Consider the following 45153-nt stretch of genomic DNA (forward strand, 5'->3'; position numbering starts at 1 on the left):
GGCGAGGGTCTGGAGGGCCTGCTCACGGAGGCCGGGGCCCGCGGGGGTGGGGGGTTGCCCCTCGACCGCGGGGAGGAAGCCGACCTGGCCGGCGACCTGGAGGATGTTCCCCTTGCGGACCCCGTGGGAGAACTTGGCGGGCGGGGTGGTGTGGGTCTTCGGGGTCAGGGCGGTCTTCGGGGTCAGGGCGGTCTTCTCGGTCATACGGGTGTCCTTGTCGTTCAGACGGGGTCCGTCGCTGGGGTTCTTCCGGAGTACTCGCCGCTGATCGCGTCCGCCGTACGTCGCACCAGCGGGAGCAGGGTGAGGAGTTCGTCGGCGGTGACGACGACGTTGGGGGCGGAGACCGACATCGCGGCGACCACCCGGCCGTCGGCGCCCCGGACGGGAGCGGCGACGCAGTTGATGGACTCCTCGTGGCCGCCGAGGTCGGTGGCCCAGCCCTGTTCGCGGACCTTCGCCAGCTCCTTGAGGAAGGCGGCGGCGTTGGGGGTCGAACGGGACGTGTACATGGGGTAGTCGAGCTTCTCCGCGAGCGCGCGGCGCTCGGGCTCGGGGAGGTCGGCGAGGCACAGCTTGGCGACGGCGGCGACCGTGATGGCCACGGGCTTGCCGATCCGGGAGTACATGCGGACCGGGTAGCGGCTCTCGACCTTGTCGATGTAGAGGACCTCGTTCTCCTCGTAGACGGCCAGGTGCACGGTGTGGCCGCACTGCTCGTTGAGGCGTACGAGGTGGGGGTGGGCGATCTCGCGGATGTCGAGGTTCTCCACGGCCTCCTGGGCGAGGGCGAAGAGGCGGGCGCCCAGGCGGTAGCGCTGGTCGGACTGGCGGTAGACGAGGCCGTGTTCGTGGAGGGTACGGAGGAGGCGCAGGGCCGTGGACTTGTGGACGCCCAGACGGTCGGCGACCTGGCCGAGGTCGGCGGGGCCCTCGGCGAGCAGCGGCAGGATGCTGAGCGCGCGGTCGACGGTCTGGCTCATGGGGTGCGTACCTCCTCGTCGGCCCGGTCCGGTGCCTGTGTCCAGCCGGGGGCGAGTCGAAGTCTCCCCCACGTGGGGTCGTCCAGGGTGGCGAGGCGGTCGGCGTGGTGGCGGGTGGGCGGGGGGCCGAGGTCGCCGGGCCAGGTGAGGGCGGCGGCGGCCATGAGGTGGCCGTGGCGGAGGCGGGCCTTGGGGGGCAGGGCGCGGAGGGTGGCGGAGAGGAATCCGGCGGCGAAGGCGTCGCCCGCGCCCACGGGGGCCGTGACGTCCACGTGGGGGGACGGTACGAAGGTGGTCGTGTCGGTGGGGTGGGGCGGCTTGGGGGCGGTGGGGGCCGGGGGGACGACCGCCTCGGGGGTGCCGCGCCGGAAGAGGGTGGCGCCGTGGGCGCTCTGCTTCACCACCAGGGTCGTCGGCTCCGGCAGTGCCGCCCTGATCGCTACCGGGCCGCCCGTGATGCCCCAGGCCTCCTCCGCCTCGTCCTCGCCGACGAAGACGAGGTCGGCGTGGCGGGCCAGGTCCAGGAGGACCCGGGGGTCGTCGGGGTGGTGCCAGAGGGCCGGGCGGTGGTTGACGTCGAAGGAGACGAGGGGGCGGTCGGGGTGGGGTGCCGTCAGTTCCCTGAGGAGGGCCAGGCAGGAGGCGGAGAGGGCGGCCGTGATGCCGGACAGGTGGAGGACCCGGCCGGCGCGTACGGCTGTCAGGTCCGTGTTGTCCCTGGTCATCGCGGACGCCGCCGAGCCGGCCCGGTAGTACGCCACCTCGTGGGCGTCGGTGGCCCGGTCCGCCGCCGTGCGGAAGTAGACGCCGGTGGGGCGGTCCGGGTCGCGGCGTACGGAGGAGACGTCGACGCCGTGGGAGGCGATCGTTTCGAGGAGGTGGTCGCCGAAGCCGTCCGCTCCGACGCGGCTCACCCAGCGGGTGGTGTGGCCGGTGGCGGCGAGGGCGCACAGGACGTTGGACTCGGCTCCGCCGATGGCGCGTTCGAATGAGGGGACGTCGGCGAGGCGGCCGGGGCGGGCGGGGAGGAAGGTGACCATGGACTCGCCGAGCGCGACGACGTCCACGACGACCGGTGCGGCTTCGGGGGCAGGAAGCCCGTCGGTGGTCACGATGGTGAGGGCTCCTCGTCGTGGGCATGGAGCGGCGGACACCGTTGACCCGGTGCTCGCCGGGATGTTAGACAGCCATCAGCGATATATGCAATGGACATTGCAGATGGTGCAACACAGCTTGTCAGGGAGGCTCTCATGGGTGTCGAAGCGCTCGCTCGTCTCGCCGCCGAACGCGTCGACCACCGTTTCAAGGGCCTCCCCCCGGACGCCGACGGGCTGACCGTGGAGGAACTCGCCGGCCAGCGCCGGAACCTGTTCACCGGTGGGTTCACCACGCCCGTGCTCGCGCTGTCCGCAGAGCGCCTTGAGCACAATCTGGCGCTGATGGAGGCGTACTCCGCCCGGCACGGTCTGGCGTTCGCGCCGCACGGGAAGACGTCGATGGCGCCGCAGTTGTTCTGGCGGCAGATCGAGCGGGGTGCCTGGGGCATCACGCTGGCCGTGCCGCACCAGGTGCGGGTCGCGCGGGAGTTCGGGATCGAGCGGGTGTTCCTGGCCAACGAGGTGGTGGACCCGGCGGCGCTGCGCTGGATCGCAGCCGAGCAGGCCTCCGATCCGTCGTTCCGGCTCGTCTGTTACGTCGACTCCGTGCGCGGAGTGGAGCTGATGGACGCCGCGCTGCGGGGCTGCGCGCGCCCGCTGGACGTGGTCGTGGAACTCGCCGCGGGCGAGGGCGCGCGGACCGGGGTCCGTACGGAGGCGGAGTGCGCGGCGGTTGCGGACGCGGTGGCCGGGGTCGAGACGCTGCGACTGGTGGGCGTGGCCGGGTACGAGGCCAATGTGCCCGACGCGGATGCCGGACGGGTGAGCGCCTGGCTGCGGCGGCTCGTCGCCCTGGCCGTCGGCTTCGACAGGGCCGGGCGGTTCGCAGGGCTGGAGGAGATCGTCGTCAGTGCGGGCGGCAGCGAGTGGTTCGACGCGGTGGCGGAGGTGTTCGCCGAGATCCCCGGGCTGTCGGCGCCCGTGCTGAAGCTGCTGCGATCCGGGGCCTACGTCTCGCACGACTCCGGGCACTACCGGCGTCTGACCCCGTTCAACCGGGTACCCGAGGAAGGTGCCCTGGAGCCCGCCTTCCGGCTCTGGGCCCAGGTCGTCTCCCGCCCCTCCCCCGAGCAGGCCTTCGCGAACGCCGGAAAACGCGACGCCGCGTACGACCTCGGTCTGCCGACGGCCGAGGTGGTGCGGGACGCCGGGTCGGGCGAGGTGCGCGACGCGGGCGACGGCATCACCGTGACGGGCCTGTCCGATCAGCACGCCTGGCTGCGCACGGAGGCGGGGGCGGAGCTGTCGGTCGGGGACTGGGTGGGACTGGGGCTGTCCCATCCGTGCACGTCGTTCGACAAGTGGAAGCTGATCCCGGTGGTGGAGGCGGACGGGACGGTCGTGGAGTACATCCGCACGTACTTCTGAGGGGTTCCTTCCGACTTCTAGGGGGTTCCTACCGAGGGGTCCCGTCCGGGACCGGGTTCGCCTCACCGGGCACGGCCTGGCGTCGCGCCGTCCGTCGCTTCGTCCGCCGCGTGGTTCTCGAAAGGTGGCACACATGGACGACGTCGTCATTCGTGACGCCGAGGTCGTCGACGGGTCCGGCGGCCCCTCCTACCGCGCGGACGTGGTCGTGGCGGGCGGCAGGATCACCTCCATCGTCCAGGAGGCCGCCGCGGCCGGGTGCCAGCGGCCCTCCGCCACTCGGGTGCTCGACGCCGAGGGGCTGGTGCTCACGCCCGGCTTCATCGACATGCACGCGCACAGCGACCTCGCCCTGCTGCGGGACCCCGAGCACACCGCGAAGGTGGCGCAGGGCGTGACCCTGGAGGTCCTCGGGCAGGACGGGCTGTCGTACGCGCCGGTCGACGACCGGACCCTCGAGGAGGTGCGGCGGGTGATCACCGGCTGGAACGGCTACGGCGAGGACATCGACTTCACCTGGCGTTCGGTGGGCGGGTACCTGGACCGCCTCGACCACGGCTTCGACGGTGAGGGCATCGCGGTGAACGCCGCTTACCTCGTCCCGCAGGGCACGGTGCGGATGCTCGCCATGGGGTGGGAGGACCGGGAGGCCACGCCCGACGAGCTTGACCGCATGCGGCGGTCGGTCGCGGACGGGCTGCGCGAGGGCGCCGTCGGCATGTCGTCGGGTTTGACGTACACGCCGGGCATGTACGCCAAGGACGCCGAACTCACCGAGCTGTGCCGGGTGGTCGCCGAGTACGGCGGCTACTACTGCCCACACCACCGCTCGTACGGGGCGGGCGCGCTCCGGGCGTACGGGGAGATGGTCGCCCTCACCCGAGAGGCCGGCTGCGCCCTCCATCTCGCCCACGCCACCATGAACTTCGGTGTGAACAGGGGCCGGGCCCCCGAGCTGCTCGCGCTCCTCGACGACGCGCTCGCCGCCGGCGCCGACATCACCCTCGACACCTACCCGTACACCCCCGGCTGCACGACCCTCGTGTCGCTGCTGCCCGGTTGGGCGAGCGAGGGCGGGCCGGAGGCGACGCTGGCCAGGCTGGAGGACGACGACACGGCCGTTCGCATCCGGCACGAGCTGGAGGCCGCCGGCGCGGACGGATGCCATGGGGTGCCGGTCGAGTGGGACACCGTCGAGATCTCGGGGGTCGCCGACCCGGCGCTGTCGGCGTACGTCGGCCGGACGGTCCGGGAGTCCGCCGACGCGCGCGGCGAGGAGCCCTGGGTCACCGCGCGCCGGCTGCTCGTCGAGGACCGGCTGGGGGCGACGATCCTCCACCACGTCGGCCACGAGGAGAACGTACGGGCGATCATGCGTCACCGGGTGCACACCGGCGGCTCGGACGGCATCCTGCGCGGCGCCAAGCCGCACCCGCGCGCCTACGGCACGTTCCCCCACTATCTGGGGCGGTACGTAAGGGAGTTGGGGGTGCTGTCCCTGGAGGAGTGCGTCGCCCATCTGACCTCGCGCCCGGCCGCCAGGCTGCGGCTGCCCGACCGGGGGCTCGTGCGCGAGGGGTACCGCGCCGACCTCGTCCTCCTCGATCCGGCGACGGTCGCCGCCGGATCGACGTACGAGGCCCCGCGTACCCTGCCCGCCGGCCTCCCGTACGTCCTGGTCGACGGCCGGTTCGCGATCGAGGAGGGCCGGCGGACGGACGTGCTGGCGGGGCGGGCGGTCCGCCGCGCCCCCTGATGAGGGCGCGGCGCCGTGGCTACGGCCCTGGGAGCTACGGCTTGGGGAGGATGCAGCCGCTGCGGGTCAGGTCGAGCTTGTTGTCGACACCGAAGCAGGCCGGGACGTGCCAGGTCTGCTGCCCGTAGTTGATGCCCTCGCGGACGGTGACGGTGCCGTTCGCGTCGACCTCGCACGGGTTGTTGTCGGTGCAGCGCCCGCCGTCCTCGTTGCCCGTGTTGTTGACGGCCACGACCTTGCCGGTGGCGTTGTCGAGCACCGGCGAGCCGGAGGTGCCGCCGATGGTCTGGCAGGCGGAGGTGTAGCGGACCGAGTCCTTCCAGGTCCACACGCCTTCCTTGAGGCGGTACGCGTAGCCGTCGACGTCGCAGGCGTAGGTCCGCTTCCAGTAGCCGGACACGACGGTGATGTCGGTGCCCACGGCCGGGCGGGCCGTGTCGAAGGTCAGCGCGTTGATCCCGTACGAGCTCTTGATCTGCGCGTACGTGGTGGTCAGCCGGTACAGCGCCATGTCCGTGTCGGTCATCGTGCCGTACACGATCCTGTTGGCGCGGAGGGTGGCGACGCGGGTGCCCGCCGAGTTGAGGAGTCCGAAGGAGCGGGTGGAGGCCCGGTCGACGAGGACCTCACCGGGGTCGGGGAAGCCGGTCTCCAGGCAGTGGCCGTTGGTCATCACCAGGGCCGGGTCGTCGTCCTCGGAGTTCGGCATCCGGACGACGGAGCCGGAGCAGTTGCTGAGCGAGACGGTGCCCGCGAAGTTCACGGCCTGGGCCGCGGAGTCCGCCGGAGCCACCTCGGCCGCCGCGTCGGCCACGGTCCTGTTCGCCGCCTCGACGACGCTTCCGACCGTCGTCTGCACGGTCCCGGTCACGGGCTCCGGTGCGGCCTGGGGCGCCGCGACCGCCGGTGCCGCGCCCGCCCCGGTGATCACCAGGGCGAACAGCGCGGCAACGAGAGGCTTTCTCATGTGGGGGTCCCTCTCTTGCTACATGGGTGACGGGAGATCTTCCGGCCACCGCAGTTTGTCATGCGCATTGTGAGGGCCGTGTGATGGCCGGGCAAGGAGTTGGTTCCGGCCGGACTGGGTTCGGCCAGGGGCGGTGGGGATGCGGATGGGATGCGGATGGGGATGCGGATGGGGATGCGGTGATTTGGGACGCGGCCGACCGGAGAACGCGACGGAAGTCCGAGCACGGCGGTCGCCTCTGACGCCTACTCAGCTGAGGGCAATTCAGCCGGAGATGGTCGGCGATCAACGATTAGGGGGTGGAATGGAGGAGGCGGAGCGGGGGGTGGAGTGGAGGGGGTGGGCGAAGGGGGTGGAGTGCCGCGTCGGAGCACGGCTCCACGTCGGCCGCGGTTCGTCAGGGCGTCACGCCGCCAAGGTGTGACGGCGCCGCGGGGACGTCGGGGCGTCAGGGCATCGCGGCACGCACGGCGGCGCGGGCCTCAGGCGTGCTGCGCGTGCGGCGGCGGGCCTCAGGGCCTGTGACGCGCATGGCGGCGGGCCCCAGGGAGTCGCGGCACGCGCGGCGACGGGCCCAGGGGGTCGCGGCACGCGCGGCGACGGGCCCAGGGGGTCGCGGCACGCGCGGCGACGGGCCCAGGGGGTCGCGGCACGCGCGGCGACGCGGGCCTCAGGCGTGCTGCGCGTGCGGCGGCGGGCCTCAGGGCCTGTGACGCGCATGGCGGCGGACCCCGGGGAGTCGTGGCACGCGCGGCGGCGGGCCCAGGGGGTCGCGGCACGCGCGGCGATGCGGGCCTCACAGCGTCTTGGCGCGCGCGGCGGCGGGCGTCACGGCGTGGGGCGCGCGCGGCAGCAGGCGCTGCGGCGCGCATGGCGTCAGGCGTCAGGGCCGGCGGCATGACTGGCGGCATGGCGGCTCGAAGGGTTCGGCGGCGCCTCGCAGGGCCTCGCAGCAGGAAGACCGCGGGGTGGCCGCCCTTGGCGCTCCGCGCCGGGGGCGCCAGCCCGCGTGACAAGGCTCCGCCCACCCGGCTCGCCCCGGCTCGCCCCGGCTCGCCCCGGCTCAGGAACCTACTTCGGCCCCTTGGTCGCACCCTGACCCCGGCCCTGGTTGCCCCCGGAGTTGCCCCGGCCCCCCGGGTCGGTCGTCGGCGTGGAGGACGGGCCGGGCGCGGTGGCGGAACGCGTGGCCGTCGGGGTCGAGTCGGGGGACTCGGTGGCGGTGCCCGACGACGGGGACGGGCCGGTGGAGGCGTCGCCCGGAGAGGCGGAGGGGGAGGCCTCCACCGTCGCGTCGGAGGAAGCGCCGGCCGAAGGCGTGGCCGCTCCCCCGCCGCCGGAACGGCCGTCGGCCGGGGCGGACTCCCTGGTCGCCGGACCGCTCGGCCCTTCCTCGCCCGAGGACCCGACCCCGGCGAGCCCCGCAGCCATGGCGCCCACGACCACGGCCGCGGCGACACCGCCCGCGATCAGGACCCCGCGCCGCCGGGCCCGGCGCCGCCCGAGCGTGGCCCGACGGCCGCCCGACGGCCGCGCGCGGCGCCCACCCAGGTCCGCGCCGCCTACGGGGTACGCCCCGTCCGGCGCGTACGGGTCGGCGCGCCCGTCGAAGTCGGCCGTGTAAGGGGCGGCCTCGTACGGGTGGGCCGCGTAGGAGCCGCCCCCCGGCACCCCGTCCGCCGCGCCCGGCACCCCGGTCGCCGCCGGGGCGGCCGGGATGGCGCCGGGCCCGCCGGAGGCGTCGCCGCCCCTCCCCCGGATGTCGTCGAGCACGACCTCGTCGAGCTGCACCGTGTCGTCGTAGGCGTTCTGCCAGCCGTGCGCGGCGGCCGGGTCCCGGAAGGCGTCGTACACGGGCGCCGCGGAGGGGTCGCCGAGCGGGTGGTACACCTTCGGCGGTTCCTGGGAGGTCTCACCGTCCCGATCCGCCTCGTTCACCCCGTCCACCCCGTTCACCCGATTCGCCCCATTCATCGCTTCTCATTGCCTTCATGTCGTGTGCCCTGGAGCCGTGTGGGGGGCGGCCGGACCTGGGGGCGGATTCTAGTGCTGTGACCGGAAGGGTTTACCGGACAGTACGCGGGGTCCGGCGCGGTGCGTCACACGGCGAATCGCCGCCCGCCCACCGGATGTACGCGGGTTGCCGCGACAGCGCGGCGAGGTGGCGTGCCGGACACCGCGAGCCGGTGAACCGTTCCGGTCACGGCACCGGGGAGGAGCGGCACCCAGGGGCGGCGGAGGAACATTTCGGCGCATAGCGTCGGTCTCACGTGGTGGAAAACACGACCCACGAGGCGTTACCGGGTCGTAAGCTCACGGACATGCAGGTGATCCAGTCGACCAAGCTCGCCAACGTCTGTTACGAGATCCGGGGCCCGGTGCTCGAGGAGGCGATGCGGCTGGAGGCTGCCGGGCACCACATCCTCAAGCTCAACACGGGCAATCCGGCCGCCTTCGGCTTCGAGTGCCCGCCGGAGATCCTGGAGGACATCCTCCGCAACGTGTCGTCGGCCCACGGCTACGGCGACGCCAAGGGCCTCCTGGCGGCGCGCCGGGCGGTCGTCATGCACAACCAGACCCTCGGCATCGAGACGGACGTCGAGCACGTCTTCATCGGCAACGGCGTCTCCGAGCTGATCGTCATGGCGATGCAGGGCCTGCTGGACGACGGCGACGAGGTGCTCGTACCGGCCCCGGACTACCCGCTGTGGACGGCGGCGGTCTCGCTGTCCGGCGGTACGGCGGTCCACTACCGCTGTGACGAGCAGTCCGACTGGATGCCGGACCTCGCGGACATCGAGCGCAAGGTCACCGACCGCACCAAGGCGCTCGTCATCATCAACCCCAACAACCCGACGGGCGCGGTCTACGACGAGGCGATGATCCGGGGCCTCACGGACATCGCGCGCCGCCACAACCTCCTCGTCTGCTCGGACGAGATCTACGACAAGATCCTCTACGACGGTGCCACGCACACCCCGACGGCCGCGATCGCCCCGGATCTGCTGACGCTGACCTTCAACGGCATGTCGAAGGCGTACCGGGTCGCGGGCTACCGCGTCGGGTGGATGTCGATCTCCGGCCCGCGCGCGCACGCCGACTCCTACATCGAGGGCCTGACGATCCTGGCGAACATGCGGCTGTGCGCCAACATGCCGGGGCAGCACGGCGTGGTCGCCGCGCTCAGCGGGCGCCAGACGATCAACGACCTGGTGCTGCCGGGCGGACGCCTGAAGGAGCAGCGGGACGTCGCGTACGAGCTGCTGACGCAGATCCCCGGCGTGACGTGCGTGAAGCCGAAGGGGGCGCTGTACCTGTTCCCGCGCCTCGACCCGGACGTCTTCAAGATCAAGGACGACCGGCGCATGGTGCTGGACCTGCTCCGCCAGGAGAAGATCATGGTCGTCCAGGGCACCGGCTTCAACTGGCCCGAGCCGGACCACTTCCGCGTGGTGACCCTGCCCACCGTGGCCGATCTGAGGTCGGCGATCACGCGCATCGGGAACTTCCTGGACGGCTACGGCCAGTCGTGAAGCATCTGCCCGACCGGCTTCCAGACCTCACTCAACTTTAGACGAAATCTAATGTAGGGTGGTTCTCCGAGAGCGAGCTTGGAGGCCATCCCATGTACGAGCCGATCCGCACGAAGTCGGTCCACACGATGGCCGGCACGACCTCCTCCGACTTCCCCCACCGTTCGCGCGAGGAGGAGCTGGACATCCAGCTCGCCGGCCATCTGGCCGCCCTGCTCGCGGTGACCGACGAGCTCCGCGCGTCGGCCCCCACCGCCGACCTCGACACGGCCGCCGAGCGACTGTCCGAGCAGGTGGCCCGGCTGCGCGGCGGACGTCCGCCCGTACGGCCGTCCGTGCCGTCCGTGCCGGCCGGCGGGCGCGAGCGCGATGTCGCCGGGCTCCACCGGCGCGCCCACGCCCTCGCCGGACGCGCCCTGGTCGTCGCCGCCTCGCGCGCCGACACCGCGGCCGCGATCCTGGCCGCCGAGCGCATGGACGCCCACGCCGCCGCCGAGCCCCTGGACGCGCGCGAGCTGGCGGCCCACTGACACCCCGCCCGGCGCCCCACCGAGCCGGCGGCTCACCCCCGAGCCCCCGCTCCCCTTGACGGCCCCGGTCCGCGTGCACCCGCAGCGACACGCGGACCGGGCGCCACAGCACCGCACTCCGCCCGGCTCCCGGCACCTAGCACCTAGCACCTAGGCGGCTTCCTCCGCGTGCCGCCCGCCCCTCCCGCAGCCCGAGACAGGACCCGGGCGGGGCGATGAGCGGCGACCAACCCGCGTCCCCGCCCCTCCCCCTCTTCCCTCCCCCCCCTCTTCCCTCCCCCCTCTTCCCTCCCCCCCTCGCTCCCCTTCCCCTGAGCGGCGGTGCCTGTTCCGGTTGCGTTCCGGGACGGCCGCTTCACCCCGTGTTCACCCGTACCGCCCTGGAACGTCGGGTTCCGCGAGCACTCTCCTCGGTGTGAGACGCATCGCAGGGATCGTCCTCGCGGTCCTGCTGATCGGCGGCGTGGTGGCAGCCGTCGTGGCGGGCCGGGACACCGGGGACAAGAGCACGGCAACGAAGACCGTGCGCGGAGTGATCGGGTCGGAGAAGGCGGAGTTCTTCGCCGACCCGGAGGTGGTGAAGGCCCTGGCCGCCGAGGGCTACACCGTGAAGACGGAGACATCGGGCTCCTGGGCCATGGACGGGCTGGACCTGAAGGGGTACGACTTCGCCTTCCCCTCCAGCAAGGCCCCCGCCGACGAGCTGGCCGAGAAGTACGGGGTGCGCGAACCGCTGCCCCGCCCCTTCTACTCACCCCTCGTGGTGGTCGCCCACCGGGGCGCCGCCGAGGTGCTGAGCCGCAACGGGCTGGCCACGCTGGAGAAGGACCGCGGCATCCTCGACATGGGCGCCTACCTGGAGGCGGCCGGGGCCGGCCGCACCTGGCAGCAGCTCAAGGGGGCGGACAAGTACGGCGAGTTGTCGGGCCTGCTCTACATCGCCACCACCGATCCGACCACCTCCAACTCGGGGGCGCTCTATCTCGCCGCGGCCTCCAACGTCGCCAACGACGGACGGGTCGTCGCCGGCGAGGCGGACATCAAGAGGACCTCGCCCCTCCTGCACGACCTGATCAGCGTCCAGGGCGCCCAGCAGCCGAGCAGCGACGCGGCGTTCCGGGACTTCGTCAGCGGAGTCGGCAACCCGCTCGTCCTCGTCTACGAGTCCCAGGTCGCCGCCCTGCTCGCCGACGGCCAGAAGGTCGACGACCTGGTCGTCCTCTACCCGGACACCACCGTCAACAGCGACCACACCGTCGTACCCGTCACCGACGAGGGCCGGGCCCTCGGTGAACTGCTCGGCACGGAACCGGAGTTGCGGCGGCTGGCGGCCCGGCACGGGTTCCGGCCGCAGGGCTCGGCGAAGGAGTTCACGGCGGCGACGGCCGGCCTCACCACGTATCTGACGCCTCGGCTCACCGTCCGGCAGGCGCCCGTGCCCACCTCCGAGGTGCTGCACGAGATGGCGCGCCGGGCGCGGGGCCGCTGAACGACGGGGGAACACCACTCATGACCAGCGAAGACAGCTTCACCCTCACCCCGCCCGAGCCGGTCGCGGCCGTGCCCCGGGAGAAGGCCGGCGGCCTTGTGCCGGTCGAGGAGTCCGTACGGTCGGACATGGCCAGGAAGGCCGAGGAGTACGTCCGGTCGCTCGCCGCGCTCGACGCCCGCTCGCCGGAGTTCGCGGGGAAGGTCGGGGAGATCGCGGCACTCGGCGCGGGCGAGATGCGCACCGCCGCCGCGCAGTCCAACCGCATGCTGGAGCGGACCGTTCGCAGCCTGCCCGGCAAGAACGGGGACGCCCAGTCGCAGGTCGCTGGCTCGCTCGTCGAACTGCGGCGCGTGGTCGAGGACCTGGACCCGCGCGACCTGCCCGCGGGCAGGGGCCGCAGGCTCCTGTCCCGGCTGCCGGGTGGCAACCGGCTGCGCGACCACGTCGCCAAGTACGCCTCCGCGCAGGGCACCCTGAACCGGATCGTGGGGTCGCTGCGCGGCGGCCAGGACGAACTGCGGCGGGACAGTGCCGCGCTGCAGACGGAGCGGGTCCGGCTGTGGGAGACCATGGGCAAGCTCCAGGAGTACGTGGTCCTGACGGAGGCCCTGGACACGGCGATCGAGGCGCACATCGACGCCGCCGACCCGCAGCAGGCCGATACCCTGCGCGCCGACGTCCTCTTCCCCGTCCGGCAGAAGCACCAGGACCTGCTCACCCAGCTGGCCGTGTGCGCCCAGGGCTATCTGGCGATGGACGTCGTCCGCCGCAACAACGAGGAGCTGATCAAGGGCGTCGACCGGGCCGCCACGACCACGGTCTCGGCGCTGCGCATCTCCGTGATGCTGGCCTCCGCCCTCGACACCCAGCGCAAGGTCGTCGACCAGGTCAACGCGTTGCGCGGCACCACCGAGGACCTCATCCGCGGCAACGCCGAGATGCTCGCCACCCAGAGCGGCGAGATCCAGCGCATCGCCGCCGATCCGGCCGTCGGCGCGGAGACGCTCCGCTCGGCCTTCCAGCAGATCTACCGCACCCTCGACGCCATCGACGTGTACAAGGCGCGGGCGACGGAGACCATGGCCGCGACGGTGGAGTCCCTGACGGCCGAACTCCGCGACGCCGGAAGCTACTTGGAGCGCAGCCGCGCCCAGGGGGCACTGGAAGGGGGTGGGCTCGTATGAGAGCGACGCTCCCGGCCCGCCGCACGGCGGCGGCCCTCGCACTGGTCCTGGTGACGGCCGGATGCACGGCCGCCACCGACACCCCGTCCGACCCGGACACCTACGTCCCCGGCACCCTCCGCGTCCTCGCCTCCAGTGAACTCGCCGACATGCGGCCGGTGCTGGAGCGGGTCGAGAAGGACACGGGCCTCAAGGTGCGCCTCACGCACCTGGGCACCCTGGACGCCGTGGAACTGCTCGCCGAGGGCCGGGCGAAAGGCTCGTACGACGCCGTGTGGCTGTCGTCCAACGACTATCTGCGGCTGCGGCCGGACGCGGCGAAACAGATCGTGTCGGAGACCCCGGTGATGTCCAGCCCGGTGGCGATCGGCGTGCGGGACGCGACCGTACGGAAGCTGGGCTGGAAGCCGGAGAACGTCACCTGGTCGGACATCGAGGAGGCCGTCGCGGACGGCGATCTCACGTACGGCATGACGGACCCGGCCCGCTCCAACTCCGGCTTCTCCACCCTCGTCTCGGTGGCCTCCGGGCTCTCCGGGGCCCAGTCCGCGCTCACCGACGCGGACGTCGCCCGGGCGACGCCCCGGCTGAAGGAGTTCTTCCGGGGGCAGAAGCTGACGTCGGGATCGTCGGGCTGGCTGGCGGCGGCGTACGACCGGCGCGGTGACGTCGACGCGCTGCTCAACTACGAGTCGGTGCTGAAGGCGCGGAAGGACCTGACGGTGATCCGCCCGCGCGACGGGGTCGTCACCGCCGACTACCCGCTCTCCTCCCTCGCCTCGACCGGTCAGGCCGTCCGGGACGACGTACGCCGTCTCGCCGACGCGTTGCGCGCCCCCGGCACCCAGCGGCTGATCACCGAGGAGACCCTGCGCCGCCCGGTCGTGCCCTCGGTCCGCCCGTCGGCCGGCCTCGATCCCTCCCGGCGGCGCGAACTCCCCTTCCCCGGCGGCCGGTCCGTCGCCGACGGGCTCCTCGACGCTTACGAGAACGAGCTGCGCCGCCCGTCCCGGACCGTGTACGTGCTGGACACCTCGGGCTCGATGGAGGGCGACCGCCTGGACCGACTGAAGGCCGCCCTCACCGAGCTGACCGGCGACTTCCGGGACCGGGAGGAGGTCACGCTGATGCCGTTCGGGTCGGAGGTGAAGAGCGTGCGGACGCATGTGGTGCGGCCGTCCGACCCTAAGCCGGGGCTCGACGGCATCCGCGCCGACACCCGGAAGCTCTCCGCCTCCGGCGACACCGCCGTCTACACCTCACTGCGGACGGCGTACGAGTATCTCGGCGCCGCCGACCGGGACACGTTCACGTCGATCGTGCTGATGACGGACGGCGAGAACACCGAGGGCGCGAGCCCGGCGGACTTCGACGCCTTCTACCACCGGCTGCCCGCCGCCGAGCAGCGCGTCCCCGTCTTCCCGATCCTCTTCGGCGACTCCGACAAGGACGAACTGGAACACATAGCCGACCTGACCGGCGGCCGCCTCTTCGACGCCCGACAGGGCTCGCTGGACGGCGCTTTCGAGGAGATCCGTGGCTACCAGTAGGTTCATGGCGTACGTCGAGTCCCGCAAGAACCTCACCGGCAGCGCCCTCGGGGTGGCGGGGCTCGCGCTGACCTTCGCGGGGGTCGCGGGCCCGTACTGGCCGGTCGTGGTGGCCGGCCTGTACGGCGCGGGCGCACTGCTCGCGCCGCCGGAGCGCCCGCCGGTGCCGGACTTCCCGGACCCGTCCGCCCAGCTCGACGAGGTCCGCGCCGACTTCGCCCGGCTGGGCGGCTACCTCGCCGGCATCGAGCTGCCGCCCGCGGCCGCAGGCCGTCTCACCGAGCTGACGGAGCTGCTGACGGCCCTCCTCGACCCCGGCTGGGTAGCCGAGATCCTGGGCCGGGACCCCGAGGGCGTGCACACGCTGTCCCGGGCGGTGCGGCAGGACGTCCCCGAGGCCGTCGACACCTATGTCCGCACCCGCTGGTGGAGCCGCCTGACCCCGGGCACGGACCCGCCCGAGCGCCACCTGGAGCGCCAGCTGACGCTCCTGCACGGCGAGTTGGAGCGCCTGGCCACGACCCTGCGCGACACCGAGGCCCGACGGCAGGAGTCGCACACCCGGTACCTGGAGGACCGGTCGGGCTGAGGCTCGGCCCGGTGGTGCCCGCGCTCAGCCGACGTTCGTCAGGATCACGATCAGCAGCACCACCGCGACCACCGCACCCAGCACCTTCAGGGCGGCGTACGGCGACGGGGGCTGGTCCGGGCCGGGCTGCGCCCCCGGGACCGGCGCCGGTCGGGGCCCGTTGAACACGTCGTGCCCGGTGACGGCGATCCGGGTGCACCAGGGGCAGGTCGGCAGATGGGAGCCGTACGTGTGCAGCGGCCGTACGGTGCACGCCCTCACCTGCCCGCGCTCCTTGTCGAGGGCGCGCAGCCATGCCTCGGCCGGCGGCCGGGCGGTGGGGGTCTGGACGCCGGTGCCGAAGGCGGTCCTGGCGAGGGTGAGGAGTTCGGGCGGCAGGACGGAGGGGTCGACGGTGCCGCGCGGGATGATGACCATCTCCGGGCGGACGACGTAGGAGATGCTCGCGGCGATGTTGTCCTTGACCGTCGACTCGGAGGTGCTCTCGTGCGGGACCCCGCCGAAGGGGTGGTTGCCGGCGGTGAGCAGCTGGTAGACGAGGACGGCGAGGGCGAAGTCGTCGCTCTGCCGGGTGGCGGGGCCGCCGGCCTGCCGCTCGGGGGCCGAGTAGTCGGTGGTGTGCATCAGGCAGGGGAACAGCTCGCCGGTGGCCGGGTCGGTGAAGGCGATGGAGTCGCAGTCGAGGAAGGTGACGAAGCCGTTGCCGTCGACGACGACGTTGCTGCTGGAGAAGTCGCCGATGACGAGGTTGTCGTGGTGCATCCGGGCGGTCATGAAGGCGAGGTTCCAGGCGACGCCGAGCAGGAACCGCCAGTCGGCCCGGTCCGGGAAGAGCCTCAGCCGCTGGACGCGGGTGAACAGGCCGACGAGCTGGACGTGCTGGGGTTCGCCGAAGCGGCGCATCGCGTACCCGAGGAACTCGCCGTGCGTGCCGCGTGCCATCGCCGTCGGCCAGGCCAGCTCGGGCGGCTGGCTGGCGTCGGTGGGGCGGGCGGCCAGCGGGGACATGGTGAGCATGCGGGCCAGCCGCCGCTCCTGGTCGGGGCCGGGCGGGTCGCGGTAGATCTTGACGACGATGCCCGCGTCGCCCTCCACGGGGAACACGGCCGCCTGCCCGCCCCCTTTGAGGGGCTGCTCGGCCAGCGTGACCGCCTTGCCGTCGAGGAAGACCGTGCGGCCGGTCATGGCCATACCTCCGAGTGTTCCGTGGGGCGGGCCGGTGTCGGCCCCGGCGTCCGTCGCACCCCGGCGTCCGGCGTCCGTGCCGTACCGACGACTGCCGCCCGGGGCGCCGGGGGGTGGTCGTGCGGGCCGGCGGTCCCGTGGTGCCGGGCGGTCATCGCCGTCATCCGCGGTTCGTGCGGACGGCCCGCAGCAGGGTCTTGTCGTCGGCGTTCAGGGCGGTGAGGCGGTCGGAGCGCAGGAGGGCGGCGAGGTTGCCGTCGGTGGTGTCGGACGCGGTGTCGAGGGAGCGGAAGACGGCGTCCGCGAAGGACGCGTTCGGGGACTGGGCGCCGCCCGCCGATCGGTTGAGCATGGCCTGCGCGAGGCCGTCCGTGGAGAGCAGCACCCCGTCGACCCCGTCGTCCGAGACGCACTCGGTGTGCGTCCAGCGGGCCGCGTCCGGCGAGGTCAGGAACACCGTCTCGTTGCTGTACTCGCTGACCGCCGCCGCCTGCGGCAGCAGATGGAACTGCCGCTCCCCGTCCTCCGCCCCCGCCCGCAGGACGACGAACCCGTCGCCCACGGTCAGATGCCCCAGCCAGCCGGGCGCCAGCACCACCACCGTGAGGGTGGTGGCGAAGTCGGGCGCGTCGCTGCCCGTACGGTCCAGGAAGTCCTCGCTGACGTCGTGCAACGCGTCCCGCAGCAGTTCGTGCACCGCCTCCCCCGGCTGCACCTCCACGGCCGCGCCGGCGCGCCGCGCGAAGTGCTCGGCGGCCAGCTTCACCGCCAGCCGGGAGCCCTCCTCCGAGCGCGGCCGGCTCCCGGCGCCGTCGGCGACCGCGAGGACGGCCACGGCGGAGGTGGTGACATAGCCGCAGGCGTCCTGGCAGGGCAGCCCCTGGCGCCGGTGCCGGTACCCCTCGACGCTGAGCCCGTGGATGCGCCACGAAGGGACGGCCACCTCAGGCCTCCCAGGCCGGACGCTGGGTCTTGAACTGGCTGAAGATCTTCTCGAACACCTCGTCCCCCGCCCCCTTCTGCTCGGCGTTGGCGCTGGCGGACATCATCTGGAGCAGTTCCCGGAACGGGAACCCGTGCAGCCGCGCGTTGAACTTGGGCGCGAACGCCTGCAGCACCTGCTCCCCCCGGTCCGTGATGCCGCCCACCCCGATGGCGTAGAGCCGGAACCGGCGGGACCGCTGCTCCTCGGCGAGGACGGGTATCAGCCGGTGCCAGGAGTCGGTGAGATGACCGGTCGGGTCGGTCGGCAGACCGTCGGTGACGAGGCAGATCTGCGGCCGGTAGTACTGGAGCCCGGACGCCCGCAGCTCCGCCTTGCGCGCCGCGACGATGTGCATCGACAGCTCCAGCGCCTCGGTCATCAGGGTGACCCCGGCAGCCGTCAGCTGCGGTGCCTGGAAGGCGTGCGCGGGGATGAAGGGGCTCATCCGGGTACGTGGGTCGAGCAGTTGGGGCCCGCGCCAGGCACCGACCCCCTGACCGCCGAAGGTGACGACGGCGACCTCGACGCTGTAACTGAGGCTGACGTCGTCATGGAGTTCGCGGGTCCACTCGGCGAGCGCGTTGTTCAGCGTCTGGATCGGCGCGCCCGCCATGGAGCTGGACGTGTCGAGGCACAGCACGAGCGGCATGCGCTGGGCGTTGTTCTCGAACTCGATGTCGGCGTACTCCGCCGGCATGGTGGGCGGGTATTCGCTGTGCATCGGTGTTCCCCCTGGTGTTTCCGTTCTCGTGCTCGGTACGCGTGCGGGTGGGGCGTGGGGCGTGCGCGTCGCCCGCCGGGAGGGCGGGGCGAGCGGCGTGTGGCGCGTGCGACGTGTCCGCCGGGTGCGACGCGTACGCCGGTACGGGGGCGCTGGGCGGATGGCGTGCCGCGCGTTGTCCTGGAGGCGGGCCTTTCTTCCGCGCGGCCTACCGGGGGGTGCCCTTGGCGTGGCGTGCGGCGGTGGGCGGGAAGGCGTACAGGACGTCGGAGTCGCGTTCGGGCGCTTCGGCGACGTCGACGAGCCCGCCGGGCGCGGGCGGCGGCCGCCCCGCTTCGGCCCACACGGCCCGGTAGAGGACCCGGTCGAGTTCGATGTAGCCCTGGGGGTGCAGTTCGGTGCGGACGACGGCGGTGCGAGTGTGGGCGGGGCGGGCGCTCACCTGACGTCCGTGGCGGGCGGTCGCCGCGACGCGCAGCCGGGTGGTGCTCTCGTCACCGGCCCGTGCCGCCGCCGGGGCAGGGCCGTCGACCGGCTGAGGATCGCGGGGGGCTCGGCGGCGCGCGCCGCCGCCCGCGGGCACGGCGGCCATCCGCCCGGGGGACGCGCGATGCCCCACGGTGACGGGGCCCCGGGAGCGTCGGATCACGACGGCGAAGGCGAGGAGCAGCAGCACGAGCAGCAGTCCCATCCAGAGGGTGGCCCAGGAGGTACTGTCACCGGCGGCCTCCGCGTCGTCGCCGGCGGCCCGGTCGCCGTGGGCGTCCCCCGCGGCGCCCTTGTTCCCCTTGTTCCCCTCGTCCCCCTTGCCCCGGTCGCCCTCGCCGTCCTTGGCGTCCTTGGCATCCTTGCCGTTGGGGTTGCCGGACCCGGGAGAGGTGGAGGCCGAGTCGGTGGTCCCGGGGGCGACGTCGAAGACGTTGGCGGAGTGGTCGGCGGCGAAGCCCTCCTCGATGAGCTGCCTGCCGGTGAGGTCACGGTCGACCGAGCCGCACAGCAGGTTCTCCTGGCAGACCCCGGCGTCGGTCAGCTCGGCCAGGGTTTCCGGCCTCAGCCGGTCGATCGTGGCATCGGGATGGACGAGGCGACCGTCGGCCATGAGGAGCAGGGCCGTGCCGCCCTCCCCCGTCGCTGTGCCCTCGGGCACCTGCACGACGAGCGGGTTGCCGTCCTTGCGCAGCCGGGCGAGGTCCCGGCGCTGCTGGTCGCTGAGCTTCCCGTACCGCAGCGGGCCGTCGAGCGTGATGACGACGGGGCCGTCGGGTATCACCTCGGCCCCGCACCTCACCTGCTCGGTGAAGCCGTTTCTGCAGGAGTCGGCAGCGGCGGCCGGCGACTTGACCGGCACCACGGCGACCAGCAGCCCCATGAGTGCGCCGAGAGAGGACAAACGCCTGACGGCACCCATCGCACCAACCCCCCGTGGCCAGAAAGGCACGCCCCCGCGGCCCTGAAAGACCCGTCCCATATTGGAGCAGGGGACGGGTCGACCGGAAGGGGTTGGAGAATTCCACCGGGCGACTTACGGCAATTGTCAATTGTCCGGCGTTTCACTTCTACAACTTGAACACCTGGTGACAGCGACTGAACATCTGCCGCGCCCGATCCACCCAATCATTGGCCAAGGCATCGAAGTCGGCCTGGGTGATACGACAGGTCAGAGGAAGATCACAGACCCCGGCGAGGCATGGACGCGGCCCGCGTACATCCCATACGGAAAGCATGGGGTTCAATTGTTCCGTATTCCACGCGTTCGAAGCGGCGGCGGCGACGGCGAGTTGGTCCTGCCGCAGGAAATGCCCGTCCGTGGCGAAGGCGACGAGAAGTTTCCTGGTCGTCATGAATCTGACCGTGATGGTCCGCCCCGCCTCACGGAGGTCGAATTGCAGGGAGACGGACACGGTGTCGTGGACCGTGTGGTAATTCCGTCGCGCCACCCAGTTCTGCACGAGTTGCCGCCAGTGCGTCCCGATGTCGTAGATCTCAGGACGCCCCGGGTAGGACTCGCGCCCCGGGTAGGACTCGCGCCCGGGGTGGGAGTCCCGCCCCGGGTAGGACCCACGGCCCGGATAGGAGTCACGGCCCGGATAGGAGTCAGGCACCGTCACGGACCACCGCCTCGGCGACCATGGCGTCGGTCAGCCCGGCGTCGAGCAGAGCCTGGGCGTGCAGCAGCAGACAGGAGGGCACGGACTCACTGGTGGTACGCCGCAGGTGACGCTCCTTCAACTCCTCGTACCGCACCTCGATGGTCCGGGCGACCTGGGGCGGAGGCCAGGCGGCCACCGTGGGCTGCTCTGTGACCAACTCCGCCAGGATCTCGGTCAGTTGCGGCCGTTCCTCGGGGCGCTTGGCGAGACAGCGCGCGATGAGGGGCCGCAGCCCCTCCGGCACGCCGTCGAGTCGCGGCTTCCCCCGGATGACCTCGGCCCGCACCCCCTCCCCACTGCCGTGCGGGGGACGCCCGGTGAGCGCGTACACGAGCACCCCGGCCAGTGCGAAGACATCACTCGGCGGCCCGACCCCGGCCCCGCGTATCTGCTCCGGGGACATGTACGACGGTGTGCCGACGACGACACCGACCCGGGTCAGGCCCGGCGCGCCGTCGACACGGGAGATACCGAAGTCGATGACACGGGGTCCGTCGCTCGCCAGCAGTACGTTCGCGGGCTTGAGGTCACGGTGGACGACATGGGCGGCGTGGATGGCCTGCAGCGCCTCGACCAGTCCGGCGCCGAGGGGTCGCACCTGGGCCTCGGGGAGGGGCCCGTCCGCGCGGACCGCCTCGGCGAGGGAGGGGCCGGGGACGTACAGGGTCGCCAGCCAGGGCAGTTCGGCGTCCGGGTCCGCGTCGACCACGGCCGCGGTGTACGCACCGCTCACCACGCGGGCGGCGGCGACCTCCCGCGCGAAGCGTTCACGGAATTCGGGTTCCGCGGCGAGTTCCGGTCGGGCGACCTTGACCGCGACCTCGCGACCGGCGGGTGAACGGCCGAGATAGACCCAGCCCATCCCGCCCGAACCGAGCCGCCCCACGATCTTGTACGGGCCGATCTTCATGGGGTCACTTACGGGTGTACGCACCCCCGGCTCACCTCATTTCGGGGTTCGGTGCGGATGTCCCGCAGTGTCCCGCGATTTCCCCCGCGAGGCAGCCGTTTTGTCCCGTCACCGCCCGTACCGGTTACCGCCACCGGGCCGCACCGGGGCCGTTCCGGGGCCACACCGGGGCGAGCACCCACTCGGCCCCCACCGCCCTCCGAGGCGCCCGCGGCTCTCCGGGGCCGAACGCCCCGCGCACCGCCCGGAATCCCACCACCACAACCGGGCTGCGTGCGCGCCGAGTGCGCTCCCGGGTACCGACCAGTGTGCGCCTGCGGCGCCCGACTTCGCTGCCCGTGCGCTCTGCTCCCCGGCGGCGATGTGCCACACGCTGGATGCCCGGACGCGAGGCGAATCCACCGGAGGGGGCACACCGTGGGTGAGTGGAAGCAGGGGAAGTGCGGTTGGCCGACGGCGGCCGGGCGTCGCTGTCAGAACAAGACGCTGAAGGGCACGTCACGTTGCCACCTCCATCAGGGGGACTGGACGAAGCGTGGCCAGGCCGGACTGAAGAAGCGCGCGAGCAGGCGCCGCAGGAAGTGATCGCGCCCGGAGGGCCCGGTCCGCCGCTGGTCCGGGACGGGCTCTCCCCTACGACGGTGCGATCGCCTCGAGCCACTCCTCGACCGTGAGCACCTCCGCCCACTGCGGGAACAGCCTCTCGGTCAGGAACCGGTGGACCTCGGGGTCCGTGTCGAGGCAGGCATCCGCCAGGACCGTCAGGCCGAAGTCCAGGTCGACGGCGTGCCACAGCGTGGACAGCACCACGGCGCTGGTGGCGATGCCGGTGAGGACAAGGCTGTCGATGTCACGGGCCCGGAGCACCAGGTCGAGGTCGCTGCCCGAGAACGCGCTCCCCCGCCTCTTGGTCACCACGGCATCGCCCTCCCGGGGCGCCACGTCGTCATGGATCCCGGTGCCGGGGGCACCCTCGGTGAACAGACCGGCCCGCACGATGGTGCTCATGACCTTGTTGCGGGGGCTGACTCCGGGGTCCCCCGCCGGTAACGCCATCCTCACGTAGATCACCTCGACCCCCGCAGCCCGGGCACCGTCGATCGCCCCGCGCAGACGCGGCAGATATCCGGAACCACCGCGGTCGGCGATGGCCACGACGTCCCGTTGGACGTCCATCACCAGGAGTGCGCTGTTCCCCATGCCCGCCGCCCCTTCTCCTGCTGAGTGGGAGATACAACGGCAAGTCTGGTCGAACAGCCGCTCCCGGGCGGGGGTTTCGAGAATCCTCACCGAGCGAGCCCGGCGGCGCAGGCACGGCCGGAGGGCGGCGCAGCCTCATCTGTACCGCGGCCGCTCGCTGCACAGGGCCCAGATGATCAAGCCGTAGACCGCGATCAGCACGACCGACCAGACCGGGTAGTACGGGAGGGCCAGGAAGCTGGTGATCAGGAGCAGTCCCGCGAGGGCGACTCCGACGACGCGGGCCCAGGTCCGGCCGTTGAAGAGGCTGACGCCGACCAGCACGGCCAGGGCACCGAGCAGCAGGTGGATCCATCCCCAGCCAGTCGGGTCGAACTTGAACACGTAGTTCGGCGTGTTGACGATGATGTCGTCGTCGGCGATGGCCACGATGCCTCGCAGCACATCGAGGGTGCCTCCGATGATCAGCATGACCGCGCCGAACGCCACAAGGCCGCCGGCCCATGACGCGGAGCGCTGGTGGGACCGGGACCGGGACCGGCGTGGGTAGGTCGTCTGAGCCATGGTGTGTCTCCCTGTCACTTGCGCGCCTGTCACTCGCGCGTGGGTCACCGGGTCAGGTGAGGATCAGGACGATGAAGATCACGCACACGACGATGTTCACGAGCCAGCTGTGCGTGTTGGTCCAGTCGCGGATCCTGGGTATGGCGGCTTCGGCGTGGTGGCCGAACAGCAGGCGGATCAGCAGCGGAAGCGCCGCGACGAGGACGGTCAGGGCGATGAACGGCAGTGCCGAGGCGAACGACGCGTCGTTGTGGATCAGATTGACGCCCACGGTCATCATGATCACGATGTCGGACGGCATCGCCAGGATGACCATCAGCGCGATCTTGAACGCCTTGCGCGGGTCGGCGTTCATCAGGGTGCCGAGCCATTTCGGCGGTTCGACGCTCTCGCGTTTGATCCAGTTCTTGAGTGCGGCGGCGGCCAGGAGCGCGACCAGCACGTACTGGATGATGTGGCCGACGGAACCCTTGTCGGAGGGGTCACCGAAGTCGACGGCGTTGTCGAGAGCGGCTGCGATGCCCATCATGACGGCCACACCCGCCGTCGTCGCGATGGCGATGCCGCTCAGGAACCCCAGGGAGACCCTGACGGCTCTCGGTGTCGTCACGAAGATGATGGCCGAGATGATCTGCGGCCCGACCATCATGGTGATGGCGAGCGGCAGGATGTGCAGACCGTTCATGACTGGTCGTCACCCGCTGAGGACGGCGCGCTTCTGGTCCTCGAACTCCGCCTCCGTCAGCACTCCCTGGGCTTTCAGTTCACCCAGCTCTCGCAGCTGGGCGATCTTGTCCCCCGAGGACAGGGCCGCGGTCTGGGCCGGGGACTGGGCGGCGGGTGCGGGGTGCGGTGCGTACTGGGCGTCCTGCGTGGCCCACCGGCCCGCCTGGCGCCGGGACACACGGTTCGACACCGCCGTCGCCGTGCCCGCGACGACCGCGGTGCGGGCGACTCCGCGAATGAGACCTGGCATGATCGGCACCTCCTGTGCTCCGCGCCCGTTCACGACCCGGCGCCGGCTTCGGCCTCCACCGCGTCCAGCGCCGCGATGAGGTCCTGGACGGGAATTCTTCCGACGGCCACGAGCCGGGCGCCGTTGCGGCGCAGTGCTCGGGCGAAGGGTGCGGCCCAGCGGTTCTCGTACAGCAGGATGGCGGCCGTACTGCCGGCCCCGATCGCCCGCCCGGCCTCTTCGATGTCGTCCTGACCGAGCAGTCCCGAGGTGGCGCCCTCGAACACCCTGAGGCCGGAGTCCTCGCCCCGGGCCAGGTCTACGAGGTCCACCGCCGCGACGGAACCGTCTCCCTCCTTGCGGACGAAGACGAGGTCGAGGATGCGGATCAGCCCCCGGTCGACCAGGTCGACCAGGTACGGCAGGGCCTCGCCCGTGGGGCGGCTGCCCGGGTACTCGACCACCAGGTAGTCGACGGGACCGATGTCGTCGAATGCGCTGCTCTCGCTGCTCACGGCAACTCCTCATGACGCGCGGGTACCCAGCACCCCTCCGCTCCGCGCACCGGCTGCCGCGGCCGCGAGACCGGGAGACCGGGAGACCGGGAGGGTGGGGGATCGAGGATCAAGGCGATCAACGGGATCGGGGGCGTGGTGGCATCCCGGTGACGGTCCCGCGACACCCCTGGGGCAACGACGCCCTCATCCAGTGCACCACCCGATGGTGGGATCCGCATATCGGTCGGCCCCACCCCCGTGACCTGCGGCGGGGCGGGGGCCTCACATGAGGCGGACGGGGCACCCGCCATGCGTCGTCCGTCCTCCCTGGATACGGTGGACAAGCAGGAAAAGACATGACAAAACGCATCACCGATCGGTTCTGATCGACGATGGACGGGATTTCGCCCGCCCCGCCCACGCCGACCGCCCCGGCGGCGGACGCCACGGCAGTGACGCCGGCGAACGCCCCGAACCGCGGAAACCCTTCTCGCCCAACCGCTGCCCCGACCGGAATCCCTGCCCCCGACCGGAAACCCTGCCCCCGGACCGGAATCCCAGCACCTGGGCCGAATCCCTGCCCCCAGGCCCCGGCTTCTGCCCGTGCCCCCGTGCCCCCGTGCACTCAGCCGAGTGCCTGTCCGCTCCACCAAGGGGAGATCCATGGCTTCTTCAGGTGGCTCGTCATCGGCCTCCGAGGGTGCCGGTCGTCCGCTCGCCGGGCGTCCGCTGAGCACCGCGGAACAAGACGAGTACGAACGACTGCGCAAGGCGGCCCACCGTCGCCACCGGCGTCTGCGCTACACGGCCACCTCCGTACTGCTGCTCCTGGCCTTCCTCTTGGCGCCGCTCGCCGTGGTCGCCGCCTGGGTGGACTCCGAGGTCTCCGACACAGACCGGTACGTCCAGACCGTCGCCCCCATCGCCACGAAGCCCTCCGTCCAGAACACCGTGACCGACCGGCTCACCAAACGCGTGGTCGACAACGTCGATGTCGCCGCCTTCACCGACGCCATCGCACGGACGCTGCAGAAGGAAGGGGCGCCGCCTCAGGTGGTGCAGGGCGCCGAGGCACTGACCGGCCCGCTGAAGAGCGCGCTCAACTCGGCCGTCCACTCGGTCGTGCACAAGGTGGTGACCAGCGACCGGTTCGCCGAGGTGTGGGACGACGCCAACCGGCGGGCCCACGCCGCCGTGGTCAAGGTCCTCACCGGCGAGGGCGGCAGTGCCGTCCAGGCCGGAGACGACAGCGTCGACCTGAATCTCGGCACCGTCATCGAGGAAGTCAAGCAGGACCTGGTGAACGCCGGTTTCGACCAGGCCTCGAAGATCCCCGACGTCGACAAGACGATCACCCTGTTCCGGACCGACAAGCTGAACGAGGCCCAGGACGCCATGCGGCTGCTGAAGGTGCTCGGCACCTGGCTCCCCGTACTGGTGCTGGTCCTGGCGGCGCTCGCCGTCTGGAGCGCGCCCGCGCACCGCGTGGCGCTGATGGCGACGGCCATCGGCATCGGGGTCATGATGATCGTGCTGCTCGTCGGCCTCGCCGTGATGCGCCAGGTGTATCTGGACTCCGTCCCCTCGACCGCCCTGCCACGGGACGCCGCCGCCGACATCTACGACACCTTCCTCCGCTTCCTCCGGAACAGCACCGTCACCGTCCTGGTCATCGCCGTGATCACGGCGTTGGCCGCGTACCTGTACGGTCCCGGGCGCGGTGCCCGGTGGGTCAGACGGGGCGTGGCCGGCGGGACCGGGGCCACCGGGCGGGCCATGGCACGGCACGGGCTGCGCACGGGCGCCGCCGGCCACTGGCTGGACACGCACGCGAAGTGGACCACCGGCATCGCCATCGCCGGCGGCGCGCTCACCCTGATGCTGTGGAACTACCCCACCCCCGGCGCGGTGGCGCTCGTCCTCGGCATCGTCGTCCTCGTGCTGATCGTCCTCGGCATGCTCGCCGCGGCCTCCGGCACGGCGGAACACCCGGGCGCCGACGACCAGGTGGTGTCCACCCCCGGGTGAGACGTCCCCTCCGTGGTGATGCCGTCCGGCCTCCGGCCGCCCTCAAACCCTGTTGACGATCAGCAGGCAGAGCACCGACTGGGCGCACCACTGAACGATCACGGCCCCGTACCTGGCGGGCGCCCATCGCGTGCGCGGCAGCGCCGCCGCCGTGAGGCCGAGTGCCACGGAGGACCAGAAGAAGGCGTGGAGCACACCGTCGGGGAGGGTCGGGCAGCCCTCGCCGTAGTTGAGGCAGCGGCCGGCCTCCTCGCTCAGGAACGACAGGACGTACGACGCCCCGACCATCGGGAGCAGCAGGACGAGCCCCAGACCCGCCCACAGGCTGAGGGTCCGTTGGGGGTTCGGGGCGGAGGGGCGCGGAGCGTTCGCGGGGGCGCGCCCTTCCGGGGTTGCGGAAGCGGTGTTCATGCCACGATTCAACGGGCCGCGCCGGTCCGGGTGATCGGCTCCCGTACTCAACCCGCCTGGGTACGCGTCCTCAACGCCTCCCGCACGATCGCCTCCAACTGCTCGTGATGCGCGCCCTTCCAGTACGCCCGCCCGCAGTCACCGCACTGCGCGAACACGTCGTACGACCGCTGTGTGCCGTGCTCCAGGCGGTCGGCCACCTCTTCCTTCGTGGCCGGCCTCAGCAGTCCGTTGCAGGCGGTGCAGCGGGTCCACGGCCGTAGCTCGGGCGCGAACCGGTCCAGTACGTCGCGCAGTTGTTCGTCCGGCTGTGTGCTGTAGATGTACGCCCCGGCCCACAGCTCGCGCCGCCGCAGCAGCCCCCGGTCGCGGCTGAGCATCACGCGCCGCTCGCCGGCGGACCGCTGGGCGAGCGCCGGGTCGCCGATGTCGGTCGACTCGTACGCCGCGTCGACACCCAGCAGCCTCAGCCGCCGCGCGAGTGTGCCGAGGTGGACGTCCAGGAGGAAGCGGAGGGGTGCGCCCGGTACCGGCTGGGGGCGCTCCACCGGGCGTACGGTCACCGACTCGGCGGCCGTCGGAACGTGTGACACCGGCACCTCACGCCCGTCCACGACCAGCGCCCCGACCTCGGTCAGCGGGACGCCCAGGGACTCGATGACATGGCCGAGCGTGGAGACCCCGTCCGTGGCGAGCGGGGTCGCGCCCCCGCGGCGGTGGGGCGGGACGAACAGGGCCAGCTCGGGGCCGACTTCGACATGGATCTCGGGACCGTTCACCTGGTCAGGATGGCACGGGGCCCGCGCGGGTGGCCTGCCCTTTGTTCGGGGCTCCGCCGTTTCGGCAGGTCCTCGACCCTATTGTTTCGGGAGGTCCCTGAAGGTGGCGAGGGCGCGGTCGAGCAGTTCCGGAAGATCATCGCGGAAGTCCTGCTCGGCCCAGTAGATCATCGCCTCCAGCAGGGCCCCCGTCAGACTCATCGCGTAGACGCGGACCTCCAGGTCCGCGGCGTCGCGCCCCGTTCTCTCGGCCAGTGCCCGGCACAGCAGGCGGCCCGTGACGGACATGCTCTCCATCAGCCGCGAGCGCAGCGCGGGCACCTCGACCATGAGCCGGATGCGCTGGGTCATCTCGTCCTGCTCGGAGGGCGAGTTGCCGGCCATCGCCATGGACATACCCTTGCGGATCGCCCAGCGCAGCGACTCCAGGACCGGCTCGTCCGCCGGGCGCTCCCGGAGCAGGTCCTCCACCAGCCGGTCGTACTCGTCCGTCAGGACGATGTCCTCCTTGGTGGGGAAGTAGCGGAAGACCGTGGACGGCGACACCTCGGCGCGGTCGGCGATCTGCTCGACCGTGGTGGCCTCGTACCCCTGTTCCCTGATCAGGGCGTAGGTGGCGTCCCTGATGGCGATCCGCGTCCGGAGCTTCTTGCGCTCCCGCAGCCCCAGATGGCGAGCGGCCTCGGGCAGAGGGGTTCGTGCCGTGGTCATGCCGTTCATTGTCGGCCATCGGTGTCCCCGGGGGCCACGGCCGGATCCGGGGCCCTTCTCGCCCTGCCGGTACCGGGTCCCCCCCCGGCGGGACGGCACGGGAGCGGCCTGCCCGGCGGGTCCGGCGTTCGGCAACAGCGGCGCTGTCAGGGCCGCCGTCGCAAAAACAGCGGCCATGAAATGACAGTAGCTCTCAAAATCAATGGACTGTCAATAGAAAGCCCCTCCCCCGATGTGGGTCACGCGGCGCGGGCACACCAAAACGGCCACGGCTCGAAAGCCGTGGCCGTGCCGGAGGGGAGAGATCCGCTACGCGTGCCCGTAGGCCACCAGCGAGATGCCGATGTAGTGCACCACGAACGCGGCGAGCGTCAGCGAGTGGAAGACCTCGTGGAAGCCGAACCACCGCGGGGAGGGGTTGGGCTTCTTGATGCCGTAGATCACGCCGCCGGCGCTGTAGAGGAGCCCGCCGACCACCACGAGGACCAGGACGGCGATACCGCCGGTGCGCATGAAGTCGGGCAGGAAGAAGACGGCGGCCCAGCCCATCGCGATGTAGCAGGGCGTGTAGAGCCAGCGCGGGGCGCCGACCCAGAAGACCCGGAAGACGATCCCCGCGAGCGCGGCGCCCCAGATGCCCCACAGCAGCCACTGCCCCTTGGCCCCGGGCAGAAGCAGCATGGTCAGCGGCGTGTACGTGCCCGCGATGATCAGGAAGATGTTCGCGTGGTCGAGCCGGCGCAGGACGCCGTCCATGCGGGGGCTCCAGTCACCCCGGTGGTACAGCGCGCTCACACCGAACAGCAGGCAGGCCGTGAGTGCATAGATACCGCAGGCAATACGCCCCCGGGTCGAGTCCGCGAGGGCGGTGAGCACCAGGCCGGCGACGAGCGCGGCCGGGAACATGCCGAGGTGCAGCCAGCCGCGGAGCTTGGGCTTTATCTCGTGGAGTTCATCCGTGATCTGGTGGGCGATCTGTTGCGGCAGGGAACGCGCGTCCGGACGGCGGCGGTCGGCCGGCGTCTCCGTGGGCGCGTCGGGGACGGGCGCAGTCATGTTCGGCATCGTACCTACGGAACCGTAACTTGCGGGATGGCGCAGGCTGTTCAAACCCTGGGAAGTGTCCATCGTCTCACGCGGACGCCCCGGTGGGCATACCCGGATGAATTCCGGACACACGCGGTGAAGCGATGGTGACCCACGGAAACGTCCCGGACCGAAACGGATGAGTGGCGATCCTCACGGTGCTCACGTGTGAGGCCCTCTGGACATATGGGCACTCTCGTCGGATGATCAAATGAGTGCGGTCGGCACCGGATGAGCGCCCAAAGATCCAACCGTGAAGCATCCGGGCCGCAGCCCCCACGGGGCCTCCAACAAAAAATCCCTCATTTAGGAGCAATCGTGGCGCGCGACATCGCGGCTCCCTCCACCACCGTCCCCACCACCCACCGAGAACTGATCTCCTGGGTGAACGAGATCGCTGAACTGACGCAGCCGGACAACGTGGTCTGGTGTGACGGATCCGAGGCCGAGTACGAGCGCCTGTGCGAGGAGCTCGTCCAGAAGGGCACCTTCCGGAAACTCGACCCCATCAAGCGCCCGAACTCCTACTACGCGGCCTCCGACCCGACCGATGTCGCCCGGGTCGAGGACCGCACGTTCATCTGCTCGGAGAAGGAGCAGGACGCGGGTCCGACCAACCACTGGAAGGCCCCCGCCGAGATGCGGGACATCTTCCAGGGCGAGAAGGGCCTGTTCCGCGGCTCCATGCGCGGCCGGACGATGTACGTCGTCCCGTTCTGCATGGGCCCCCTCGGGTCGCCGCTCTCCGCGATCGGCGTGGAGATCACGGACTCCGCGTACGTCGCCGTCTCCATGCGCACGATGACCCGGATGGGACAGCCGGTCCTGGACGAGCTGGGCTCCGAGGGCTTCTTCGTGAAGGCCGTGCACACCCTCGGCGCCCCGCTGGAGCCCGGCCAGGAGGACGTCCCCTGGCCCTGCAACAGCACCAAGTACATCTCCCACTTCCCCGAGAGCCGCGAGATCTGGTCGTACGGCTCCGGCTACGGCGGCAACGCGCTGCTCGGCAAGAAGTGCTACGCCCTGCGCATCGCCTCCGTCATGGCCCGTGACGAGGGCTGGCTCGCCGAGCACATGCTGATCCTGAAGCTCACGCCGCCGCAGGGCGAGTCGAAGTACGTGGCGGCGGCGTTCCCGTCGGCGTGCGGCAAGACGAACCTCGCGATGCTGGAGCCGACGATCTCCGGCTGGACCGTCGAGACGATCGGCGACGACATCGCGTGGATGCGCTTCGGCGAGGACGGCCGGCTCTACGCGATCAACCCCGAGGCCGGCTTCTTCGGCGTCGCCCCCGGCACCGGCGAGCACACCAACGCCAACGCCATGAAGACGCTGTGGGGCAACTCGGTCTTCACCAATGTCGCGCTGACGGACGACGGCGACATCTGGTGGGAGGGCATGACGGAGGAGACCCCCGCGCACCTCACGGACTGGAAGGGCAACGAGTGGACGCCGGCGTCCGAGACCCCGGCCGCCCACCCCAACGCCCGCTTCACCGTGCCCGCCTCCCAGTGCCCGATCATCGCGCCCGAGTGGGAGGACCCCAAGGGCGTCCCGATCTCCGCGATCCTCTTCGGCGGCCGCCGCGCCACCGCCGTACCGCTGGTGACGGAGTCCTTCGACTGGAACCACGGCGTCTTCCTCGGCGCGAACGTGGCGTCCGAGAAGACGGCGGCGGCCGAGGGCAAGGTCGGCGAACTGCGCCGCGACCCGTTCGCGATGCTGCCGTTCTGCGGCTACAACATGGGCGACTACATGGCCCACTGGATCGACGTGGCCAAGGACAAGGACCAGTCGAAGCTGCCGAAGATCTACTACGTCAACTGGTTCCGCAAGGACGACCAGGGCAGGTTCGTCTGGCCGGGCTTCGGCGAGAACAGCCGCGTCCTGAAGTGGATCGTGGAGCGCCTGGACGGCAAGGCGGAGGGCGTGGAGACGCCGATCGGCATCCTGCCGACGGCCGACGCGCTCGACACGAACGGCCTCGAACTGTCCTCGTCGGACCTCGACTTCCTGCTGACCGTCGACAAGGAGGTGTGGCGGGAGGAGGCCGCGCTCGTCCCCGACCACCTCAACACCTTCGGTGACCACACGCCGAAGGAACTGTGGGACGAGTACCGGGCACTGGTGCGCCGCCTGGGCTGATCCCCTCGCATGACTCCGCGGCCGGCCGTCTATGGGTTGCCCTGACCAGCGACGTCTCCTCGGCCGGCCGCGGTTTGCCCGACTGCGTGCAAGCGCGGGACCGCCCCACGACCGCGAGGGAATCCGGCCCTTCGTCGAATCCGCGCCAAGGGCGGTCCTCCGCGCGCCTCTTCCTCCCGGGGTGCCCGGGGCGGCCGGCACATCCGGGGACCCCGTTCACCGAGAGCGCTTTCCCGGACTCCGCTGACGGGCTCGACGGATCTATGATGCAGCGCCATCGGGGAACAGGGGGGCACATGAGCCAGGAAACAGGGTGCGCATCGTTCGGGACGGGCTGCGCAGGGTGCCTGATCCTCAGCGCCATCGGCCTCTTCCTGGGAGCACTCGCCTGGCAGTCGCTGGACCTTGGCCCCCTGCTGTTCGCCTTGCTCGTCGCCGTCGCCCTGTGGGGCGTGTGGCGCTACCAGGACGCGGCGGAGAAACGCCGACAGGGCCCGGACGCCGCTGACAACGACTCACACTGAACCCTTGCCGTGCCCAGTGGCACATGCCGGGGCGGGCGGCCGTCGTCGACCCGCCCGCGAACACCGCCACCTCTGATGCGATCCGCCGCACAGGGCAGGGCCGGCCTCCCGCTCCTGCCCGCTCGATGAAGCGGTCACCTCGCGAAGAGCCGCGTTCACGACCTTGACTCGCACGGTCACCGCCGGGCGATCATGGTCGCGGTGCCGGTGTCGCCACGCGCGCCCTCACGGCGCTCACCGCGTGGGCCCTGGACGAGATCGGCTTCCACCGGCCGGAGCTGGATCACTCGACGCGCAGCCCTGCCTCCTGCAGAGTCGCCACCAAGTACGGGCGGACCATGTCCTGTTCCGGCGGGGCAGAGAAGTCGGATCGCTCGCGGCCACCCCAGGGTACGGCTTGCCGGCTTCCAGCCACCCGGCGTTCAGGCGGGTGTACGCCCGACGCCCAAGCGACTCCGCGGCCCATCGGACACGGCCTGAGCCTCGATGGGTGCGGCCGACCTGGCGGCCTGCTCGATCTTCGCGCAGTAGGCCGCACGGGCTTCCTCGTCGATGTGCTTCTCGTTCTCGGCGCGCACCCCGGTCCGGCCGTCGAGGCTCTCGCGCAGGATATCGGCGTGCCCGGCATGCCGGATGGACTCGCCGAGGACATGGACCATGACGGCGAACAGGTTCGTGTTGGGACAAGGCTCCGGCCACCACGGCACGTGGCCGGGGGCGTCGAGGGGAAGCTCGTTGATCGTCGCGTCCGAGTGTTCCCACGTGCGCCGGTAAAAGCCCACGATCTGATCCCGGGTCTCGTCCTCGGCAGCCCACAGATCGCTGCCGTCGTGGTCCTGCCAGCGGGGCAGCGGTTCCGGGGAAGGGCGGTCGAAGACCTCGCCGAAGTACCTGGCCTCGACGGTGGCCACGTGCTTGACCAGGCCGAGGAGGTTGGTCCCGGTCGCTGTCAAAGGTCGGCGGGCGTCGTATTCGGACAAGCCGTCGAGTTTCCAGAGCAGCGCCTCGCGGTCCCGCCGCAGTCTCCCGTGCAGATTGCCTTTCGCGAATTCATCGATCACGTGGCATGAGCCTGCCATGGGCTACCCGTGGTCTCAAGATCCCGCACGTGGTCCGCGACGGCTGTCGGCGGCCGTCAGTTGGCGGGCGTCGCCCGGTTCGGCTGTGGCGCCGGCCGGGCGCGGGCGGCGCAGCCGCTCCTGGGTGCGCAGCAGTTGCCCACCGGTCGCCACGGGCGACGGCCCCGTACCCGACGAAGTGGCGTCGCATACGGGGCCGTCGCCCGGCAGTTGCGCGGTGCTCGGGGCGGCGGCGTGCGCCGCCCCCCCTCGTCAGCCCCGCCGCACGTCCCCCTTCCCGCACGCCAGCCCGTCCCGGTTGCGGTCCAGGCTCAGCGGGTCGTCCTTGCCGTTCAGTTTCAGGCGGCCGTAGTCGTTCTCCTTCAGCCAGGCGCAGCGGGACGCCGTCGTGTTCTTGACCTCCGCCGGGAAGGCCGTCGGGACGCAGACGTTCGCGGAGCCGTAGTGGCGGTCGCAGCCCGCGAGCGTGGGGCTCACCTTCTTGTACCTGGTCTTCTTCTGCGGGCCCGTGGTCTTGCCCTTCAGGGCGTCCGCGAAGTCATGGACGTGGGCCGACGGGGTCTCGCCCGAGGCCTGCGCCATGGCTGAGGGGCCTTGCAGGTGGACCCATTCCGCCACCGACGGGACGCCGTTGGCGTCCACCGCGAAGAGCATGTACCAGCCGGGCGGTGCCAGGTTCGGGTTGCTCGTCACGTTGAGGTCCACGTTGTTGCCGTCGACCGAGAGGGGCAGGTCCACGTAGCGCTGGTTCGGGTCGGAGGAGTGGGTCACGGCCGCGGGGCGGATCAGTTCCGCCTTCGCGATCGGGCGGTCCACCGTGATGCGCTGCGTGTCCCCGTACACCCACTCCTTGTCGATCAGTGAGGTGATCTTCGGGCGGGGCCCCTTCAGGAGGTACGGAGGCGTGTAGATCGACACGTTGTGGTTCCACGAGCCGTTGCCCGGGTTGTCGCCCGTCGCCATCACGCGGCCGTCGGGGAGCAGGAACGCCGAGGAGTGGTAGCCGCGGGCCTCGGGGTCCGCCGCCACCGGGTCGAACGTGTTCGTCGCCGGGTCGTAGAGCGATGTCTCGAAGACCGGGTTCGCGCGGTTGTGCAGGCCGCCGCCCGTCTCCAGGACCTTGCCGTCGGGCAGGAGCACCGCGGAGACGTACATCTTGCCCTGGTCGCCCGTCTGGGCGACCTTGCCGTTGCCGAGGTCCACCGTGCCCTGCGGGATCGGCGGGCCTGCGACGTACGCCGGGTTCGGGGCCTTGAGGTCGATGACGTCCGTCAGGCGGTTCGCCTCCGGGTTGGACTCGATGTTGCCGCCGCCGAGGGTGAGGACCTTCTGGTCCTGGGCGGGGGGCAGGAGCACGCTCGCGGACTGGTCGCGCTCGTCCTTCTTCTGCAGGCCTGGGATCTGGGTGATCGTGTTGGCGCCGTAGTCGTAGATCGCCGAGCCCGTGCCGGGGATGTTGTTGCCGAAGACATGGCTGCCGGAGTAGAAGAGGCGGCCGTCCTGCATGAGGATCATCGACGGGTACAGGCCCCAGTACGACCAGGTCTGGTTGACCTTCCAGAGTTCGAGCCACTTCTGCTCGGCGTCCGACCACAGCTCGGCCGTCACCGAACCCGTGGAGTCCTCGCGGAGGCCGCCGAAGGAGATAACGTCGCCGTTGCCGAGGATCGTCGCCGACGGGTACCAGTGGCCGTCGTTCATGTCGTTGGTCTTGCTGTAGGTCTCGGTGACCGGGTCGAAGACGTACGAGTCCTTGTAGCCCTCGTAGCCGTGCGAGCCGTTGGCCGCCGGGTACGCCTTGTTGCCGCTCATCACCAGGACACGGCCGTCGTCCAGTTGGACGTGGCCCGCGCAGAACATGTCGTCCGGCGTGGGGATCTGCTTGTACGTGCCGTTCTTCGGGTCGTAGACCGCCGAGGTGAACGTGCCCGCCTCGAACATCTCCTCGCTGTTGCCGGAGCCGGCGATCAGCAGCACCTTGCCGTTGTTGAGGACGACGGAGTGCATGGAGCGGACGGGGTTCCGGGTGGGCAGGACGTCCCAGCGGCCGTTCGCGCACTCCGCCGGTGTGCCGGTGCACTCGGGTTCGGGGACGGGGTCGGCGACCTGGTCCATCGTGTAGTCGTCGGTGGTGACGGAGCCGGTGCCGTAGACGGAGACGCCCCAGGTGATGCGGTCGGTGCCCGGGGGGATCTCGGGGGTGCGGACCGACGCCTGGGTCCAGTCGGCCGCCATGTCCAGGGTCTTCAGGTCGGTCCAGTACTGCCAGCCCGCCGTGGTGTCGTGCCGGAAGAGGGTGACGGACGTGTCCGGGGTCGTCGACTTGTACCAGAGGCTCAGGTCGTACTGCTTGCCGACCGACACCGAGGGGGCGCAGGCCGCGGACTCGGTGATCAGGGCCTTTCGGTCGCCGGAGACCCGGCGGGTCAGCTCGACCTTCATGGCCTTGCCGCCGGAGTGGGCGTCCGCCACGGTGGTGAAGGTGAAGTCGTTGTCGCCCCAGCCGGACTTCTCCCAGCAGTACGGCATGTCCGCCGCGCCCGATGGGCCCGCCGTCTCGAAGCCGGCGTTCTGGACGAGGTTGGCGGCGGACGCGGACTGGGGCGAGACGAGGAGGAGGCCGGAGGCCAGGGCCCCGACGGCCAGCAGGGCGGTTCTGCGTCTGGGCCTGATCCGTATCGACAGGCGGCGCTTCAGGCGGCTCTTCATCGTGTTCTCCTTGCGGACTCGGCCGGCTCGGACCGCTGCTCGGCCTCCGTGCTCGCGGCCGGCCCGGTCCCCCGTCCGGCCTTCTGCTCCCCGCCGCGCTCCCCACGGCGAGGCTTCCTGCGGGGCAGGTAGACGAGCGCCTCCGTGCCCACGAAGCGCAGGACGAACGTCGTCACCAGGGCGAGCGCGGTGGCGGGCAGTGCCCCCATGCCGAACTGGCCGACGAACAGGGCGATCAGCGGGATGCGCAGCACCAGGTCGGCGTTGGCGAGCAACGCGAACCGGCCGATGCGGTCCCAGCCCCTGCGGTGCGCCCGCCGCTCGCGGAAGCACAGGTGCTCGATGAGGAAGAAGTTCCAGACCACCCCGAGCTGGTTGGCGAGGATCTCGGCGGGGAGGTAGTGCATGCCGGCCGAGGTCAGCGCGTACAGGCCGGCCAGGTTCGGCAGGAAGCCGGTGACGCCGATCAGACCGAAGACGATCATGCGGGCCAGTGGTGAGGCGGTGCGCAGGCCGGCCAGATGGCGCAGGAACCTGAGGCCCTCCTGCGCGGTCGACTTGGACTCGCCGGCGAAGCGGTCCTGGAAGACGAAGGGCACCTCGGTGACCTGGCGGGGGCGGCTGCGTACGGCGAGTTCGAGGAGGATCTTGTAGCCGAGGGGCTGGAGGATCTCGGCGGTCACGACACTGCGGCGGATCGCGAAGAAGCCGCTCATCGGGTCGCTGATGCCGTGCAGCCGGCGCGGGAAGAGGGACTTGGTGAGCCAGGTCGCTCCCCGTGAGACGGCGACGCGGTAGCTGCCGGCGAGCCCGGCGCGGCTGCCGCCCTTGATGTAGCGGGAGGCGACGACGAGGCCCGCCGCCGACCGCTCCCCGGTCGCCACCAGCTCGGGCACGAGGGAGGGAGGGTGCTGGAGGTCGCCGTCCATGACGACGATCCAGTCGGAGGTGGCGGCCTTCATGCCCTCGACGACGGCGCCGCCGAGTCCGCCGGTCGGGCGGTCGCGGTGCAGGACGGTCACCGGGAACGGGCAGTCCTGCGCCGCCTCGTCGATGACGTCGGGGGTGTCGTCGGTGGAGTCGTCCACGAAGACGACCTCGCACGGCAGCCGGGCGGGCACCGTCTCGGTGATCTGGTGGAGCAGCTCCCGTACGTTGGCGGACTCGTTGAAGGTGGGGACGACGATGGTGACGGCCCCGGGCTCGGGCACCTCGGCCCCGCGGACCGCCGGATCGCCCAGCTCGTCCGGGACGACGGACTCGTAACCGCTGCTCATCGGTCGCCTCCCGCGGCCTGGATCCTGCGGATCTCGATGCGGTCCTCGCCGGTGCCGAAGGTGGCGACCGGCGTGGAGTTCTCCATCGCGGCCCGTACGTTGGGCAGGTCGACCGCGTCGCGCCGTACCGTCGGGGAGGCGACCACGTAGTCGAGGTCGCGCCAGCCGCGCGGCATCGTCTTCGTGACCGCCGGGTCGAGGTCGGCCTTGTAGAACCAGATGACGCCGAGGCCGGGCTTGTAGCCCTCGTGGACGAGGTCGAGCCAGAGGGCGTCGTCGACGAGGACCCGGGTGGCGCCTGGGTCGTCGACCTCGCTGCCGAGCCACTTCGCGGCCTGCTGGTAGGGGGCGTTGGCGTTGAAGGTCATGGCGGTGCGGTTGCCGTCGTACCAGCGGGGGACGACGTACACGGCGGCCGCGGCGGCGAGGGCGACGGCCACCGCGTACCGCGTCCAGGTCAGCGGCCGCCTCTCGGTGGCGCTGCGCCGGCGGCGCAGTACGCCGTGGACGACGCTGGCCGCGCCGCCCGCGAGGACCAGGGCGAGGAAGGGCAGCGCCTGGATGACGTACATCGCGGGCAGATAGCCGGGGCGCAGGGCCATGCCGGCGAGGATCGCGACGGCGAGGGCGGGCCCGGCGAGCGCGCGGGCGGTCACCGACCAGCGCCAGGTGACCAGGAGCAGCAGGGCGCCGGCGAGTCCGCCGAGGGGCAGGACGCGGTCGTAGTAGAGCCAGGACTGCAGAACGCCGTACGAGCCGGTGCCCTCGGTGAGGATGAAACCGGAGCCGGGGCGGCTCATCTGGTAGACGATGCCGTCCCAGAGGGAGACGTGGCCGTCGCCGGGGAACAGCTCGCCCTTGAGGAGGGCGAACAGCGGGTACGAGACGCCGATCAGGGTGCAGGCGGTGATGGCGCCGGTGATGGCGAACTTGCGGGTGTCCCGGTGGCTGTGCCGCCACATGGTGAGCAGCACCGCGGGCAGGACGAGGAGCATCGTCTCCTTGGTGAGGACGGCCGCGGCGGCGGCGATGCCCGCGCCGAAGTGGTGCCAGAGGTGACGGCTCGGGGAGGCGGCGAGGCAGAACGCGAGCAGCGTCCACATGACCGCGATGTTGTCGAGGAAGATCTCCCGCTGGAGGACGACGGACAGCGGGGAGAGTCCGAAGAGTGCCATGCCGAGTCCGGCGGCCCAGCGGGGCAGCGAGAGGCGGCGGCCGAGGACGTAGACGAGGATCGCGCTGACGGCGCTGACGACCAGCATCACCGCGCGCATCGAGCCGACGGTCATCGACTCGGGGGCGAGCTGGGCGGGGATCCAGGTCAGGACGGCGATCTGGATCCAGCCGAGGGGCGGGTGGTCGTACCAGTACGTGTAGTGGGCGAGTCCTCTGCCTTCCTGGACGGCCCAGGCCTGGGCGAGGTAGGTGCCCTCGTCGTCGCTGAGGGTCGGGTAGTCGGCGATGTTCCAGCCCTGCACGATCATGATCCCCACGAGGAGGAGTCCGCACAGGAGCAGGTCGGGGCGCGAGTCGCGCAGGCGGCCGGGCGAAACGGAAGGAGTCGTTCGACCGGTCGAACGGGCTGTGGGCGCAGCTGTCCGCTGCGCGGGGACCTTGACTTCCGTCTTGGTCGCCGCGGGAAGTGTGGAGGTCACGCAGGAACGTCCTCTCGGTTCACGTTCGCGAGATGTGCTCCGACATGGCTGGTCAACTCCCAGTCATTGCGGCCGCGTTGCTCACGCCACACGGCGCGGACGGCGGCGAAGGCGAGGAGCACCTGGTAGAACGGGCCGCCCACGACGAGCTTGACGTAGTGGGAGAACCGGACGCGGAGGCCGTACTGCTTGCCGAAGTCGTGCAGTCCGACGACCTCGAACACGAAGGTGACGAGGGCGGTGACGGCCGGCAGGAAGGTGATGAAGGCGATGCCGACGGGCACGTCGAGGAAGAGCGCGATGGCCACGTTGAGCGGGATGATCACCCCGGAGACGGCCTGCAGATAGGGCGTCATGAGGGTGTAGCGGGCGAGCAACCGCTGCCGGAATCCGGGCAGCTGCTTCCAGTCACGCTTGCGGTAGACCTGGAGGAAGCCCTGGTTCCAGCGGGTGCGCTGTTTCATCAGCGACATCAGGCTGCCGGGGGTCTCCTCGCGGGTGACCATGTCGGAGTCGTAGGCGACGACGACCTTCTTGCCGACGCTGGAGAGGCGTACGCCCAGGTCGCAGTCCTCGGCGAGGCAGTCGGGGTCCCAGCCGCCGGCGTCGCGCAGCACTCCGGTGCGAACGAAGACGGTGTTGCCACCGAGCGGGATGAACCCTTTCTGCGCATGCAGATGGAGCCGGGAGCGGAACCAGAAGAAGTACTCCAGGCAGTTGCGCAGGCTGTACCAGCTGGAGTGGAAGTTGATGAGCTGCACTCCGCCCTGGACCACGTCCGCGCCGGTCGTGCGGAAGGCGTGGTCGACGTGGGAGAGCAGCTCCGGGTGGACCTGGTCCTCGGCGTCGAAAACGCCGACGACGTCACCGCGGCAGTGCGGCAACGCCGTGTTCATGGCTTTCGGCTTGTTCTTCTTCTCATGATGGTCGACGACGACGCGGACGCGCGGGTCCCGCGCCTCGGCCGCCCGGGCGACCGCGGTGGTCTCCGGGTCGTCGTGGCCGACGATCACGATGATCTCGAAGTCGTCGTGGCCGGATTCGAGCAGTCGTTGGATGGTGTGGTCGAGCACGGCCTGTTCATGGCGTGCGGGCAGCAGCAGCGAGAACGACACATGTTCGTCCCCGTCCGGTCTGCTGAACCGGGTGGAGGCGAGCACTTCGGGCGTGCGCCACGCGTGCATCTGCCACCACAGCGTGAAGGCCGCCATCCAGAACAAGGCCAGCGAGACGACGGCAATGAAGACTGACGTCAGCAAGAAAGATCCCCCCAGATCTCAATACCCCCTGCCGCGACGGGAGTTCGCACCCTGACGGGACGTCACTCCTGTCGCGTACCAGTGCCGAGACTAGGGGGAAACTGTGAATCCCGGGGACCCTTCCGATAAATAGCGTGTTTCCGAACGACAGACACCACAATCGGACGTGTCCGAACACTCACCCAATTCAAGCCAGTTGTTCGACCTCGTCCCCGCACGTCAGGGGGCGTTTTTCAGCCGTCCAGCGCTGTTCGCAGGGCCGTACGAAGACGGTCGATGTCGGTCGTGGGAGCGTCACATGTGAAGTTACGGCAGACATAAGCGGTCGGTTCACCGCCGACCAGCGGACGGCCGACGAGCAGCGGCAACTCGTCGCCATCCTCTTCCCCCACGGCGACGACCGCGCCCGGCGCCCTACCGAGCAGCGCCGCGCGGTGCAGCTCCTTCGTCCGGGGATCGCCCTCCGGTCCTACGATCGCGACCTCGCGAGGCCCGTCGAGCAGGGCCTCGGCGGTTGCCAGCCCCCACCCGATGAACCTCGGCGCCCGCGGCCCGAGCGCCTTCACCACACCCAACGCCCGCTCGGCCGCCGCCCGATGGGGCTCGGACCCGGTGTGCGCGGCGTAGGCCAGCAGCGCCCCGGCCGCCGCGCTCCACCCCGAGGGAACGGCGTTGTCGGTGGGGTCCTGGGGCCGCCGGATGAGCTTCTCCGCGTCGGCCGCCGTGTCGAACAGCGCGCCGGACCCCTCGTCCACGAACCGGGCGAGCACATGGTCGAGCAGGAACCCCGCGAACTCCAGCCAGACACCCTCGCCGGTCACGGAGGCGAGTGCCAGGAACCCCTCGGCGACGTCCGCGTAGTCCTCCAGCACCCCCGCGTGGCCCCCCGCCCGTCCGTCCTTGCTGGTACGGGCGAGCCGCGCCTTCTCGTCCAGGTGCAGCCGTACGAGGAGGTCTGCGGCGGTGATGGCGGCGTCCACGAGGTCGGGCCGGTCGAAGTAGGCGCCGGTCTCGGCCAGCGCGGCGACGGCGAGCCCGTTCCAGGCGGCGACGATCTTGTCGTCCCGGCCGGGCGCTGGGCGCTCCGCACGGGCACGAATGAGCCGTTCCTTGACCGACTCGATCCGCTCGGCGTCGAACACCCCCTCCTGTTGGGGGAGTTGCAGGACGGAGGCTCCGTGCTCGAAGGTGCCCTCCTCGGTGACGCCGAAGTACTGGGCGGCAAGCCGCCCGTCCTCCTCCCCCAGCACCTCCGTCAGCTGCTCCGGGGTCCACACGTAGTAGGCGCCCTCGACGTGCCGGCCGGTCCCGTCGTCACTGTCGGCGTCGAGCGCGGAGGCGAACCCGCCCTCGGCCGTGCGGAGTTCACGGACCATGAAGTCGGCCGTCTCCAGCGCCACCCGCCGGGCGAGCTCGGAGCCGGTGGCCCGCCACAGGTGGGCGTAGACCCGGCAGAGCAGGGCGTTGTCGTACAGCATCTTTTCGAAGTGCGGCACGACCCACTCGCGGTCGACGGAGTAGCGGGCGAAGCCGCCACCGAGCTGGTCGTAGATGCCGCCGCGGGCCATGCGCTCGCAGGTGTCCCCCGCCATCTGCAGCGCGCCCTCGGAGCCGGTGCGGGCGGCGTGCCGCAGCAGGAACTCGATCACCATGGACGGCGGGAACTTCGGTGCCCCGCCGAAGCCGCCGTGGGAGGCGTCGTACTCGCGGGTGAGGCCGAGCAGCGCCTGGGCGAGGTCCTGCCCGCCGGGCACGTCGACGGCGGCGAACTTCAGCTCCCGGCCGGCCAGATCCCGGACGATCTTCCCGGCCACCTCGGCGACCTCGTCCCGCCGGTCCGCCCAGGCCGCCCGGACCCCCTCCAGCACCTGCCGGAAGGAGGGCATGCCGTGGCGGGGCGCCGGGGGGAAGTACGTGCCGAAGTAGAAGGGCTCGGCGTCCGGGGTGAGGAACACGGTCATGGGCCAGCCGCCGTGCCCGGTGGCCGCCTGCACCGCCTCCATGTAGACGGCGTCCACGTCGGGCCGCTCCTCGCGGTCGACCTTGACGCTGACGAAGTGGGCGTTGAGGTAGGCGGCGGTCTCGTCGTCCTCGAAGGACTCGTGGGCCATGACATGACACCAATGGCAGGAGCTGTACCCGACACTGAGCAGGACGGGCACGTTCCGCTTGCGCGCCTCTTCGAACGCCTCGGCCGACCAGGGCCACCAGTCCACCGGGTTCTCGGCGTGCTGGAGGAGGTAGGGGGAGGTCTCGTGGGCGAGTCGATTCGGCATGCGGTCCATCATTCCGCAGTACCCCTCCGGGGCAGGACGGCACGCGCCTCGGGGGAGGCGGATGCGCGCGGCGGCACGCGCCTCGGGGGAGGTGACCGTGTCTCGTCTCAGCGGGTGCGGGGCGTCACCAGGCCGGACTCGTAGGCGAGGACGACCAGCTGGGCGCGGTCGCGGGCGCCGAGCTTGGTCATGGCCCGGTTGACGTGGGTCTTCGCGGTCAGCGCGCTGATGACCATGCGGTCGGCGATCTCGTCGTTGGACAGGCCGTGCGCGACCAGGGCCACGGCCTCGCGTTCGCGGTTGGTCAGCTCCTCCAGCCCCGGACCGACTACGGGCCCGGGCGGCTGGGTGACGTACCGATCGATCAGCTTGCGGGTGATCGACGGGGCCAGCAGGGCGTCACCGCGGGCGGCGACCCGTACGGCGTGCAGGAAGTCCTCCGGGACGACGTCCTTGACCAGGAACCCGGCGGCGCCCGCGCGCAGCGCGTCGAGGACGTACTCGTCGAAGCCGTAGTTGGTGAGGATGACGACGTGCACCCCGGCGAGGGCCGGGTCCTCGGCGATGCGGCGGGTCGTCCCGATGCCGTCGAGGACCGGCATCCGGATGTCGACGAGCGCGACGTCCGGCAGGTGCGCCCTGACGAGGGCCAGCCCCTCCTCGCCGTCACCGGCCTCGGCCACCACCTCGATGTCCTCCTCGGCGTCGAGCAGCGCACGGAAGCCGCTGCGCAGGAGCGGCTGGTCGTCGACGAGCAGGACGCGGATCATGAGGGCTGCTCGGCGGGGCGCTGCGAACGGGGGGCGATGCGGTTCCGGCCCGGGGCGGGGGCGGGGGCCGGGGCGGGGGCGGGGGCGGGGGACGCGGTGGGGGCGCCGTCTGCGGGAGCTCCGGGGTCGGTGGTGCGGCCGGCCTCGGCGCGGGGTGCCGTCCGGACGGTGGGGCCGGTGTCGGCGGCGGGGAGTTCCGCGCGGGCCGTGGGGCGGGTGTCGACCGGAAGCTCCGCACGGACGGTGAAGCCGCCCTCGTCACGTGGTTCCGCGCGGAGGCGGCCGCCGAGGGCGGTGACCCGTTCCCGCATGCCGAGCAGGCCGACCCCCGGCACGACGGGGGTGTGCGGGGCGGCGCTTCCGTCGTCGTCGACGCGGAGCGCGAGGATGTCCGGGCGGTGCTCGACACGGACCGACGCCGAGGTCGCCGAGGCGTGCCGGGCGACGTTGGTGAGGGCTTCCTGGACGACGCGGTAGACGGTCCGTTCCACGGCCGCCGGCACGTCCCGGCGCTCCCCCACGACCGTCAGCGTCGTGTCCAGACCGGTCGCACGGGCCCGCTCCACCAGCTCCGGTACGTGGTCGAGTCCGCGCGGCGGGCTCGTGTGGTCGTCGCGCAGCGCCTCCAGCGTGGCCCGCAGCTCCCGGTTCGCCTCCCGTCCCGCCTCCTGGATCGCCAGGAGGGCCTCGGGAACCTCCTCGCCGCGCCGACGGGCCAGATGGACGGCGACCTCGGCCTGCACCTTGATGATCGAGATCTGGTGGGTGAGCGAGTCGTGCAGTTCCCTGGCGATGTGCAGCCGCTCCTCGTCGGCGCGGCGCCTGGCGGTCTCCTCGCGGGTCCGCTCGGCCTCGTCGGCCCGCCGCTCCGCCTGCCGGAGCGCCTCCCCCGCGGCGCCGGCCGCCACCAGCCAGGCCAGTTCGAGGGCACCCCGGGCCCGCGCGAAGGCCTCGCCCGTGTCGTGCAGGGAGACCAGCGCCGCCAGGGGGAGGGCTGCCAGCAGCGCCACGGACGCGACGACGGTGACGGCGCGGTGCCCTTCCCGTACGGCGGCGTAGACGGCGAAGAGGAACGCGACGGCGGGTACGTCGAAGCCGGCCGCCTGGTAGCCGGCCGCGCTCAGCGCGGTGACGGCGAGGACGGGGACGGGGGCCCGGCGTCGCGCGGCCAGCGCGAGACCGCCGGAGGCGAGCAGTACGAAGCCGAGTGCCTCGTGAGCCGCTGCCGGATGGTCCGCCGAGACGCCGGTGACCACCAGCGTCGCCGCCACGCCGACGGCGATCGCCCAGTCCCTCACACCGGCTCGGACACCGGCCCCTCCCCCGCTCATGCGGGCACCCTAGCCGGGTCTCGCGCCGGGCGGGTCCTGCGCGAGGAGGAGGCGCCGACTACCGCGTACGCAGCACTTCCGCCCCGGCTACGACGTCCACGGCAGCAGGGCGGCACCCCCGGCGGCAGTGGAATGTGCCTGCGCCGGGAGGACGACCGGAGGCCGGGCGGACGGGCATCGTCGGGGCACGCCCGAACGGAGGAGTCGGGGCAAGCGGAACGGAAGAGGGGAACGGCATGAGCGCGTCGGGGTCGGGAGAGGCACTGCTGCTGGCGGTGGCCGGCGGTGCCATCGGGGACGGCAGGACCGGGGCCGTCGTGGCGGCGGTGGTCGCCCTGCTCGGTACGGTGATCGGCGGCTTGGCGCTGGCACGCGCCGCCGGTCGGATCGGCTGGGGAGGCGGGGCGGGGAGCGGGGCTCGGGCGGCGGCCGGGGGGAGTGCTCAAGGGGCGGGGGTCGCCATCGGTGCGGGGGTCCGGGCTCGGTCGGGGACCGCGGTCGGAGCGGGCGCCCGGGCGGGGTCCGTGCGGGGCTGGGCCGTCGCGGCGCTGGTGGTGGGGCTGGCCGGAGTGGCCCTCGGCGCGCTGCATCTGGCCACGTCCAGCGGTGGGTTCGGCACCGGCAACGGCCGGGCGGGGGCCATCGTCGCCATGGTCATCGGGGCCACCGGCATGGCCCTCGGCCGCTTGGCCCTCACCCGCTCCCGCCGCCGCACGGCCACCGGCTGAGGGGGCGGAGCGCCACCGGCTGAGGGGGCGGAGCGCCACCGGCTGAGGGGGCGGAGCGCCACCGGCTGAGGGGGCGGAGCGCCACCGGCTGAGGGGGCGGAGCGCCACC

General features: G+C 71.6%; 39 protein-coding genes and 2 pseudogenes (1 of these 41 running past the window's edge). 13 read left to right on the plus strand and 28 right to left on the minus strand.

Features of this window, described 5'->3' with window-relative positions:
- The 3 genes in view from AC067N_RS34340 to AC067N_RS34350 are tightly spaced (at most 17 nt apart) and all read right to left on the minus strand, a layout consistent with a single transcriptional unit that may run on beyond the window.
- Positions 1 to 204 carry the start of a RidA family protein gene (locus tag AC067N_RS34340; protein WP_478682847.1) on the minus strand. 225 nt of this gene lie to the left of the window's left edge, so only the first 204 of its 429 coding nucleotides appear in the window; its start codon is at positions 202 to 204; the stop codon falls past the left edge of the window.
- Between the two features lie 17 nt (positions 205 to 221).
- Positions 222 to 983 (minus strand): IclR family transcriptional regulator, encoded by a 762-nt coding sequence (locus AC067N_RS34345; RefSeq protein WP_478682848.1) that lies wholly within the window; start codon positions 981 to 983, stop codon positions 222 to 224.
- Positions 980 to 2095 (minus strand): sugar kinase, encoded by a 1116-nt coding sequence (locus AC067N_RS34350; protein WP_478682849.1) that lies wholly within the window; start codon positions 2093 to 2095, stop codon positions 980 to 982. Before AC067N_RS34350 ends, AC067N_RS34345 begins: the two co-directional genes overlap by 4 nt.
- Before the next feature lie 138 nt (positions 2096 to 2233).
- Here AC067N_RS34350 and AC067N_RS34355 point away from each other — a divergent pair, with 138 nt between their 5' ends.
- Together AC067N_RS34355 and AC067N_RS34360 are read left to right on the plus strand one after the other, a co-directional pair.
- Positions 2234 to 3508 (plus strand): amino acid deaminase, encoded by a 1275-nt coding sequence (locus AC067N_RS34355; protein ID WP_478682850.1) that lies wholly within the window; start codon positions 2234 to 2236, stop codon positions 3506 to 3508.
- 133 nt (positions 3509 to 3641) lie between these two features.
- Complete coding sequence (locus tag AC067N_RS34360) at positions 3642 to 5264, plus strand: N-acyl-D-amino-acid deacylase family protein (protein ID WP_478682851.1); 1623 nt, start codon at positions 3642 to 3644, stop codon at positions 5262 to 5264.
- Positions 5265 to 5298: 34 nt separating this feature from the next.
- Here the strand turns inward: AC067N_RS34360 and AC067N_RS34365 are convergent, their stop codons facing one another.
- Both AC067N_RS34365 and AC067N_RS34370 read right to left on the minus strand, forming a co-directional pair.
- A complete protein-coding gene (locus tag AC067N_RS34365; protein ID WP_478682852.1) occupies positions 5299 to 6231 on the minus strand; it encodes a trypsin-like serine peptidase in 933 nt (310 codons plus the stop codon).
- A 1071-nt stretch (positions 6232 to 7302) separates the two neighbouring features.
- The gene (locus AC067N_RS34370; protein ID WP_478682853.1) at positions 7303 to 8205 is read right to left on the minus strand and encodes a hypothetical protein; all 903 of its coding nucleotides are present in this window, start codon (positions 8203 to 8205) and stop codon (positions 7303 to 7305) included.
- A gap of 347 nt (positions 8206 to 8552) precedes the next feature.
- Between AC067N_RS34370 and AC067N_RS34375 the strand changes: the two genes are divergently transcribed.
- The 6 genes from AC067N_RS34375 to AC067N_RS34400 all read left to right on the plus strand — a co-directional run bounded on the left by AC067N_RS34375 (position 8553) and on the right by AC067N_RS34400 (position 15109).
- Positions 8553 to 9764: a pyridoxal phosphate-dependent aminotransferase gene (locus AC067N_RS34375; RefSeq protein ID WP_478682854.1), complete on the plus strand. Its 1212-nt coding sequence runs from the start codon at positions 8553 to 8555 to the stop codon at positions 9762 to 9764.
- A gap of 92 nt (positions 9765 to 9856) precedes the next feature.
- Complete coding sequence (locus AC067N_RS34380) at positions 9857 to 10294, plus strand: SCO4983 family protein (protein ID WP_478682855.1); 438 nt, start codon at positions 9857 to 9859, stop codon at positions 10292 to 10294.
- Positions 10295 to 10709: 415 nt separating this feature from the next.
- Positions 10710 to 11783 (plus strand): substrate-binding domain-containing protein, encoded by a 1074-nt coding sequence (locus AC067N_RS34385; RefSeq protein ID WP_478682856.1) that lies wholly within the window; start codon positions 10710 to 10712, stop codon positions 11781 to 11783.
- A 20-nt stretch (positions 11784 to 11803) separates the two neighbouring features.
- The gene (locus tag AC067N_RS34390; RefSeq protein ID WP_478682857.1) at positions 11804 to 12970 is read left to right on the plus strand and encodes a toxic anion resistance protein; all 1167 of its coding nucleotides are present in this window, start codon (positions 11804 to 11806) and stop codon (positions 12968 to 12970) included.
- Positions 12967 to 14520 (plus strand): substrate-binding and vWA domain-containing protein, encoded by a 1554-nt coding sequence (locus AC067N_RS34395; RefSeq protein WP_478682858.1) that lies wholly within the window; start codon positions 12967 to 12969, stop codon positions 14518 to 14520. The genes AC067N_RS34390 and AC067N_RS34395 overlap by 4 nt, the downstream gene beginning before the upstream one ends.
- A gap of 4 nt (positions 14521 to 14524) precedes the next feature.
- Entirely contained in the window at positions 14525 to 15109 is a 585-nt protein-coding gene (locus AC067N_RS34400) for a hypothetical protein (RefSeq protein WP_478682900.1), read from the plus strand.
- A 24-nt stretch (positions 15110 to 15133) separates the two neighbouring features.
- On the opposite strand, the gene AC067N_RS34405 is transcribed toward AC067N_RS34400, so the two are convergent.
- The 11 genes from AC067N_RS34405 to AC067N_RS34455 all read right to left on the minus strand — a co-directional run bounded on the left by AC067N_RS34405 (position 15134) and on the right by AC067N_RS34455 (position 24294).
- Positions 15134 to 16300, minus strand: coding sequence for a hypothetical protein (locus tag AC067N_RS34405; protein WP_478682859.1), 1167 nt, complete (start codon positions 16298 to 16300; stop codon positions 15134 to 15136).
- Positions 16301 to 16454: 154 nt separating this feature from the next.
- Positions 16455 to 17237: a PP2C family serine/threonine-protein phosphatase gene (locus tag AC067N_RS34410; protein WP_478682860.1), complete on the minus strand. Its 783-nt coding sequence runs from the start codon at positions 17235 to 17237 to the stop codon at positions 16455 to 16457.
- 1 nt (position 17238) lies between these two features.
- Positions 17239 to 18000, minus strand: a complete 762-nt coding sequence (locus AC067N_RS34415; protein ID WP_478682861.1) for a vWA domain-containing protein — start codon at positions 17998 to 18000, stop codon at positions 17239 to 17241.
- A 208-nt stretch (positions 18001 to 18208) separates the two neighbouring features.
- Positions 18209 to 19390 (minus strand): hypothetical protein, encoded by a 1182-nt coding sequence (locus tag AC067N_RS34420; RefSeq protein ID WP_478682862.1) that lies wholly within the window; start codon positions 19388 to 19390, stop codon positions 18209 to 18211.
- Between the two features lie 166 nt (positions 19391 to 19556).
- On the minus strand, positions 19557 to 19841 hold the full coding sequence (locus tag AC067N_RS34425) for a hypothetical protein (RefSeq protein WP_478682863.1): 285 nt from the start codon (positions 19839 to 19841) through the stop codon (positions 19557 to 19559).
- A 253-nt stretch (positions 19842 to 20094) separates the two neighbouring features.
- Positions 20095 to 21084 carry a serine/threonine-protein kinase gene (locus tag AC067N_RS34430; protein WP_478682864.1) on the minus strand — a complete coding sequence of 330 codons (990 nt, stop codon included), beginning with the start codon at positions 21082 to 21084 and terminating at the stop codon, positions 20095 to 20097.
- A 609-nt stretch (positions 21085 to 21693) separates the two neighbouring features.
- Entirely contained in the window at positions 21694 to 22260 is a 567-nt protein-coding gene (locus AC067N_RS34435) for a cysteine hydrolase family protein (RefSeq protein ID WP_478682865.1), read from the minus strand.
- Positions 22261 to 22395: 135 nt separating this feature from the next.
- The gene (locus AC067N_RS34440; protein ID WP_478682866.1) at positions 22396 to 22824 is read right to left on the minus strand and encodes a DUF7144 family membrane protein; all 429 of its coding nucleotides are present in this window, start codon (positions 22822 to 22824) and stop codon (positions 22396 to 22398) included.
- Positions 22825 to 22876: 52 nt separating this feature from the next.
- A complete protein-coding gene (locus tag AC067N_RS34445) occupies positions 22877 to 23509 on the minus strand; it encodes a GAP family protein (RefSeq protein ID WP_478682867.1) in 633 nt (210 codons plus the stop codon).
- A 9-nt stretch (positions 23510 to 23518) separates the two neighbouring features.
- Positions 23519 to 23800, minus strand: a complete 282-nt coding sequence (locus AC067N_RS34450; RefSeq protein ID WP_478682868.1) for an SHOCT domain-containing protein — start codon at positions 23798 to 23800, stop codon at positions 23519 to 23521.
- A 29-nt stretch (positions 23801 to 23829) separates the two neighbouring features.
- Positions 23830 to 24294: a DUF6325 family protein gene (locus AC067N_RS34455; RefSeq protein WP_478682869.1), complete on the minus strand. Its 465-nt coding sequence runs from the start codon at positions 24292 to 24294 to the stop codon at positions 23830 to 23832.
- A 645-nt stretch (positions 24295 to 24939) separates the two neighbouring features.
- On the opposite strand from AC067N_RS34455, the gene AC067N_RS34460 reads away from it, so the two are divergent.
- Positions 24940 to 26304, plus strand: a complete 1365-nt coding sequence (locus AC067N_RS34460) for a hypothetical protein (protein ID WP_478682870.1) — start codon at positions 24940 to 24942, stop codon at positions 26302 to 26304.
- A 42-nt stretch (positions 26305 to 26346) separates the two neighbouring features.
- On the opposite strand, the gene AC067N_RS34465 is transcribed toward AC067N_RS34460, so the two are convergent.
- The 4 genes from AC067N_RS34465 to trhA all read right to left on the minus strand — a co-directional run bounded on the left by AC067N_RS34465 (position 26347) and on the right by trhA (position 29261).
- On the minus strand, positions 26347 to 26715 hold the full coding sequence (locus AC067N_RS34465) for a hypothetical protein (RefSeq protein ID WP_478682871.1): 369 nt from the start codon (positions 26713 to 26715) through the stop codon (positions 26347 to 26349).
- A 47-nt stretch (positions 26716 to 26762) separates the two neighbouring features.
- Positions 26763 to 27494: a Mut7-C RNAse domain-containing protein gene (locus AC067N_RS34470; RefSeq protein WP_478682872.1), complete on the minus strand. Its 732-nt coding sequence runs from the start codon at positions 27492 to 27494 to the stop codon at positions 26763 to 26765.
- A gap of 78 nt (positions 27495 to 27572) precedes the next feature.
- The gene (locus AC067N_RS34475) at positions 27573 to 28205 is read right to left on the minus strand and encodes a TetR/AcrR family transcriptional regulator (RefSeq protein ID WP_478682873.1); all 633 of its coding nucleotides are present in this window, start codon (positions 28203 to 28205) and stop codon (positions 27573 to 27575) included.
- Between the two features lie 309 nt (positions 28206 to 28514).
- Complete coding sequence (trhA, locus tag AC067N_RS34480) at positions 28515 to 29261, minus strand: PAQR family membrane homeostasis protein TrhA (protein WP_478682874.1); 747 nt, start codon at positions 29259 to 29261, stop codon at positions 28515 to 28517.
- A gap of 348 nt (positions 29262 to 29609) precedes the next feature.
- Here trhA and AC067N_RS34485 point away from each other — a divergent pair, with 348 nt between their 5' ends.
- The 3 genes and pseudogenes from AC067N_RS34485 to AC067N_RS34495 all read left to right on the plus strand — a co-directional run.
- Positions 29610 to 31436, plus strand: a complete 1827-nt coding sequence (locus AC067N_RS34485; protein ID WP_478682875.1) for a phosphoenolpyruvate carboxykinase (GTP) — start codon at positions 29610 to 29612, stop codon at positions 31434 to 31436.
- A 296-nt stretch (positions 31437 to 31732) separates the two neighbouring features.
- Entirely contained in the window at positions 31733 to 31960 is a 228-nt protein-coding gene (locus AC067N_RS34490; RefSeq protein WP_478682876.1) for a hypothetical protein, read from the plus strand.
- A gap of 197 nt (positions 31961 to 32157) precedes the next feature.
- Positions 32158 to 32292, plus strand: a pseudogene (locus tag AC067N_RS34495) (GNAT family N-acetyltransferase); the annotation flags it as partial.
- Positions 32293 to 32382: 90 nt separating this feature from the next.
- Here AC067N_RS34495 and AC067N_RS34500 read toward each other — a convergent pair.
- The 8 genes and pseudogenes from AC067N_RS34500 to AC067N_RS34535 all read right to left on the minus strand — a co-directional run.
- The gene (locus tag AC067N_RS34500) at positions 32383 to 33021 is read right to left on the minus strand and encodes a DinB family protein (RefSeq protein ID WP_478682877.1); all 639 of its coding nucleotides are present in this window, start codon (positions 33019 to 33021) and stop codon (positions 32383 to 32385) included.
- 270 nt (positions 33022 to 33291) lie between these two features.
- Positions 33292 to 35748, minus strand: a complete 2457-nt coding sequence (locus AC067N_RS34505; RefSeq protein WP_478682878.1) for a galactose oxidase-like domain-containing protein — start codon at positions 35746 to 35748, stop codon at positions 33292 to 33294.
- Entirely contained in the window at positions 35745 to 37025 is a 1281-nt protein-coding gene (locus AC067N_RS34510; protein ID WP_478682879.1) for a glycosyltransferase, read from the minus strand. Before AC067N_RS34510 ends, AC067N_RS34505 begins: the two co-directional genes overlap by 4 nt.
- Positions 37022 to 38680 carry an ArnT family glycosyltransferase gene (locus AC067N_RS34515; RefSeq protein ID WP_478682880.1) on the minus strand — a complete coding sequence of 553 codons (1659 nt, stop codon included), beginning with the start codon at positions 38678 to 38680 and terminating at the stop codon, positions 37022 to 37024. Before AC067N_RS34515 ends, AC067N_RS34510 begins: the two co-directional genes overlap by 4 nt.
- Positions 38677 to 39939 (minus strand): glycosyltransferase, encoded by a 1263-nt coding sequence (locus AC067N_RS34520; RefSeq protein ID WP_478682881.1) that lies wholly within the window; start codon positions 39937 to 39939, stop codon positions 38677 to 38679. The genes AC067N_RS34515 and AC067N_RS34520 overlap by 4 nt, the downstream gene beginning before the upstream one ends.
- Before the next feature lie 233 nt (positions 39940 to 40172).
- Positions 40173 to 42215 (minus strand): thioredoxin domain-containing protein, encoded by a 2043-nt coding sequence (locus tag AC067N_RS34525; RefSeq protein WP_478682882.1) that lies wholly within the window; start codon positions 42213 to 42215, stop codon positions 40173 to 40175.
- Between the two features lie 107 nt (positions 42216 to 42322).
- Complete coding sequence (locus AC067N_RS34530; RefSeq protein ID WP_478682883.1) at positions 42323 to 42985, minus strand: response regulator; 663 nt, start codon at positions 42983 to 42985, stop codon at positions 42323 to 42325.
- 218 nt (positions 42986 to 43203) lie between these two features.
- Positions 43204 to 44316, minus strand: a pseudogene (locus AC067N_RS34535) (sensor histidine kinase); the annotation flags it as partial.
- A gap of 236 nt (positions 44317 to 44552) precedes the next feature.
- Between AC067N_RS34535 and AC067N_RS34540 the strand changes: the two are divergent.
- Positions 44553 to 45044, plus strand: coding sequence for a DUF6223 family protein (locus AC067N_RS34540; RefSeq protein WP_478682884.1), 492 nt, complete (start codon positions 44553 to 44555; stop codon positions 45042 to 45044).
- The last annotated feature ends 109 nt before the right edge of the window (positions 45045 to 45153 follow it).

Source organism: Streptomyces sp. NPDC042364, assembly GCF_056437585.1.

What these genes read in the sequence shown, in the direction of transcription:
- AC067N_RS34345 (WP_478682848.1), bottom strand. Translation starts at nt 983, where the DNA reads ATGAGCCAGACCGTCGACCGCGCGCTCAGCATCCTGCCGCTGCTCGCC.
- AC067N_RS34355 (WP_478682850.1), top strand. Translation starts at nt 2,234, where the DNA reads ATGGGTGTCGAAGCGCTCGCTCGTCTCGCCGCCGAACGCGTCGACCAC.
- AC067N_RS34360 (WP_478682851.1), top strand. Translation starts at nt 3,642, where the DNA reads ATGGACGACGTCGTCATTCGTGACGCCGAGGTCGTCGACGGGTCCGGC.
- AC067N_RS34365 (WP_478682852.1), bottom strand. Translation starts at nt 6,231, where the DNA reads ATGAGAAAGCCTCTCGTTGCCGCGCTGTTCGCCCTGGTGATCACCGGG.
- AC067N_RS34370 (WP_478682853.1), bottom strand. Translation starts at nt 8,205, where the DNA reads ATGAATGGGGCGAATCGGGTGAACGGGGTGGACGGGGTGAACGAGGCG.
- AC067N_RS34375 (WP_478682854.1), top strand. Translation starts at nt 8,553, where the DNA reads ATGCAGGTGATCCAGTCGACCAAGCTCGCCAACGTCTGTTACGAGATC.
- AC067N_RS34380 (WP_478682855.1), top strand. Translation starts at nt 9,857, where the DNA reads ATGTACGAGCCGATCCGCACGAAGTCGGTCCACACGATGGCCGGCACG.
- AC067N_RS34390 (WP_478682857.1), top strand. Translation starts at nt 11,804, where the DNA reads ATGACCAGCGAAGACAGCTTCACCCTCACCCCGCCCGAGCCGGTCGCG.
- AC067N_RS34395 (WP_478682858.1), top strand. Translation starts at nt 12,967, where the DNA reads ATGAGAGCGACGCTCCCGGCCCGCCGCACGGCGGCGGCCCTCGCACTG.
- AC067N_RS34400 (WP_478682900.1), top strand. Translation starts at nt 14,525, where the DNA reads ATGGCGTACGTCGAGTCCCGCAAGAACCTCACCGGCAGCGCCCTCGGG.
- AC067N_RS34405 (WP_478682859.1), bottom strand. Translation starts at nt 16,300, where the DNA reads ATGGCCATGACCGGCCGCACGGTCTTCCTCGACGGCAAGGCGGTCACG.
- AC067N_RS34415 (WP_478682861.1), bottom strand. Translation starts at nt 18,000, where the DNA reads ATGCACAGCGAATACCCGCCCACCATGCCGGCGGAGTACGCCGACATC.
- AC067N_RS34425 (WP_478682863.1), bottom strand. Translation starts at nt 19,841, where the DNA reads ATGACGACCAGGAAACTTCTCGTCGCCTTCGCCACGGACGGGCATTTC.
- AC067N_RS34435 (WP_478682865.1), bottom strand. Translation starts at nt 22,260, where the DNA reads ATGGGGAACAGCGCACTCCTGGTGATGGACGTCCAACGGGACGTCGTG.
- AC067N_RS34440 (WP_478682866.1), bottom strand. Translation starts at nt 22,824, where the DNA reads ATGGCTCAGACGACCTACCCACGCCGGTCCCGGTCCCGGTCCCACCAG.
- AC067N_RS34445 (WP_478682867.1), bottom strand. Translation starts at nt 23,509, where the DNA reads ATGAACGGTCTGCACATCCTGCCGCTCGCCATCACCATGATGGTCGGG.
- AC067N_RS34450 (WP_478682868.1), bottom strand. Translation starts at nt 23,800, where the DNA reads ATGCCAGGTCTCATTCGCGGAGTCGCCCGCACCGCGGTCGTCGCGGGC.
- AC067N_RS34460 (WP_478682870.1), top strand. Translation starts at nt 24,940, where the DNA reads ATGGCTTCTTCAGGTGGCTCGTCATCGGCCTCCGAGGGTGCCGGTCGT.
- AC067N_RS34465 (WP_478682871.1), bottom strand. Translation starts at nt 26,715, where the DNA reads ATGAACACCGCTTCCGCAACCCCGGAAGGGCGCGCCCCCGCGAACGCT.
- AC067N_RS34475 (WP_478682873.1), bottom strand. Translation starts at nt 28,205, where the DNA reads ATGACCACGGCACGAACCCCTCTGCCCGAGGCCGCTCGCCATCTGGGG.
- trhA (WP_478682874.1), bottom strand. Translation starts at nt 29,261, where the DNA reads ATGACTGCGCCCGTCCCCGACGCGCCCACGGAGACGCCGGCCGACCGC.
- AC067N_RS34490 (WP_478682876.1), top strand. Translation starts at nt 31,733, where the DNA reads ATGAGCCAGGAAACAGGGTGCGCATCGTTCGGGACGGGCTGCGCAGGG.
- AC067N_RS34505 (WP_478682878.1), bottom strand. Translation starts at nt 35,748, where the DNA reads ATGAAGAGCCGCCTGAAGCGCCGCCTGTCGATACGGATCAGGCCCAGA.
- AC067N_RS34510 (WP_478682879.1), bottom strand. Translation starts at nt 37,025, where the DNA reads ATGAGCAGCGGTTACGAGTCCGTCGTCCCGGACGAGCTGGGCGATCCG.
- AC067N_RS34525 (WP_478682882.1), bottom strand. Translation starts at nt 42,215, where the DNA reads ATGCCGAATCGACTCGCCCACGAGACCTCCCCCTACCTCCTCCAGCAC.
- AC067N_RS34530 (WP_478682883.1), bottom strand. Translation starts at nt 42,985, where the DNA reads ATGATCCGCGTCCTGCTCGTCGACGACCAGCCGCTCCTGCGCAGCGGC.
- AC067N_RS34540 (WP_478682884.1), top strand. Translation starts at nt 44,553, where the DNA reads ATGAGCGCGTCGGGGTCGGGAGAGGCACTGCTGCTGGCGGTGGCCGGC.